Raw genomic sequence first — 50,597 nt, 5'->3', positions numbered from 1 at the left:
GTCATATTTTAGAAAACCTTGCAATATTTTCACAGGGTAGAAATCAGTTTTTCCCAATAGTTATGCGGGCTGGGCGGGATTTTAAGGGACGACTATCTAAATGTTCATATGGAGAATTTTCTCGTTCCATCCATTCGCTGATATTGATTCCTTTTCTAATCGAAAACTCAGACGCCGGAGCAGAAGCTACGTTTGACGAATTTGCAAATGTAGTCGCAATCAATAATATCAGAACAAACGGAAACACCAGTATCCATGTAGATGTTTTTCTCATCATATTTTTTATTTGACTGAAATTGATATCTCGTTCGTATTTCAAAATTAGGAGTTTCTTCTTGAAGGGAGCTTCTTTGCCAAAATATTTTTCACAATAGCCCAGAAGGGGCCATTATCTTCTCTATTCCAATAAGTCAAATAATCACTGTTTCTAATATCCTTCATAAACTGAAGCTTGGAAATTTTTTTTGTCTTAACATTCGCCCTATACTCATTAATTTCAACAAGACAATTAAAAGGCAACTTAGTAATGTTTACACTTTCACGATTGATGCGCCCATTCAAGGTCGCATCTATCCAAGAATGAACTAGATTATAGCCCGCTGCTGTGGAAGCATGACTCCACGTTGAATTGCGGAAGTTAATCTCCAAAAAATACAATTGGTCATTTTCATCTACAAGAAATTCCACCGAAAAAATGCCCGTAAATTTGGCTTTCTGAAGCATCAAGCTAATTTTTTCCGTAAGATCTTTGTTGTCAAATTGTGTAAAATAGTAGTAATAGCCATAGCTTTTATCAAATAATCTGTGGTAGAAGGAATTTATGGGAATAAAGACATCTTTACCTTCATTGCAAGCCACAGCGTCAATACACAATTCATTTTTCTTGATAATATATTCCTGAAGCAAAACATCTTCATCTTCTATATCTTTATAGGCGCCAAGCAGTTCCTCCGCATTGTGGCAAATATGCATGGTATTTTTCCAGCTTGTAGATAAGGAATTAACAGCCTTAGTAATTATGGGATATCGAAGATTTTTGGGCAACTCTCCCCTTTTTACAACTTCACGTCGAGCAACATTCACCCCACAGTCTTCTGCCAATTGGTTCAGAACTTCTTTCTGCATAAAATGATTCAAGCGTCCTTGTTCACCACAATTGTAGAAATAGAAGTCATCCTTCAATTCATCATAATGTTCATTCAGCAATGCCGTAGTATCATCACTGCCCGTCAGAATGAAACATTTTTCTTTTCTACGACCGTATTCGCTTTTTATCAAGGCCAAACCTTCCTCATTACTTTTCACATAATGGATTTTTTGAGGATACTTGCTAGCAGGGATCGCAACAGGGTTTTCACCAACCAAAACAACAACCGGAGACACGCCGATTTCCCCCAAAGAACGTACTATTCCCAGAGGATTATAATGATCCGAGCCAAAAACGATACACAAATTAGAGAACGGCATCTTTGCAGACTTGCTTCGATCTTCCCGAACCAAAACATAGATAAAATACACACTACCAAGCAATATAATAACAAGAACGGCTAGTCCAAGAACAACTGATGCAGACTGAATTAGAGACAATCCGCCACAATAATACAGAAGCATGGCGCATCCACATTGGACACATCCCCAAACAATCTTATTAAGCGCACGAACTTCCTTATCCTTTGACAATAGCGTCGCCACAACATAAGAACTGGAATCAGAAGAAGTGACAAAAATACAGCATATGGTAAGCATCACCGCGACGGACAAAACAACAGATCCGGACTCTCCCGCCAACTGTTTGAGAAGATAAAATAATGAATGGGGAAGATTTTGTTGCATTAGAGCAAAAAGTTCATCTTTGACAACTAAACCTACATTGCCAAAAACACCATACCAAATAGCGGTTAGCACTGTAGGCAAAAGAACAATGGCAATCATTGTTTCACGGATTGTGCGTCCCTTGGAAATTTTTGCAAGGAAAACGGCAACAAATGCAGCCCAAGCCGCAAACCAAAGTTGATAGAAAACCGCCCAACTGGCAGCCCATTCATCAGAAAATTCTTCCCAAAACTTATTGTAACTAACAAAATTTTGAGCAAAATTTTTCACACCCCTCAAAGTGTACCCTGTAAAGGAGGATTTCAAATCAAATGAATGATAACCAAGAACAACAACAACAATTAGCATAACAACAATTAAGACACTTGTAACATTTGAAAGCCACTTCACGCCCCTCTTTAAGCCCGAATTAACAGACCATACAGCAACCAAACCAATTACAGCCATCAACAGATAAGGACTGATATCGTAATCAAAAACATATTCCACGCCACCTTTCAACTGAGCAACACCCAGGCCCAAGGAAGTTGTCAAACCAGCAACAATGCCTAAAGCCATGACTATATCAACGATTTTCTTTAACCAACGGTTTGTTCTGCCTGGGAACGCAGCACTAAGTTTCAGTTCGCGACCTTTATTGTAATGGAAATACGCAATGATAACACCAAGTACTCCATACATACTCCAAGCATTCAAAGTCCAATCAAACAAAGTAAGAGAATACGCGACTTCTTCCGCACTTCCAGCCACATTCCCAAAATACGGATTACTATTCATGTGGAATAGAGGTTCCTCACAATAGAATACGATCCCTATTCCCAAGCCGGCCATTATAAGACAGGATACCCAAGATACATTGCTGTACTCCGGTTTAGCGTATTGGCCACCAATTTTGACACTCCCGTACTTTGAAAAAACAAAGAATAAAATCACTAAAAGGCAGAATACAGTAGAAAAGCCTACAAACTCTCTTGTCGCCACACAAATATCGTGAAACATTTGTCCAAAAAATGACTTGTCTATATTCAACAGCGGCAACGGAAGAATTATCGCCATCAATAGGCAAAATGCGATAATTGAACTGCTTTCTTTTTTCATTTTTTTCACAACACGTTGAATATTCATTTTTTCCCCTTTTTATAAATACTTATCCACATCAACAAGTCACCTTGCTATATTCAAATATGCCAAAAGTTTGTCGACGAACCATACCCGAGGCATTTTCCGGCTCATTTTGCCGAGAATAAAGACAACCCCGCTCATTTTAAAGACTGTACTACCAACGACATAAACCAGCACGCCTATTCCAAGCTGGACAATAAACAGCATCATTTTATCCGCCACCAAAAACGACAAGCCAAATATTGCACTACCCATAATTGCAGACAACACTAAACTGGGCAAGACATCACGAACCTGCTCCGTGTATGTATATCCAACAAACTTTTTTATATAAAACATAAATAGAATTACACTAACTAATTCAGATAAGACACTTCCTACGGCCACCATCGGCACGCTATTAAACACAAACAGAGCAATACAAAGTAAAATCAAGGCGATCACATTAATTACAACCATAATCTTTAAAGTAATGTCACTTCGCCCTAACGCCATAATAGCTTGATGGCATGTCGTCGTGAAAGGTCTTACCAAAAACATCAAGGTCAACATACGCATATAGAATACGCAAGGGATCCATTTTTCCGTAAGAATCACTTCAACGAATGTATCTGCAACAGCAATCAACCCAATAAGAAGTGGCGCTAACAGGAACGTCGACAAGTTAATCCCCTTCCTGCACAACTGTTTTACATACGCCAAATCATCCTGCCGATTAGAAAAGGCAGGAAACAGCACTCTTCCTATGGAAGCATTGATATTCGTTACAATTAAATTCGGAAATTTCTGCCCTTGATCATAGAAAGCTAAATCACCTGGGCCAAACTTTTTTCCAACAACAAGGCTTCTAAAGTCGTTCACCAAGGTAAAGCAAATCGTTGTCAACAGGACCTTCCAGCCAAAGTTAATCAGAAGTTTGGAGCGAGTCCATGAAAACTGAAGCCGCGGAGACCAATCACAAATTCGAGCAAGAGCAATCGTCACCGCAAAAATGGAAACCAAATACTGCCCCACCAAGGCCCATACGCCAAAGCCACAATAAGCCAAAATCACGCCAACAACAGCCGACAACAACGTAGCCACCGCTGTAGCAAAAAAAGATTTTTTGAAGGTCATCGACTTTTGGATTTTGGCTTGCTGAATCGTATTGAAACTAGATACAATCAGTCGCAATCCTAGAACACGCAATACAGGAACAATTACGGGACGTTCATAAAAATCAGCTATAAAAGGGGCACCAAAGAAAATCACGCCATACAGCAACAACGACATTACACAGCTGCATATGAACATTGAATTAAAATCCAAGTCATCTGCATCTTTCTTTTGCACTAGAGCTTGACCAAATCCACCCGTCACAAAAATGTCGCAAAAAAGAATGAACACCATGACTATGGAAATGACACCGTAGTCATCAGGAGACAAAAGACGAGCTAGAATAATGGTCACAAGAATGGATACAAACTGCGTACTGAGTTTTTCTCCATAAGTCCAAAAAAGACTCTTAACAATGCTTTTGTTCGCTACTTCAGCCATACATCATTTATTTTAGCAATTTTTGGTATTCTGCCAAAGTAATACCTTTATACCCAAGCCCCTTCGCATAATCAAAAAGGCGCTCTATACAACCAAACAATTTTTCAATACATCTTTCGTTTGGAAACGAAGGGCTTCCACCAGGCATCATCTCTGAAGAATGAAGCATAAACATAACATATTCATTATCACGGGACGCATCCAAAACTTTTTTCATCTTCAAGAAAGAGCAAGATGCATCCGGGCGGATCCACTCATTTCGGCCTTTCAAAGCCCATTTGATCTCTTTGGCAAAGCCCTTTACGGAATGGATTCTGTCTATGCAGAAATCATGTAAATACTTTATAGTCACAGGAACTTCCCATAGACCATCATATATTAAGTAAGGCTTTGACGGACAACAAGAATAGTCAGACCCAGGAACGCCAGACTCTCCCAAACACGCTTCCCAATTGACAAGCGGTGTTACGGAGCAGTCCACTTTATAACCATATTTCTTTAAAAGTTTAAAATAAACGTCATTAGTCGTCCAGCGGCCACTCCGATGAGAAACCATCTTTATCTGAAAAGTATCCTCCAAAAGATTCGTCAAATAGCCGATCTTTTGATCCATTACTTCTTCAGGATACTCAATCAGATAGGAACGCTGATTCGTCTTCTTCTCCAAATGGTGTTCCGGAGGGTTATGCCAAGCATGCAAATGCATTCCTATTTCGCAGGTTCTTGCCTTTAGGCGATCTTGCATATACTCAACGAAAAACGAATCACACGCCATTTCATAATTTGTCAGCCATACGGGAAAGAATGCGTACTTTTCGCTTAGTTCCTGAAAGCGCGGTAGAAATTTCGCATTCTCCGTTGAAGGACTCTTAGAAAGATTCCATTGGTTATCACCTTCCGTGTCAATGGTAATGACAAAATACTTTTCGCTCATATTTTCTATTCCTAGTGAAGGAAGAGTTGATGTAAGAAAGGCTTTAAATCCTTCAAATCATAAACCGCATGCGCTTTGGTTTTAAACCAATCTCGAATAAAAGTAATCAAAGAAAGATCGCCATGCATCACATTGCGAATATCCTGCAAATCCGGCATAAAAAAAGTTTCTCTCTTTATCGTCTCAGGTTCATTAGGTGGTAATTTACCTTCGCAACAATAATACACCCATAAATAAGGCAAATTTACTCCTGCCTGGGTCACAACATACGCATTACCATCATTACGGAAATTAACTTCCATGAAGTAATCTCCTTTTTCTTCTCGCAGAAATTCTGCGGAAAAAAGGCCCGAATAACCGACTCTCCGCATAAAATCCTTAATTTTTCTCAAATCATAATTAAGTTTTTCGCAGCTGCTGTATTTCAAAAAACCTGTATTGGTATTAGGCGGTTGACGCAAAATATGCGTAAATCCAGGGATAATCACGATTCGCCCTTCATCCAAAGAGCAGCCGATCAACTGAAATTCCATTTTCTTTTTTATATACTGCTGTATCTGGATTTTGATAGAGTGTGTTTTTTCTAACGCGGCATTCAGTTCCTCTGAATTTTCGACAATACGTATATCATCTTTCCCACCGAAAGCCATAAGGCTATCCAAAGGCTTTACAATACTGGGAAATGAATTCCAGTTTTTCAAAAGTTCTTTTGCTTCGGATAATTCAAGCACCTGACTTTGCGGCATTTCTATACCACATTCTTTCGCAACGGCAGCCTGAAAGCCTTTATCAAAGATATTGCCTTTTTGATACACCTTTGCATAAGGCATAATAAAGGCTTTCTTTAGCATTTCGCGGCTATTCATGATAATAGCGGCAAATCCGTCTCCACAGCAGACGATAACGGGTTTAACAAGTTCTGAAGAAAAACGGTTCAACAAAACTTGAGGAGCGTCTTCATCTTTTTCCAGAAAGATTGTTTCTGTAACGTATTTACTATGTGCGACAAAAGAGTTTTTTACAGACGTCAAGAAAAAAACATCTAATTTCTTTCTTCCCAAGGCTCTGATTACGCCCAGAGGATTATGATGATTTCCACCAAAAACAATAACCTTTCTGCTAAAATCATTCATTGAATAATCCCTCCGCTAAAAAATCATGAGATCCATGATCACTGATTTTTTTGGCGGGAACACCTGCAAGAGTTATGTGGTTTTCAGCAAAAGATTTTGTTACAACGGCATTTGCCCCTATAGCAACATCATCGCCCAGTTCTACGGCACCGATAATCTTTGCACCCGTAGCAATAAAGCAGTTGTCACCGATGTGAGCGGCTTGCCCCGAACGTCCCGTAGCGCCAATGGTAACGCCTTCGTGTATTCTACAATTACAGCCCACTTTTGTAGTTTCATTCACCACTATGGTTCCATAATGAGCAATGGACAAACCGGGTCCAAACGCATTCACCGGTATCGAGAACCCACCGCACTTTCTGCCTAAGGCATATAAGCGTTTCTTGTACAGAGAACCTATTTTTTTCAAAGGGCCCGGCATGCAGTTACAATAATACTCCGCCTTTCTGAGCAAAATTTCAAATTTCCAAATATCATCTTTAAAAAAGGATTTTTTCCTTTTTAAGGCAATGCGGTCTCTTTCCAAAAAATATTTCAAATCTTTACGGCTATTGATTTGCATTCGCCCTCTCCATGTATTCATTCCACTTCTTCAAATACACATTCTTCAGTTTTCTGCTAACAGCATGAACATCAAACTCTTCTATATCAGAAACTTTTTCCCCTTTATACGCCGTGTCCAGCAACGCTTCAGCCCAGGTCTCAGCGCTATCTTGCGCATCCATCTTTCTGACGGCATTCGACACAATAACTTCAGAAGGAACTCCGTTGGAAATCACGCAGCGTGTTCCGCAGATTTGAGCTTCCAGAGTAACCAAGGAGAAAGATTCAGAAATAGACGTGACTGCAAGTACATCTGCGGCACAATACAGAGGGACGACATTCGACAACGACCCTAAAAACTGCACCCTGTCAGCAATCCCATAAGATTCAATCTTACGGACCAGTTTTGCCTTTTCACGAGGAACGCAACTACCAGCAAAAACCAGCAAGCCCCGAGGATTCTTTTTCAACAACAAAGCAAATGCATCTATGAGCAAAGAGAAATTCTTGATCGGATTGATTCTTCCCACGGCAAGGACAACAAAATCCTCAGAAGACAAACCATGTTTTCTGCGTGCAGATTCTTTACTTACAATCTCCCTTCTTAGCGCTTCAACATCGACACCATTAGGGATTAATTCATAGTCAAAATTTCCATAATGGCCTTGCGCCAAAGAAACTTGTTCCTTTGTTACACATAAGGGAACGAAGCCTTCTTTACTAAAAGCTCTCTTTATATAGCGCAATTCTCTGCCCCTATAGCGCCTAGGATCACTATGCAATGTATCAAATCGAACCGGCACATTCAAATCTACTACAGCATCCAACGTGATTGAAAGCAGCGCAGAGATATGCACATGCACAATATCGGGACGATTATCCTCAATAGCCTTTCGCCAATTCTTTTTAGAAACAGGAATTTGAAAATATCTTTTCAAATAAGGAATTTTGACGCATGTCTTTGGGAAGTTTAAATACTGTACATTGTAGTGATTTTCCTCAATTTCTTGATCGTATTTAGATTTCGTCTTGCCAGTGTAAACACACAATTTCAAGTCGATATCAGGATCATTTTGGAAATCACGCAGGTAGTTCAAGACAATCTGCTGAGCACCTCCAGCACCCATTGACCATATCAAATGTAGAACCCGAAGTTTTCTCATATTCCCTACCCGATTTTTGCGTTTTTTCTCTCAGTATTTTTTTCTTCTTTCTTTTGCAAAAAAAACACACAGGCAAAACTAAACACCAGGAAGAACGAAAAAGAACCACCTTGTACACCGGTTAGCAAAACCGCAATTAAATAGGACAAGAAAAACATTGCCAGCGAAAATCCCTGAGAAGTACACTGAATCTTTAACGTATCAAACAACCGTTTAAAAAAGACAAAAAACGCTATGCAACCAAAAATCCCCGAGTCGAACACTTTCTGGAAAATCACAGATTCAAAACCTCGCATTTCCAAGGTCAAAGATTCTCTCAAATTTGATTCAGACGCTAGGAATCCTGAACCGTAACCAAACAGAAAATCCTTGCCTTTCAATATGTTCATCATATTTTCAAATTGAGAAAGTCTCATGGTAGAAGAACTGCCTGTTGCCGCTCTGCCCGAGGTATCTACAATCAAGGATCGGGCAATATTCAATAAAGATTCACCCTTATTGGAATAACCAAGAATTGCCACCACGGCAACCAATAAAGCCATCAAACAAATAACTTTTTTAGACAAATCCGCCCGCCGATAATACAAATAAAGCAGGGGGCACAAGCTTAACAAGGCCGCTCTCGATCCCGAAAGAACGATATTTGTCAATCCAAGGAACAAAAGAATATAATAGAGATTTTTCTTAAGATGGTCCTTGATAAGATATACAAAACTGACTATAACACACCAATATTGCGCCCAAGACAGAGGGTGTGGCAAGGTTCCACTTGAGCGCCCCTTCAACCCCATTCTAGCGTCATTGAGAAAATCCGCATAAATATTTTTCTCACCAACAAAAGCCCTAGACAGGGAATCTATATACACATTCTTTTGCATCAGGTAAACTAGTATTCCATAAAAGCCGCAAATGATGCAAACAATCACCATATAATTGACGAATCGGCCCGCAGACTGTTTTTCGATAAAAACCAAATAGGCAAAATAACAAATCAACATCTCTTGGAACAAGTTTTGTTTGATGATGTAATACAACTGCGAACCCAACGGCATTCTAGTAGCAAAGAGCGCCAACACGATTAACACGCCACTATAGAGCAAGAAACATTTAAGAAAAGGATATCTCTTTACAGAAGATAATTTCACCCTATGCACTACCAGAGACATAATCATGACGACAGTCCATAGGTCAAAAACATCAACACTTACTGGGCCAAGCACGAACCGTACATAAACCGGAGTAAACAGCTTTGCCAATACTACAACAAAAAAGCCTCTCTTAAAATCCAAGAGAATCATGCAGCACACAGCAACAATAAATAAATCTGTCAACAAAATCATTTTACAGCCATCATTCCGCTATCGGATCCACATTCCTAAAATCGATTTTTTTGTAAAGAAACCTATTCTTTCTTCCGAAGCCTGCTTGTAATGTTCAAGGCACTCTCTGTCTTCCAAAAGCAGCGAAATACCCTTTTTCATTTCTACTTCGGCTTGAGTCAAAGGTTTACCCGCATCATATTTTTCGCCATCACAGACTGGAGTCAACACGCCATAACTGCAGTGCTCCAAACAATCAGTTTTTTTCGCATAGTGGGTTTCGGGAGCAACAATTTCACGTATCCCTACGCCATCTGTCGTCACAACGGGAAGTCCAACCGCATAAGCCTCCAAAATAGCATTCGGGCAACCTTCAAAGAAGGAACTGAACGCAAAAATTTTCGCTTTATTCAAATATGCATAGGGATTTTTCTTGAATCCCAAAATACGAACGGAATCGGTCAATGAATAGTCATCTATAAGTTTCTGCAAATAATCATTCAATTCGCCTTGTCCAAGAATTGCCAATTTCGCATTCGGATGCTCTTTTACGACAGCGGAGAACGCACGAATCAAATGCCAATGTCCTTTCTGACCTGTCAATCGACCCGTGGTAATAACAACATCTCCTGTTCCAAAAAACTTTTTTTCTTCATCCGTAAGGCAATCTTCTTGTGCGGCATTTAGAATACGCTTTTGATCGCAAATATTATAGACAATTTCAATTTTTGATTCATCAGCACCAAATACTTTAATCAAATCGTCTTTAACCATTTTAGACGTGGCTACAATTCGATTAGCTTTTTTAAACAGCCATTTATCTCGCAGCCTCTTGATTTTGCCTTTTACCACTGCAGATCTCAAATTTCTCACAGATATCGTTGACTTGGATTTTTTCGAGCCGGTTAAAATATTGATTAAATCCGGTTCCGTCAAGAAACTAATGCATTCGTCAATTTCATATTCACGACGAATTTTTCTGACCTTAAAAAATAGCTTTACAAACCACATTAGCAAGGTCAGCCCGCGCCCTTTATTGACAACGGATTGTTTAAGCGTAATTATTTTAGCGTCGCTCTCGTAGGTCTTATTTTCATCATCTATTACGACTAAAATGCAATTACACTCTTTCGCCATATAACCAGCCAATGCGGCCGCAGCACGTTCAGCACCTCCGAAGGTTAAAGCCTTTGATAATATCATCACATTCTTCATACAGCCAATCCAACTATGCCGAAAATAGAGCGTAATAACGATCTTGCATTACTTCTATAGAATAATTTTTCATAACAAAATCGAAGTTCTTATCCAAAATCACCTGTTTTTCTTCATCGGACAATCCAAAAGCCCAAGTAATCCGTTGACTCAGGGATTCATCGTCATCAGGAGAAAAAAGAATCTTGTCATTCATGCAAACATCACGGTTCATCACGATGTCTGATGCCAAGCAGAAAGCCTTCATTGCATAGGACTCCAACAATACGTTTGGAGTTCCTTCTTCATACGATGGCAAAATGACGATTCCAGCTTCGCTATAATACTGCGCTATATTAGAAGCATAGCCTACAAATTCCACACACTCACGCAATCCATGTGAATCAATAAACGAATCCAATTGATTCTGGTAAGTGGAATCATTCTGTACGCCCGCAAATACAACCTTGGGCCTTTGCTCAGGAGCAAAGTGAAGCATGGACTTCAATACAACCATCTGATTCTTTATCGATGTCACTCTTGCAGGCACTAAGATGTAACCTAAAGATTTTGTATTGCCAGGCAAGCGGTCAACGGAGACCCCATTATTAATACATTCCACGTTCCTATGCAAAGTTTCGGAAAGAATCGCAGAAGCATTTCGGGAATTGGCAACAATTTTCGTACACAGGTTCAACAGGACGCGTTTTACCTTGCTGTTACACATTTTGGCACCCGCGTTTCTCTCATTGAACAGGACTTTCGATCCCCTAATTTTCACGAAAGGAACGCAAAACAAGCCGGTCAAATTCGTAAACATCACCCAGGAATAAGTTTTCCTGCTACAGTGACGCAAGAGCCAGCACCAAATTCTAGCCAAAGCAAGGATTTTTTTTAGAACTGTTTTATCTTCTTCGTTATTGATTTTTCCCTTCAAAAAGACAAAATCAATATTTTTATTTTCGTCAATAAAGGACTTGTAATCTTCAGCAACACCGTTCTCTATCAACAATGTGACAGGAAGTCCCTTCTTGGCAAGCCCCTGCGCTATTAATCGGACCTGCTTTTCGGAACCTCCAGCAAAAAGGAGCGGCATCAATATCAATACACTACTCAAGGCGGAGTAACCTTTTTAACAACGAAAACATCCTATTGCATCATAAACAAACCCATATTCACCGACTTCCTTGGCATCGTAAATATTACGGCCATCGATGATAAGGGCGTTCTTCATGGACTTTTTCATCACGCCGAAACTCGGCATACGGAACAGTTTCCATTCAGTGACGAGCAAAAGTGCATCGGCATCGAGCAACGCATCGTACATGTCGTTACAATAAGTGACGATGTCGCCTACACGGCGCTTACATTCATTCATGGCAACCGGATCATAGACGCGAACGGTCGCTCCTGCCTTTGTCAACAAGTCGATGAGTACCAACGCGGTTGCTTCGCGCATGTCATCGGTTTCAGGTTTGAAGGCGAGCCCCCACATGGCAATAGTCTTGCCCCTCAGGTTCTGTTCACCACCCATATGTTTACAGAGCTTTTTGAAGAGAACGGTCTTCTGGAATTCGTTCACTTCTTCTACGGCTTTGAGCACGCCCATCTTGTAGCCGTTCTTTTCGGCGGTCTTGATGAGAGCCTTCACATCCTTGGGGAAGCAGCTTCCACCGTATCCGCAACCGGGGTACAGGAACTTGCTACCGATTCGGGAATCGCTGCCAATACCGTGACGGACCATATTCACATCGGCCCCAACCAGTTCGCAGAGATTCGCGATATCGTTCATGAAGCTGATACGAGTTGCAAGCATGCTATTCGCTGCATACTTGATCATTTCTGCACTAGGAATGTCGGTAAAGATGACACGGAAGTTGTTGAGCATCATCGGGCGGTACAAGCGGGTCATGAGTTCCTTAGCCCGTTCACTTTCCACACCCACCACGACACGGTCGGGTTTCATGAAATCCGTAATGGCTGAGCCTTCCTTCAAGAATTCCGGGTTGCTTGCCACGTCAAACGGAATCTTGACACCGCGCTTATCCAGTTCTTCCTGAATAGCCGCCTTGACCTTCTTCGCCGTTCCCACAGGAACGGTAGATTTAGTGACTAGAACAGTATATTTCTTGATATTCTGGCCAAATGTACGAGCCACAGCCAACACATACTGCAAGTCTGCAGAACCATCTTCATCCGGAGGCGTACCTACAGCGCTAAAGACCATTTCTACACTATCGAGGACGCTGGCAAGATCTGTCGTGAAATGCAGGCGGCCCTCCCGCTGGTTTCTGAGAACCATTTCATCAAGGCCCGGTTCATAAATAGGAATCTCGCCCTTTTGGAGAGAATCAATCTTTGCTTGGTTCACATCAACACATGTGACGTCTACACCCATTTCTGCAAAGCAAGTTCCACTCACAAGACCAACATAACCAGTTCCTACGATCGCAATATTCACGAGGCATCTCCCCAATATTTAAACAACAATCCAGCGAATTTCCAGTCTTCAAGTACATAGCGTTTGAACATACGCTTGGGTTCTTGACACAATCTGTACAGCCATTCCAAGCCAACATTTGCCATCCAGCGTGGAGCACGTTTCACATTGCCCGCCGAAAAATCAAGCGTTGCCCCAAGACACAAGGACACCGGCACATTAAAACGGTTACGGAACTGATGCGCAAAAATTTCCTGTTTAGGACATCCAAGAGCCAAAATCAAAATATGAGGATTTGCATCCTTGATCATTTTTTCAATTCTATCAAGTTCTGCAGAATCATTCTCAAAACCCCAAGGCGGAGCATAGCATCCAACCACATCCAAACCAGGATACTGGATTTTTAGATTTTCTGCAGCTCTTGCTGCAACGCCCTCTTTGGCTCCCAAAAAGAACATGGAATAATGCTTTTCTGCTGCAAGCTTGCAAAGTTCCGGGAAAAGATCTGACCCGGAAATTTTTTCCTTAATAGGATTACGATACAACCTAGAAGCCCAAACTAGGGGTTTGCCGTCAGTCAATATCAAATCTGCTTCAGAATATGCATTTTTCAAATCTTCATTCTTTTCCAGCTTAACAATGTGATCGACATTCGGCGTAACTACATAAGCATTCTTGTTTTTTTGAATCAATTCATCTATAGCCAACAATGTTTCCGTCATTGTCAGGTTATCAATTTCGGTGTTCATAAACTTGATGCGGCACATATTGTCACCTCAAATCCCGCTCGTCCCCAGCCCTTCAACAGCTGAAGATTCTTCGCGTAACACAAAAAACTCGTGATTCAAAATCATTACTATACCACAAAACAATATCTATACATAGTAATTTACATATATATGCATTGAACGAACAAGTATATGTTTAGAAAAGTGTTGAAAATCTGTCAATTTATATTTTTTAACTTGGATGCGAGGTTTAATACCCATAAAAAACACCCCGGCTCGCAAAGAGTCGGGGTTGTTTTCAGCCGAAGTAATTGATTACTTCTTCAGGAATTCGTTGATGCCGGCAGCAGCACGACGACCTTCGCCCATGGCGAGGATCACAGTTGCAGCGCCGAGCACGATGTCGCCACCGGCGTAGACCTTTTCCATAAAGGTCTTGTTGGCAGCAGCATCTTCGAGAAGGATGTGACCCTTCTTGTCGACAGAGAGTTCCGGCGTGGTGTTGCTGATAAGCGGGTTGGAACCGTTACCGATAGCAACGAGCACGGTGTCGCATTCGATTTCGAAGCTTGCACCTTCGACCTTGACCGGACGCGGACGGCCCTTTTCATCGGGTTCGCCGAGTTCGTACTTGTCGACGAGCATGCCGCGCACGTGGCCGGCTTCGTCGCCAAGGATCTTGGCCGGGTTCTGCAGAACGCAGAATTCGACACCCTCTTCCTGAGCATGGAGAACTTCTTCCTTACGGGCCGGGAGTTCGTTCATGCTGCGGCGGTAAATGATACGGACCTTTTCGGCACCGAGACGGAGAGCCATACGGGCAGCGTCCATAGCGACGTTACCACCACCGAGAACGACCACGTTCTTACCGGGCCACATCGGAGTATCGGCATGTTCCTTGTCGTAGGCGCGCATGAGGTTAGCGCGGGTCAGGTATTCGTTAGCGGCGAACACACCGACCAGGTTTTCACCTTCGATGTTCATGAAGAGCGGGAGGCCTGCACCGGTACCGACAAACACGGCATCGAAGCCATCCTTTTCAATGAGGTCCTTGAGCTTACGGGTACGGCCGATGACAAAATTTGTCTCAAACTTCACGCCCATGGCAGCAAGGGATTCAATTTCATTGTCCACGATCTTCTTCGGAAGACGGAATTCAGGAATACCATAGCGGACCACACCACCGAGCTTGTGGAAAGCTTCGAAGATGGTCACGTCGTGGCCTTCGCGGCGAACGTCAGCAGCGACAACCAGGCCGGCAGGACCGGAACCGATCACAGCCACCTTCTTGCCGGTAGCGGGCTTCACGGCCGGCACAGAGGCGCCACCGTTGTTGCGTTCATAGTCGGCAGCAAAGCGTTCCAGACGGCCAATAGCCACAGCCTGGTTCACGTCCTTGTGCATCTTGCCCATGGTGCAGTTCATCTGGCACTGGCGTTCCTGCGGGCAAACGCGGCCGCAGATAGCCGGGAGCAAGCTGGTTTCCTTAATCTTGGCGATAGCGGCCTTGAAGTCACCTTCAGCAATCTTGGCGATGAAGGCCGGGATGTCGATGTGCACCGGGCAGCTTTCCACGCAAGGCTGGTTCTTACAAGCGAGGCAGCGGTTAGCTTCAACAATGGCCTGGGCTTCGGTATAACCCTGGGCCACTTCTTCCATCACGCGAGCGCGGTAGCTCGGTTCGAGCTGCGGCATCGGCTGAGCCGGAATGGCATTCTTGTCCTTCGGCTTGAGCGGCTTCGGGAGGGCGTTAATCTTTTCAAGTTCCACCTTGGCGGCGGCGTCCAACTGTTCACGAGTCAAATGTTCAGACATTACTTGCTCTCCTTGGCCTTTGCGTCAGCCATCTTGTCAATGTTGCACTTGTGGCCATCGTTTGCACCGAAGCGGTGCAGAGATTCCTGTTCCTGGGGCTTGAAAGCGCCCATACGCTGGAGCATGTTGTTCCAGTCGACTTCGTGACCGTCGAATTCCGGGCCATCGACGCAGACGAACTTCGTCTTGCCACCGATAGTCACGCGGCAGCCACCGCACATGCCGGTTCCGTCCACCATGATGCTGTTGAGGCTCACCACGGTCTTCACGCCGTAGGGCTTGGTGGTGAGGGCGCAGAACTTCATCATGATCGGAGGACCGATAGCGATCACCATGTCAGGCTTGCCCTTGGTGTCTTCGCAGAGTTCCTTAAGCGGTTCGGTCACGAGACCCTTGCGGCCATAAGAACCGTCGTCGGTCATGAAGATGATGTTGTCGGCGAGAGCGGTCATTTCGTCCTTCATGAGGAACAGGCTTTCGTTACGGGCACCCATGATGATGGTGACCTTGTTGCCTGCAGCCTTGAGGGCCTGAACGATCGGGTGCATCGGGGCGATACCCACGCCACCGCACACGCAAACCACGTGGCCAAAATTCTCGATGTGGGTCGGAGAGCCGAGCGGGCCCACGAGCACGGGAATATCGTCACCGACTTCGAACTTGGAAAGTTCGGTGGTGGTCTTGCCAACCGTCTGGAAAATCAGGGTGATAGAGCCTTCAGTCGTGTCGGCATCGGCGATGGTGAGAGGCACGCGTTCGCCGTTATCCTTGTTCGTCTGGAGGATGATAAACTGGCCGGCCTTACGCTCTTGAGCGATCAGCGGGGCCTCGACGCGGAACATGTAGACCGCGGAAGACATTTGTTTTTTAAAGAGAATTTTTGCCATAGTGGGCTGAAAAATAGAAAAAAGCCCCGCCATACGGCAGGGCCCCTTCTGTAAAATAATGCTCCAATCAGGCAAGCTGATGCCGAAACAAGTTCGGCATGACTAGGCGAGCGACCGGCATGACTTGATACCGGATCGAGTTCGGCATGACAGCATCGGCTAGAAGTAGATGAAGGCGCCGAAGTTTACGAACACACCTTCACCGTTGAAGATGGACTTGGTGTCGGTGAAGAAGGAATCGCCAAAGGCAAATTCGCAGGCAGCCCAATCCTTATACTGGTAGCGGAAGCCCAGGGAGGCGTCCACCTTGTCAGCGACGCTCTTCTTGACTTCAACTTCGTCATAAGGGGTCTTGCTGTCAATATAGCGGAAGGCTTCCCAGGTGTAGCTCGCTTCGCCAAAGAGCATCACGGATTCGGTCAGGAGGACTTCGCCCAAAATGTTGGGAGAGAGGCTCAAGCCTGCCGTGAAGAGCGAAGCTTCCTTGAGTTCGCCAGAAACGGAGTCGCGCATGTCGGCCTTATCATAAATGGTGACCGGCACAGCAACGTTAACACCCATATAGAGGTTGGCGTAGCTGGTACGAAGCACCGGAGAGCCATAATTGAACACCGGGACAATCGTCACGTTCGACGTCAGGGAATCGCCAATCAGGGTTCCGTCGACTTCCATTTCGTCTTCGTGACGGCTAAAGGCCACGCCAGTAGCCCAGAAATGCTTCTGGGCAGAGGGGCCGTTGGTCAAAATCAAGGATGCATCCAGGTCACGGTAGCGCTGTTCCGTTTCAGGGCCCCTCTTGGGATCAATATTCGTTTCCTTGGCGTATGTAGTCCAGTCGCCGGCCAAGGTCAACGAATAGCCGCCGAGCGTTTTGGACAACGTAAGCCCCCAGTCATCGCCTTCCACTGTTTCCTTGATGTCGGCACCCTTGGTTTCAGTCTTGATTTGTCCTAAGCCTACGCGAGCTTCGATAGCAAAGCCTGGTGTGGCGTAACCGGCCGTAGCACGACCGAGTTCACCGGAAATATCCATTGCACCAAAGAAGCCGCCCAGCGAGAATGCACCCATTTCGCCAGAGGGTTCAATGTAGAAGAACTTGTTGAAGGCCATCTTGGTCAAACTTTTGTTCAGCAGCGTATTCACGTTGTCGCCAGCGGCTTCGTTTTCGACACGGTTATAGGCATTGCCGTGAAGTACGGTAAAAGGCGTCTTGGGCGGCCCCTTGCGGACGACACCTTCCGGTGCAGCTTCAGGAGCGGCAGCCACTTCGACAGGAGCCGCGGTAGCGGCGGGAGTGGCGGGCGCTTCGGCTGCTGCGGCAGGTTCTGCGGGCTTCGGCTGTTCAGCAGGCTGCGCTTCTTCGGCGGCAGGCTGAGCAACGGGTGCCGCAGTTTCAGCGGAGGCGGCCTCCGGAGCAGGTTGCTGAACTTCAGCGGCAGGCTGCGCTTCGGCAGGGGCTGCGGTTTGAGCCGCTACGGCGGCGGGCTGAGCCGCAGGCGCTGCTGTTTCAGCGGGAGCGGCGGCAGGCTGTTCTTGCGCCATAGCAAAAGCTACAGACACGAGAGCCATTGCAAAAGTTTTCTTCATATTCATACAACCTCGTTTGTTTATATTCTTTTGCAATTATACTTTAAAAAAGTCAAAAAAGCAAGAATTTATTTACAAAGGCTGCACTTTTTACATAGAATGCAGGCTTATCGCCCGCTTCGGCACAGCGCCTAGCGCATCATGTCGCAGATTTCAGGGCCAATAACCCCGTCCTGAATGGTCGTCATCAACAAACGTTGCTCAATTTCACTAGGCGGATTCTGCACGCCCTTGAAAGGACTAGCCGCTTCGGCACATTCTTGCAGCAGGCGTTCGCCCAAGGCCGCATGCAAAGCAAGGCTAGTATCGATGTACTTGAGGTGAGTGGGTTCGTCCAGCACGAAATTCAAGGGAGACTTTCCGTTCAGCACTCTTGTATGGGGAACAAGTTCGCCAAATTCGTCTTCGACACCCATGTTGGCCACGACAGCCTTGGTATTGGCTAGAATTGCAGAAACAGCAGACTGGGTCAGCGCATTCTTGCGGCCTGTTGCGGTCACCACAAAATCGGCGTGGGCAATCACATCCGCCACTATTTCGTCGTCCAAGTAATCTTCAATACGGACGTCGTTGTTCAGCAGCACGCTGCTGAAATTCGAGTTGGAATCATCGTTACGGGTATTGGTGATGGTGCAGACGTTCATGCCGCGACGCACGCCATGCAGGGCAATGCCGCAACCCACCTTGCCGCTACCAAATACCACAAGCGATTTTCCTTCGAATTTGGTATAGCCCAACGATTCCAATCCGCGAAAGTAACCGTCGCCCGTACCGAGCACGGTTTCGATGCGCTTGACTATTCCGCTATCGGCAACATATACCGGATGCTCCGAATTCGTATAAAACTGCACACCGCTACGGGTGAGTTCTACAAAACCCTTTTTCGGGTGGCAAAAAGCAAACTGTCCGGCGCAATCCAAAATCAAGTCGAAATCATCGGCAACTTTACCGCTCTTGATATCTTCATCGGTAACGACGGGAACATCTTTTTCTTTCAGGAATTCGACGATTTTCTTGTCGCAAGGCATGGCCGCCCCCGACGTTCCAACGGAATAGCCCACATAAAGGCTCGCACCGCCGGCCATTAGTGCACGGTATTCTACCAATGTGTTCCTGAAAATCGGAGTCGCCACCAAAACCTTACAGCCCCAAAACGGGCGCGTCTGCAGCCACTCATCTGAAAGCAGAGCCAGCGCCGGATACTCTCTCGGTTCGTAAGATTCCTTGATGATTTCGGAAAAAATCATGGCGCCGAATTTAGAAAATTTTTCGGGTAATGTGACCTAGTCACAGATAAGCGGACGCACATTAGGTAAAATATAGGTGTAAACAAGAATAAAAACAAAGAGAGGTAAAAAATGACCGAATTGAATATTACCAAGAGCAACTTTGAAACAGAAGTCATGAACTCCGACAAGCCCGTTCTGATTGACTTTTGGGCACCCTGGTGCGGGCCCTGTCGCATGCTCTCGCCCACCATCTCCGAAATCGCCGAAGAACACGGCGACAAGGTGAAGGTCTGCAAGGTGAATGTCGACGAACAGGGCGAACTGGCGTCTTTCTTTGGAGTCATGAGCATTCCCACGCTCGTGGTCATCAAGGAAGGTAAAATCGTCAACTCCGTAGTCGGGGTACGTCCAAAAGACCAGATTGTCAACATGTTCAGCTAAACGCATTATTGGCTAAACGCTTGATCGATTAAACTGTCCTCCTTAAGGCGATGCACCTTTTTGTATATTGCAAGGAAGGTGCATCTTTTATGAGCTTAGGTCCATTCAGTCACTTCCTTCCGAATCTGCCCTTTTGGCAGAATCTTTCGCCCGAAGAAAAGGCGATGGTTTCGGACCGTTGCGTTACAAAGCGCTTCGGCAAGAACCAGATGATTCACAACAGCAAAACCTCTTGCCTCGGAATCATCTTTATTCTGAGTGGAGGGATTCGCGTAGGACTCATCTCTGACGAAGGACGCGAAATCACCCTGTACCGTGCCCACGCCAACGAGTTTTGCGTATCGACCGCTTCTTGCGTGATTCACCAGCTGACTTTCGAGACCCAGGTCACCGCCGAAGAAGACACGACCGCATTGGTGATTCCGGCTGCCCTGTGCGCCAAGCTGATGGATACGAACATCCATGTGCGGGCATTCATCTTCGAAAAAGAGACGGAGCGTTATTCGCAGACCATTTGGGCGATTCAGCTCATGCTGTTCAAACGGTTCGACCAGCGTCTGGCCTCTTACCTGATTTCGGCTTTTGAAAGCACCGGCAAGGACGAAGTCAAGAAAACGCAGGAAGAAATCGCCCGCGACGTGAATTCTGCCCGCGAAGTGGTGGCCCGCATGCTCCAAGAATTCGCCGCCAAGGGCCTTGTCGAAATCAAGAGGGGCAGAATCCTGCTCCGCGACATCAACGGACTGAAGAAAATCCTGTAAAATAATTCTATATTTGGCCGCGAACGACGCAAGTTGCGCCGCATTAACTAACCGGAGGCTTAAAATGGCACTTCAATTCTACAACACTGCATCGCGTAAGAAAGAGATTTTCACACTTCCTGAAGGCGTTCCCGCCGTGCGCATGTACTGTTGCGGCCCGACGGTGTACCATTTCGCCCACATTGGCAACCTCCGCACCTACATTTTCGAAGACTTTCTGGTGCGTACGCTGAACTACTACGGCTACAAGGTGAACCACATCGTGAACATCACCGACGTGGGCCACTTGACCAGCGACGCTGACTCTGGCGACGACAAAATGGAAAAGGGCGCCGCCCGCGAAGGCAAGTCTGTGTGGGATATCGCAAAATTCTACACCGACGCTTTCATGGCCGACTGGCACCGTCTCAACATCCAAGAACCGACCCGCTGGACTCCTGCCACGCAGCACATCCAGGAACAGATTGACCTGGTGAAGACCTTGGAAGAAAAAGGTTACACCTACCGCACCAGCGACGGCATCTACTTCGATAGCCTTAAGTTCCCGCGCTATGCCGACTTTGCCCGCCTCGACGTGGAAAACCTGCGCAAGGGTAGCCGCATCGACATGGGCGAAAAGAAGAACGCCACCGACTTCGCTCTGTGGAAGTTCAGCCCGAAGGACAAGAAGCGCGCCATGGAATGGGACAGCCCGTGGGGCGTCGGTTTCCCCGGCTGGCACATTGAATGCTCCGCCATGGCCATGAAGTACAATGGTCCGACCCTCGACATTCACTGCGGCGGCACCGACCACATCCGCGTGCACCACACGAACGAAATCGCCCAGAGCGAATGCGCCAACGGCGTGCAGTTTGCCCGCTTCTGGATGCACGGCGAATTCCTCCGTACTGTTAGCGAAGAAAAGCTAGAAGACGGAACCACCGAACAGAAGTTCGGCAAGATGAGTAAGTCCAGCGGCGAATTCCTGACGGTCTCGCTCCTCATGGACCGCGGTTTCAATCCGCTCGACTACCGCTTCTTCGCCATCGGCAGTCACTACCGCAACTATCTGAACTTCACGTGGGAAGCTTTGGAAGGCGCTAAGGAAGGCCTGAAGAGTTTGCACAAGAAGACAGACCCGCTGATCGGTAAGGCTACAGCTATCACTAGCGAAGCAGCCAAGGCATTCCAGAATGAATTCAAGGACGCCATCGGCGATGACCTGAACATGCCGCGCGCCCTCGGTATCATGAACACGATGCTCAAGAGCGATATCGATGACGGTGAAAAGGCCTCCCTCGTTGCCGACTTCGACAAGATTTTCGGTTTGAAGCTCGACCAGCCTCGTGAAGAATATGCCAAGAAGGGCGCCAACGACGGAGTGGATGTCGCAAAGATTGAAGCACTGATTGCCGCCCGTAAGGAAGCCCGTGCCAACAAGAACTGGGCCGAAAGTGACCGCATCCGCGACGAACTTGCCGCCATGAACGTGGTCATCAAGGACAGCAAGGAAGGCACGACCTGGGAAATCAAGGGATAGTAGACAGTAGGCAGTAGACAGTGGTCAGGGCAGCACCCTAAAGCCGCTGCGGCCTCCACAAACATTATCATGCCCGCCATCGTGCGGGCATTTCCTTTTTTATATTAAAGAGAAATGAATCTAAAGGCTTTTACATTCAACTCGTTCGGCGTGAACGGTTTCGTTTTAAGCAACGACGCCGGCGATGCCATTCTGATTGACCCGAGCGCAGGAAGCGAGCAAGAGGAACAAGCCCTCGCCCGCTACATTGAGCAGAACAAGCTTACGGTAAAGCACCTGCTAAACACACACCTGCACTTGGACCATGTGCTTGGCAATGCATTCATCGCCAAGACTTATGGTGTGCAGCCCGAGGCGCACGAAGAAGACGCATTCCTCTTGGATTTGCAAGAAGAACAGAGCCAAATGTACGGACTCCCGATGCGTGAGCCTTCGCCCGGACTCGGCAACTACCTTGCCGAGGGCGATGCCGTCGAGGTGCCTGGCATCCGCTTGCAAGTGATTCACGTGGCCGGGCACTCTCCCGGCGGCATCGCGTTTTACTGCGAAAACCCGGGCGAAGTCAACGGCCAAGCGAATGTGCCGCCGTTGCTGTTTCCCGGTGACATTCTATTCGCAGGCAGCCGCGGACGCAGCGATTTATTCGGCGATGACGATCATGCGCTCGTCAGTGGAATCAAGAGCAAACTGCTCACACTCCCGCAAAAAACCGTCGTATTTCCCGGACACGGGCCGATGACGACGATTGCGGATGAGAGGCGCTGGTATTGATGGGTCGAATTGGGTGGATTGACGAGTTCAAGGGATTCGTGTTGTTGCTCGTATGCCTGTACCATGTGGAGCAATCGTTTTCGTATGCGCAGATGGGAACGCTGCATTTGAGCGCGCTACGTATGTCAGCATTCTTCTTTATTTCGGGGATGCTTTTCAGTACGCGCCGTTTTCCTGATTTCAAGAGTTATTTCATCCATAAGAGCAAAGTCCTGTTGTTCCCCTACATCATGCTTTCGATGTTGTTCTTGGCGCTAGACCCGGTCGTGTACAATTTCGACTTGTTTCCGAAAGCGCCGCGCATGACGGTAATGAACATTCGGCCCGAAATTGCGAGCGTATGGGATTACCTCTATTGGAATTTGGCGAAGATTTTTGTGGCAGGGAAATCTTCCATTGGGTCGGGGCCGCTGTGGTTCGTTTTCACGCTGTATTCAGTGAGCCTGATGTTCTATGGGATTCATCGTGCGGCGAAGAAACCTCTAATCGCACTTGCCGCAATCGTAAGCCTTGCAGGAGGTTGGCTCCTATACAAGAATCATATTCGGTTGCCGCTGGGAATTGAGCGGGATTTGACGGTGCTATTCTTCTTCGCTTGTGGCTGGCTGTGCCGCGAGCCGATAAAGAAAATATCAAGCATTCTGCATAACAATAATCAAGATGCAGTCCTTCGGAGCAACTCTGGCATCTTATTGACAGCAGCCATTGCAATCATCGCCTTTGTCCTCTACGCCATCGTCGAGAATCCGGATCCGTACTTTAGCATCATGAACAACAATCTCGGCAAAAGCCTCGTCGGATTCATCGCGAGTTCCTTCTTCGGAATCGCAGGACTTGTTGCCGCGTTCATTCTCGCCGACAAATTGCCGAACAAGGCTCCCATTCGAATTATCAAGGGAATCCTCCGCAACATTTCACGCAATGCGCTCGTGATTCTTGCGGTTCATTGGTACATCCTGCTTGTAATGCGGCTTTTATACCGCGCCGAAATCAACCAGCCCGGAATCGCTTACCTTTCCACGCTGATTGTGACCGCAGGCGTTATCATCGCCATTCCCCTTTTCCGGTGCAAACTCTACAAGCTACTCGGAAAAGAGAAAGTGAGCCTCCGCGAGAGCTTAAGCATCAGAAATTAAGTGTTAGATCCTTCGACGGAGTTTACCCTGAGCTTGTTGAAGGACTCAGGATGACAGAAGCTTACTAATCTACAATACAGCGGATTTTATAGGCGTCTTCTTTCAACGCGCTAAATTCATAATCAATAGCCATCGTGCTATCTACATGAACTGCATTTGCGGTGCCATCTGTTTTTCCCAGATCAGACGTCAAATAGTAAGCCGTCATGTAGTCATTTTCACCTGCTCTTACCTCATTGCCCGGCGGATAATAATCCATATCCATAAAACCATTTTTATACAGAGCAAGGCCATAGAGGTCCCAGCCGATCAGACTTGTTCGATTGTCCCATTTATTGAACAAAGTACGAATTCCTCCTTTAGGCGAAAGTTCCTTGGCATATTCAAACAGCGTTTTCCATTCCGCCTTAGACGGGATGTGCGTTCCTGCAGGGCAAATATCCTTCGAGCCACCTAAAGCATCTTTCCATACATAGAACAAGTTATAATTCCAGCCCTCAAATTCCCTATATTGCTCCGGAGACAACGTGGCCAGCCTTCCATCATCTTCATAAGCCGTTGTAATCCAATAGGCCAAATCCCTATTCAGCCATTTTTGCGACCCCAGCTTTACAACGCCATAGACTTCACCATCGCGGGCATCAACAATACGTTCCCTCATAATGGGCTGCCACCAATATCCGGAATGGTTCAATCTAACACACAACGTGGTTTTCTTTCCGTCGTAGGCATATTCTTCAATCATGTCGGAGCCACAGACATTCTGTATACACACGCTCGTATCCACGCCATTAAACTCGCGATCGCCCACGCGGTCCTTGTCACAGTATCTCAGATAATCACCCAACGAATAATCTTGCCAAGTTTTCCTGTATTTCGCCGACGCATCGACTCTACAGACATAGACATCATTCCCCAATCTCACCTTTTTTTCCAGAATCGCAGTTCTACAATATTCTCCTATAGCAGAGTCAAGCGCCGTCAAGGCATACCAGGCGCCGCTGCTATTTAAGGCGGTCGTGTCGCAAACGAATTCCTTGCCATTGAACACCTTTTTTTCGCCAGCAGTCGAATAGCACGACTTCAGAACATCGCTTTGCGCTGCATCTTTCCAAGATCCGGAATAACACTTATAGAAGATTCCTTCTTTTTCTACGATGTACGTAGTATCCTTGCGGCAAAAGCCAAGCAGCAATTCCAGTTCCGAGGCTTTCGCCCAATCCTTGCCGCGGTCCGAATAGCAGTAATAGACCGTATCGCGGTACACGCCTTTTGCGCCCTTATTCTTCGTGGTGCAAAAGCCGAGCTCCTTAGAAATAAGGCTATGCGTTTTCCAAGTTTTTTCGGAGCATTCATAAAGGTACGATTCATAAGTAATGGTATCGCCCTCATTGGCATCGGAACATGTACCCAGCACCTGGTTTTTAGACGCGCGATACCATTCCCAGTTATCGCACAAATAGTAAGCACCGCTCTTGTTTTTCAGAATGGAATCCTGCAATTTTTCGGTACATGGACCAAGTTCATCTTCGGTATCACTCGTCAGGCGCCAAGAGCCCTTGGCAGAGCAAATGTAGCGCTTGCCATCAACAGTCACCACCAAGCCGTATTTCGAAACGTTACATTCCCCGTAAAAGTCCGAAACCGTAGCGTACCGCCACACAAAATCGCGGCAGACATAATTTGTGCTATCGAGTTCAATCATATCGCCGTTGCGATCCGGGTTGCAATAGCCGATTTTAGACGCAGGGTAACTCAACTTAGCCATTCCCGTATCGGTACAGGCGTAGCGAGTTCCGTTGACGACATATTCTTCATACAAATTCTCGTCGACACATTCAATATCGGTATCTTCGATAGTCGTCAGCTGCCAATAGCCACCCTTGCAAATATAGACCAAGTCCTTAATCAGGTATTTTTCACCCGTTTCGCTACTGAGGCAAGTTCCGCGGTTCGATTCGTTTTTCCATTCCCCGTAACGGCAATAGTAGCTGGAATCTTTTGTAGCAACGAATATCGTAGAGCTGTTGTAGGTATCGCTACCGCAATCAGGCAAGTCCGACATTTTTTCAACAATGCTCCGGTACTTGATGCAACGCAGAGAATAGAATCCATTGTCGGCCGCCTTTGTCGCCGTAACATGTCCGAAGCGGTCAACCATCACGGCGCTGTCACCAGCAGCAAAGTACTGCGCCGAATCACTAATCCCCGTACATTCCAGAGAATCCCTCTTGAAGCAAATTCCCGAATAGAGAACCGATTTGGAATCCACTTCCATGATGTATTTCCAGTCCGAAACCGACGGGAAAGAGAAACCTGAAGGGCACAAGTCTTCTGCATTCTTTTTCATGTAGAGTCTGCCGTAAAGATCGCATCTGGAATCATCGTAAGCGTAGCAGGTGCTCTTGACCGAGGCGTCTTTTTCGTTCATGTTTCCAAGCCACGTGTAAACGCCTATCGAACGGGTGCTATAGACAGTCCACGTCGAGCGATCGACAACCTCGCCCTCGAAAGGTTCATCCTTCTTAAGGTCATGCGCATCGGAATCAACGACCGTCGTCGCGCTCGTAATCGAAGCCGAACTTGAAGAACGCTGATGAGAGATCGAAGAACTTAAATTTTCTTCCTCTTCAGGGGCAGGCTTCGAAGAATTTCCCGAATCGCCACCGCACGCCGTCAAGCAAAGGCTCGACAGTGTCAAAATGAATAGTCCCTTGATTGCAGAGTTCACGATATTCTCCCTAAGCAAAACTGTTACTTACCCTAGTCCTTGACGCACCTTATGGCAGCGCCCACAGCATAGCCACCCATTCGCGGATAAGACGTAAATTGGCCAAAAGTCATAAACGAGCCATCGGAAGCCCAGAAATAAGCTCCATTATCGCCATTTTGTTGCGCTATCACCGAATAGCCTCCCGACAAATAATCTTCCATATATCCTGTCGGATAAATTGCTACACCAAAGAAGTCATCGGCCGTGTAGCCATTAAGGTTACTCCAATTGCCCGCAAGCATGCCGGACTCACCACCATAATCATACAAAGACGTAAAGTTCGAACGGAAAGTACTCCATTCGGTTTTAGTCGGCAAGCGCCACCCTGACGGGCACGATTTCTTTGCCGCAGTCCAGGAATACAGGCGAGCATCACTTCTAGAATTCATCGCCCAGCTGGTATCACTAGACGTTGTCACATAGTTCAAATCCTGAACCATCCAATTCTGTCCCTTGACCGTAACCATCTTATATTTTTTCCCGTCGCGGCTATCCGTCATATAGTCATTGATAATGGCGACCCACTTACCAGAGGTGCATTTGCTTGTATTGAACCCGTTAAACATTTCATGCCCTTCCCTGGCAGACGTACACTGTCCCATATACTGTCTGTAACTGGCATAGTCCCAAATAAAGCCATCGCGATTTGTATTGCAAAAGTAATGATTGTTTTTATAGGTTGCCGTATCGCCATACCTTGTCCTATCGCAAACTCCATACAGGGAATCCATGGTCGTCATGCGGTGCCAATCGACATCTACTACGCCGTAATCGCATATATACTCTTGCTTGTTGAACACGACGGTCTTTTTCGGAGAACCCTGTTCACAGTAACCATATTCTTCATTGATTGTAACACGATTCCACTTGGCGTTGCTACACTTATACAAAGTATCCTTATAGGTCTTGCGGAAGGTCGTATCCTTGGGGCATTCTCCCATGACATACTTGAACTCATTCGTTTTCTTCCAGTAAATGTTCGTAGAAGTAACGGTGCATTCGTAATATTCGGAACCCACCTTAATGTTCTCGCCCGCATTCTTTTCGCTACAGAATCCATTTGCAATTTCGAAGTCGCTCATCTTCGTCCAGGCTTTTTTGCGGCAGCCATACGCCGTGCCCATAAACGTCCCCGTCTTGCCTGCGGCAAGAGAATCACAGACGCCGTACATATCCGTAAGCGACCCTAGCTTCCAGGCATTCTTGCTACACACGTAAACGGAATCGTGTACTACCTTTTTGGTGCTGTCGTTTTTCGTATTGCAGATCCCGAAACGGAAATCCAAGTCACTCAATTTCGTCCAGCCGTTCCATTCGCAGGAGTAGCGGGACGCTGTAGCACCGGCGCCAATCGAATCAATTTTCCCTCGAATGTTTTCAGTGCAGAAGCCGAGTGCACTGTCGATCGAATTCATTTTACTCCAGCTGTAACCCGTGCAGTAATAACTGACGCCGCTGACTTTTACCGTCTTGTATCGCTTGGTACTGTCACATACGCCACCGATATCAGCAGCTGCGGCGCGCGTCCAGCCCGAAGAAGCGCATACATAATCGACACCAGCATCGGTCTTGGCAAGTGTTCCCACCACCGTTTCGTAGCAGGCGCCGATTTCATTTTCCAAATCGCTCAGACGATTCCAGCCGCGAGCCTTGCACAAGTAACCGGCCCCTGCATGCCTCTTGATCGTTCCGATGATGGTAGAATCGCATATCCCAATAAAGTCTTCCAGCACCGTATAGCGCCATGAAGTGCTGTCGCAGATATAAGTCGATCCCGATTCGGTCGAATCAATCACCTTGTTCTTCTTCGGAGAGCATACGCCGATTTCATTTTCCAGCGTGCTAAACGTTTCCCACCGATCGCTGCGACACACATAAGACCGTCCCGAGTACTTCACCTCGTCAAAGACCCTCAAGCTGTCGCAGAAACCTACATGGTCCGTCATCTCGGAAAGACGCCAACCGTTCGTGTCGCAGATATATTCCTGCTTCTTCACGAGCGTATCGGTGCGGGTCTTTAGGGTGTCGAATGCGCCAATCATTTTGCCGCGGCAGTACCCCAGCTTTTCTTCAATTTCCGAGAAAGCTCTCCAGTAGCCGTTTTCGCAAGCATAACGTTTCCCGTTAAACAACAGCGTCGTAGAATCGTTTTTCGATGTACATTCTTCGCGGGCATCCGATACATCGGCCACCTGCCATTCCTTATATTTGCAGATGTACATCGTATCATTAATTGTCGCCGCCGTCCTGTTGACTACGTGGCTGCAGTCATCGGTAAAGTCGTCTTCCCAACGGTTGCCGAGGCACTTGTAGTTGGACTTTTCGTTTACCACGTAGAACGGCTTTAAAGTTTCCTTGCTTACACTGTCGCAAGTGGGCAGGTCCTTGACGCTTTCGACAATGTAGGTGTAGTTCACGCAGCGCAACAAGTAAAAGTCATGGAAGTCCGCCGTCTCAGAAGTCGGCTTCATATTCATCGGATAAAGCGTCGCGATGCCGTCTTGAGCCATATACTTGCCGTAATCGTCCAAGCCCTTACAGACTAGCGAATCCTGTACGCGGGAACAATAGCCGCCGTACTGCATTTGCAAGGCACTCATGACCTCCGGGTACTTGCTGCTATAGTTGCTGAGCCAGCGCCAGTCATTCATCGTCGGAACAAAGAATCCACTCGGGCACGCAAAACCAGCCGACGCCGTATCAATAAGTGCACCGTATTTTTCACAATTCGATTCGTCCTTGTCGTAGCAAACGTTCGTGACGCTCCAGCCGACATGCGACACGTTTTGCGCCATCCAGATATACCTGCCGACTTGCACCGTCTTGATTGAATCGCCGGAGTAGGAATCCTTCACACTACTAATGATAACCGGCTCGTCGGTCGCCTTGCTGTCAACTTCGGTATCCTTCGTTGAAGTTCCGGAATTTGCAGAACCGCCCTTATCTTTGGAGTCGCCATTCTCTTTGGAACCGCTATTGTCCTTGGAACCTTTTTCGGAAACGTCGCCTTCGGAACCGTCATCGTCATCGGAAGAAACTTCAGAGGGAGTAACGGAATCAGACCCGGAATCCGAACCGCATGCGGTCACAAAAAAAGCGCATACGGCAAAAAGGAGAAATGCCTTCAAAAAGACTCTCATGTTTTCCTCTCATATTAACGGCTGAAGCTACAGCCCGACATTCTAAATGTAGCAATAAAAAACTGGCCGCCCCGAGTGGGACGGCCAATTTAATTGTAGCTACTACAGAGTTTTCAGCAACGACATCACTGTCTACTGCCTACTTCCTACTGTCTACTAATTAGTTACCGCGTTCGAAGCGGATGAAGTTCACGACCTTCAGGCTGGAAAGACCGAGCTGCTTGGCGACGACTTCCTGGAGGTAGTCCTTGACGCTGAGCTTCTTCGGGTTCTTTTCGGACATGAAGAATTCCTGGTCTTCGAGAACGATTTCCTTGAGCACCTTGGCGACACGGCCGTCAATCTGGCGCTGCAGGAATTCGGGCTTCGGAGCCTTGCCGGAAGCTTCGATCTGAGCCTTGGCAATTTCCTTTTCCTTTTCGATCGTTTCAGCCGGAACTGCAGCATCGTTCAATGCAACCGGAGCGAAAGCAGCGGCCTGCATAGCGATGTCCTTAGCGGCAGCCTTGAGGGCAGCTTCGTCGGCAGAGCCTTCGTAAGCGAGTTCGGTGATCACACCGATCTTGCCCTTCATGTGGCTGTAAACGCCAAACACGGAGTTAGCAGTCTTCTTCATTTCGGCGAACTTGCGGAAGTCGATGTTTTCCTGGATCTTGACGAGCACGTCCTGGAGCACATCGTTGATCTTCTTGCCATCAACAACGGCGTTCTTGAGGTCTTCGACAGAGGCGATAGCCTGAGTTTCGACAGCCTTCACAGCCATGTTGGCGAGAGCGACGAAGTCGTCGTTGTTGGAAACCGGTTCAGTTTCGCAAGAGAGTTCGAAAGCAGCAGCCTTGTCGGCGGTTTCGATGAGGTAGATGCGGCCTTCCTTAGCGGCCTTGTCAGCACGCTTGGCGGCAACAGCAGCACCCTGCTTGCGGAGGAGTTCAACGGCCTTGTCCATGTCGCCGTCAGTTTCGGTGAGGGCCTTCTTGCACTGCATCATGCCCACGCCAGTCTTCTGACGGAGTTCGTTAACGAGGGAAGCGGTAATCTGCATATTACTTTTCTTCCTCGCCGTTGTCGAACTTCTTAGCTTCTTCCTTTTCGGCCTTCTTGTCAGCAGAACGCTTTGCAACGTTAGCGGCAATGTAGTCAACGATGAGCGTGAGAGACTTCACGGCGTCGTCGTTAGCCGGAATCGGATAGTCCACGAGAGTCGGGTCGACGTTCGTGTCGCAGATGCCGATGATAGGAATGTGGAGGCGGCGAGCTTCAGCCACGGCAATCTTTTCGTGAGCGAGGTCGGTCACGACGAGGAGGCCCGGGAGGTTCACCATTTCACGGATGCCACCGAACACGGAAAGGAGCTTTTCGCGTTCGCGGTTCTTGTCGAGGACTTCCTTCTTGGAGAGAGCCTGGAAGGTACCATCCTGTTCCATAGCGTCGATCTTGTCGATCTTCTTGATGGACTTACGGACAGTCTGGAAGTTCGTGAGCATACCACCGAGCCAGCGGTTGGTCACGGAGAACTGGTTGCAAGAAGCTGCAGCGTCGAGCACGCACTGACGAGCGGTCGGCTTGGTGCCAACGAAGAGCACGGTCTTGCCAGATTCAGAGATCTTGGCAGCGGCCTTGGCAGCTTCTTCAAGGAGTTCACGAGTCTTGGACAGGTTGAGAACGTAGATGCCGTTCTTTTCAGCCAAGATGTAGGGTTTCATTTTCGGGTTCCAGCGCTGAGTCTGGTGACCAAAGTGGGAGCCTGCAGCAAGCAGATCTTCGACAGAAGGCAGATTTGCCATAATGTATTTTCCTTTTCGGTTGTTACTACCCGGACTGCAATTAAGCCGCGAAGCGAAGACCTGACCTAGGGGTGTGGACCTCGCCACCGAAGCGACTCTCGCAAGCCGGTGATTGGTTTTACCCGAGCGTAATTACCCGAGCGGGCGTAAATGTAGAAAAATGAAGGAGCGGTGTCTAATGTATATTTAGGCGAAAACGATGTAAAAAGGTCCAAAAATGTCTACCATCCGCAAAAGAATTTCCTCAAATCCCAAATCCCGTTCCGAAAAAGCCCTTTTTGATACCGCCCTCTGCCTGAACGACAAATGGGACGTCTGGATGAACCCGCAGCTGAAATTCTACGACAAAAAGAACTCCCAGAGCATCGACCACGAAGTAGACTGCATCCTGTACCACAGGGATTACGGCATGCTCCTGATCGAATGCAAGGACAACCAAATTTCGACCGAAGAAGCCCAAGGTACCGAAAACGGATTCATCTGGAAACAGGGTCACCGCATTATGGACCGCTCTCCCATCCAGCAAATTGAGCAAAGCATCCACCCGCTCCACGACCACTTCAGCGAAATGTTCCCCAAAGAAGGCGGAAACTCGTACTACAAGGTGCGCGTACAATGGGCAGTGTGCTTTGCCGACATGGAAAACATGGGCAAAATCGGCGCCAACGCCATCCAGCCCAAGCGCATCATTTTAAAGCAGGATCTTAAAAGCTACAACACGCTCGAACGCAAAATCAAGAAGATTCTGGAAACCAAGGAAGAATCGCACGGAGGCAACCCCTTCCCGAACGACAAGTTGACCGACGAAGACTACAACCGCCTCACCAGTTTCTTGGGTTGCTATGACGAGCCGACCTGGCCGGAACTCTGGGAAATGGAATCGGGCGCCCGCCTGCAGCCCACCGCATTCCAGGAAATGCTCATGGAATCGATCACCCGTAACCCGCGCATGCAAATCGAAGGCGTCGCCGGATCCGGCAAATCGCTCCTGGTACAGTGGGAAACGAGCCGACTCGTCGCCGAAGGCAAACGCGTCGTAGTACTCTGCTTTAACGACCTGCTCGCCGAACAAATGCAAAACACCTTTAAAAAGAAGGGCTTCGACGACAGCCAGGTGGTCGCGGCAAGTTTCCATAAGCTCGCCTGCAAGTACGTCCGTGCCGCAAGAGTGGAAGGTTTCGCCCACCATGAACCTAAAGACGGCACCGACTTGACTGAATATTATAAAGCGGCAGCAGACAACCTGGCTCCCGCCATTCAGGAGCTCCGCAAAAAGAATAAGCAACTTTTTGATGCGCTCATTATCGACGAAGGGCAAGATTTTCAAAGCGGCTGGATCGACGCCTCCTTGCAGCTGTTGAAAGACCCTAAAAAAGGAATCGTGCGATTCTTCTACGACAGCCACCAGGCCATTTACAAGGGCCGCAACTTTAGCGCAAACAAGACCATTAGCACCATGCCCGTGATGGTGTTAAAACGCGGCTACCGCAGCACCAAGAAAATCCTGGAATGGGTCTACGATAACACTAACATCAGAATCCCCTGCTACGACGAAACTCCGATAGGCCGCGCCGTTGACGTACGCACCTACACAGACCCCGCCGAACAAGAAGAACTGTTACGCAAGGAAATCACGCGACTCCGCAAAAAAGGAGTCGGTCCCGAAGATGTTCTCGTGGTTTCGCTCCGTAGCCGCAGGAATTCGGGCCTCGCCGCCCTGAACGACAGCAACTTTCAGTGGAGCGATATCGACGATTCCCTGAGCAATTACGCCATCAACATTGTGTCGGCCTACCGCTACAAGGGGCTGGACAAGCGCGTAGTCATCCTTACGGATTTGGAACTGTCGCCCCGCGGCCCCGGTTACCTCCCCGAAAAGACCAACCTGATCATGGTCGGCGCCACCCGCGCCAAAGAACACCTGATCGTCTTCAGGCAACGGCACAAGGTGTAAGAAATTTACAAAACTTTCAGAACACGGCCCTAAAAATGTCATCTTTTGACATCTGGTTGTTGCTATATTTGTAAACATGAGAGTTTTGGATGTTTTCTCTGTTTGGTTCTCCCGCTCCCCGATGAGCGTTCCCTCGCACTATGTATATAGTGGTCTTGCCCACGGCTTGACCAAATAATTCCACATTTTTTGCATTTACGGCACGGCACCGTCTTTTGATAAAAATCTTATCAAGGGCCTTTTGCTGTCCACTCAAGCCTTTCGTCCGTCACGGCGGGCAAACCACAACCTCAGAAGGAGTACGCCCATGCGTCACAACAACACCCCGGCAGCCGCCACCCAGATCAACAACCTCATTGCGCTCGCCCAGAGCGCCCCGAATGAGGAGACCCGCGCAAACGCCATCGGTCAGATGTGGGAGCAGTACGGTGACAAAATCGTAGGGATTGCCGCCAAGCAGTCCTATACCATGGATTCCGATTTCGGTTACCATGGCTACAGCATCGCCGAACGCCGTGCATCTGTCATGGGCGAATCCTACGAGGTGTTCCGCAATGCCGCCCTGGAATTCGACAACACCCTCGGGGTGCCCTTCATGGCCCATGCCGCCAACAAGGTCAAGTGGCAGCTCCAGACCGACAAGCGCGAAAACGCCAAGAAGGCCGAACGCGAAGTCCGCACAGATTACACCCAGGAACGCCGTTCCTACAAGAAGAAGACGAGCGAAAACGACGAACGCCATGCAGCGTCTTCCGAGAATAACGCCTACATCGATCGCAACCACCCGATGGTGAGCCGTATGCTCGAAGACTTCGAAAGCGACATCCACCGCAAGGACGCCGTCTTCGTCATGCGGCGCAGCCTCTTGGGCAAGCCGACGCTCCTGCGCTACTTTGACACCCTCGTGGATCTCTGCCATGACGGGTTCACCCCCACCGACGCCGAGGCTGCCCGCCATATGGATTGCACCCGCGCCACCACGAGCAATTACCACCAGCAGCTTCTCAAGCACCTGCACGACCGCGGCCTTTATGAAGAATGCCGCATGGCGTTGGCTGCGTAACTATAAAAGGGCAGCGTCCCTTTAACCCAAATAGCCGAATCCAAAGAACAGTAGGAATACCGGCAAAATAAAGATCCACACGCCCTGAAAGTAATGTTTCAAATCGGAATCGCTCATGGTCGAATGGTCGATGAGCGAAATCACCAAGTACCAGAGCCCAACATATTCCAGCAAAGTGTGACTTCCACTAAAAATATACCGGAGCAGAAAGTAGCCGAGAGTAAAACCAACCACCGTGGGCGCTACGCTCGTCAAAGAGTGTTGCACCGCCTTCATGAACCAAGGCCCTCTGGTGCAGTAACCGATATGCCCCAACCGACCACCCTCATTCTCGAACACGCAAATTTCGTTGACCTTGGCCCCTGTAATCACGCCGAAGCACAGGTGCGACATTTCGTGGACAAACGTACCCAAGAAAGTCACATAATTCACGAAAAAGTAAGCAAACTTCCGATTTACCATCCCGATGAGTTTAATCTGCACACGCTCTAAGCCATATAGGATTAGTCCAAACACCACCGGCGCAAGCAGCACCAGCACTGTGAGAATCGCACTGATGGCAGCTAGGGCTCCCACCCCGTCACCCCAACCAAACCATCCTATAATCTGATTCATTGAAGGGAGCGTGAACACGAATGCCTCCTAGAAAAGCTGACCATATATATTGTTTTACTACAACTATTTTGACTTGATTTCGTTAAGAAGCTTTTCCGTGCGTTTTGTCTTTTCGTCAAATTCACCAAGGTACCGCATGCGCACATCATAGGACTTTTGCGCATAACCCAAAGCCTCATCAAGCCGGTTCATCTTGTTCAAGACATAGGCAAGAGCATAATGGCGATTGGCAATAAACTTCTGATCCGAAGCATATTCTTTTAACGCATCATTCAACAATTGTTGAGCCATTTCATAGGCTTCTTTTAGACGCCCCATCGACGCATATAAGAGAATCAGGGTATCTGCGTCATCTATGCGAGTCCGATTACTTACATTTGGATTTTTGCTTATCAAATCCAAGGCTTTTTCAGCATAAGGAACACCCTTTTCCGGTTCATTCTTCAGGAAATAGAACCATGCCAAGGAATTCAGAGCAGATATAGTCTTTAAGCTCTCCTTTCCAGTTAAGCGCTCTTGGCGCTCCAAATTATCTTTATACAGCACTTCCGCTTCATCATACATTGCACAACGAGCATATAAACCAGCAAGACTCTTTTTAGCTACAATCGTTTTAGGATGATCATCACCAAAAAGCTTTTTTCTTCGTTCCAGGGCTTCCCTTCGTAAATTCACAGCTTTATCGTACTGACCCAATTTTTCATAATCAATAGCAATGTTTCCCAAGGATGTCATAGTGTCCGGGAAATTTTCTCCTTGCGTTTCCTTGTAGAGGTCATATATTTCCTGGCGACGGACAAGCGCCTCCTGATAGCGGCCAAGCTGTTCCAGAGCGTAGGCAACGCCCCATATGGCATCCAATGTGTCAGGATGATTATCTCCAAGGAGTTTCCGACGTTTTTCAAGAACCAACTCCCTTAGCGGCAGCGCATCGGCATAACGGCCCATATCATCATACACACTAGACAACGATGTAACAGCACTAATCGTTTTAGGATGGTCCTCGCCTAAAAGCGCCTTTCTTCGCTCAAGAACCTCCTTTCGCAATTCCACAGCCTTGTCGTATTCCCCCAAATTCTCGTAGTTTTTAGCAATGTTTCCCAAAGCTGTTATCGTGTCCGGAAAATCTTTACCCTGCGTTTCCTTGTAGAGGTCATATATTTCCTGGCGACGGACAAGCGCCTCCTGATAGCGGCCAAGCTGTTCCAGCGCATAGGCAACGCCCCATATGGCTTTCAATGAGTCAGGATGATTATCTCCAAGAAGCTTACGACGCTTTTCAAGAATAAGCTCCTTTAATGGAAGCATGTCGGAATAGCGGCCCATTTTATCATATGTGCTAGACAACGATTTGATAGCACTAATCGTTTTAGGATGGTCCTCGCCTAAAAGTTTCTTTCTTCGCTCAAGAACCTCTTTTCGCAATGCCACAGCCTTGTCATATTCCCCCAGCTTCTCGTAGTTTTTAGCAATATTCCCCAAGGCAGTTATCGTGTCCGGGAAATCCTCACCCTGCGTTTCCTTGTAGAGGTCATATATTTTCTGACGGAGGGCCAAGGCCTCTTGATATCGGCCAAGCTGTTCCAGCGCATAGGCAACGCCCCATATGGCTTTCAATGTATCAGGATGACTATCTCCAAAGAGTTTCCGACGCTTTTCAAGAACCAACTCCCTTAGCGGCAGCGCATCGGCATAACGGCCCATATCATCATACACACTAGACAACGATCTTATAGCTCTAATCGTTTTAGGGTGATCCTCGCCTAACAGCATCTTTCTTCGATCAAGAACCTCCTTTCGCAATGCCACCGCTTTGTCATACAAACCGAGCTTTACCAATGTATCTATATGGTTCGACATTATATCTAATGTACATTCATCATCCTTCCCTAGCTTTTTTTCTACATCCGCTAACAACACTTCGCCAATTTCATACGCTTTTTTATTTTCACCCAAATTCCTATATCCTGTCACCAAATTATTTCTTGATCTAAAAATAAATGGATCATTAGGATCTAGTAAAATGGATCTTAATTGGTAAGCTTTTTCAGCCATTTCCAACTGTTTTCCATACATCCCCAATTTTTCATAGGAATTAGCCATATCCACAAACGATTCAACTGTTTCAAGATTTTTCTCACCAAGTTTTTTGATTCGCCTTTCAAGAACTTCTTTACGTATTTCCAAAGCTTCTTGATACATTCCTTGCGAATGAAGCCCCATGGCATATTCACGTTGTGCCCGCAAAGTTATAACATCATCAGCGCCAATCAACTTAACATACAGTTCATAGGCGGATTTCGCCATGTCTGTAGATTCTTTATACCGCCCCATCCCTCGTAGCCAAATGGAATAGTCTTTCTGCACAAGGGCATACAAACGGCTTTCTTTATCTTGCGAAGCCCTTTCCCAAAAAGGATTGAACAGATCTTCTATAGAACGAAAACGTTTTAGATCATTCAGCTTATTTAAATGTGGCCGAATATGTTCTATATAAAACCCTCGAATATCATCGTCCTCGCAATAATATCGGAGGGCATGTTTCATCAACCAGCCAACATAATACTCGAATTCCGTAGAGAATGCATCTAAGCCACTGAGTTTTTCTTCGCAATAAGCAATCGCCGCAGAAACCGTTTTTTCCTTTATGCTTTCGGGGCAATCCTTATACAAGACATCCCCTACTGTCTGGTGCAGGTTATAGCGCCCCTTTTCTGATTCAATAATAAAAGAAAGGCCCTTCACTTTCTCATAAGTAGTCACACTGTAATTCGGGAGCACCTTCGGGCCAATTTCAAGAGCCATTTCGTCACTCCACACCCCCAAACAAGACAATATGTAAACAATATCCTTCCTAGCATCATCCATATACCTTGCGAATCGTTCTATCAAGGCATAGATATCGTTACCAAAATTCTCTACCCTAGGAGCTTCCCCGTTTCCGATCAAGGACTGGAACCTATCCACGCAAAGGTCCAGATACACAGGCGTCCCTTTCGTCAGCTTATATATGCCATCCTGAAGTTCAACATCCTCAATTCCCGCATGCAGCAAGAAGTTCTTCGCATCCGTTTCAGAAAGATTGCCCAGGATATGTTGTTCCAACGAATCTCCCCAATCCTGCGGCCACTTGAGTTTTTCACGACCAGCAATGACCCAAAATACACTCGGCGCATTCAACACCAAGCCCTTGTTATCGTCCCTCAGCCAAAGGTCGTTGTTCAGCGGAGCTCCAATGGCAGCCATTTCGTTCACCAACTGTTCATAGGTATCCAGGAAAATCACCAGAGGCTCATTTTTCCCTTCCATGTTCGCAGCAATGTCGCGAGCGAAAAGAACAGGGAAATAGTCCTGCAACTCTTCATGGGACATAACTTCAATTTTTTGAAGTTCATCGCGATTTTTCGCTTTCATGTTCCGAAAAACGGCAATGCCTTTATCCGCTAGCCGAGCAATCAAGGATGCGATCCCGACAACAGGAATATCCTCAACAGCCGCGAAAGCACACCTGAGAATCACACTGCGCTCTATGAAAGATTTCACCTCTGGCCTATCTCGATTCTCGCCAATCTTCTTTGCGTAAACATAGCTGCCAATATCGAACAGAGGAAACTCAAATTTATAGTCGTCCACCAGTTTGTTGCGTAGAGCCTCCAGAACGGCACGTGGTTCCTGTTTCAAGTTGAAATCAAAATACACTTGAAGTGAGCTGCTTATCGTTTTTGCCGCCGCGGCCTCATCCATCTCCTTTATGAGTTGCTTTAGCAGGGACGACTTCCCGATGCCGCCTACACCATAGTAGACAAGGACTTTTGCATCGCCATCCTTCATATTCTCCTTGAAATGATTATAACACTTCCAAAAAGATTTACGCGGTTCTTCGCGATCCGTAAAAATACGGGACGCTTGTGGAATGGAAGCTTCTTGCGTGCGAATCTTTTTTCCCATAGTGACCTCTTTAGAAGAATTATAGATTATTTATCGAACTTGACATCAACCGCCAAGCTTAGATTTGATTTCATTCATGAGATCTTTCGTACGTTTTGTACGTGCGTCAAACTCACCAAGACTCAGCATACAAACATCATAGGACTTTTGCGCATACTCCAAAGCCTCGCCAAACCGTTTCATCTTGTTCAAAATATAGGCAAGAGTGTAATGACGATCGGCAACAAATTCCTGATTCGAAGCATATTCTTTTAACGCATCATTTAACAATTGTAGAGCCATTTTATAGGCTTCTTCTAAACGATCCACAGATGCATATAAAAGAACCAAAGTATCAGTATATTTTATACGATTCTGATCGCTGACATTTGGATTTTGGCTTATTAAATTTAAGACTTTTTCTGCATAAGGAACACCTTTTCCCGATTCATCCTTGAAAAAATAGAACTTTGCCAAATCTTCTAGCGCAGATATTGTCTTTAAGCTTTCTTCTCCTGCCAAGCGTTCCTGCCTTTTGAGACAATCCTTAAACAGTTCTTCTGCATCATCATACATAGCGCAAAGAGTACACAACCATGCCAAAATACACCTTGAACTAATCGTATTAGGATGATCCACTCCCTGAACATTGCATCTTCGTTCCAGCGCATCCTTCCGCAATTCAACAGCTTTGGTGAATTGTCCCAAGCTTCCATAATCGTCAGCGATTCTCTCTGAGGCTTCTATCGTGTCAGGGAAGTTTTCGCCTTGCGTTGCCTTGTAACGGTCATATATTTCCTGATGATGGACTAGGGCATCCCGATAGCGACCTAGCCGTTCTAATTCCAGCGCCACTCCCATCGCTGCTTTCAACGTTTCGGGATGGTTCTCGCCAAAAAGGATTTTGCGCTTTTCAAGGATCCGTTCACTCAACAGCAACGCTTCGGCGTGACGGCCAATCTTATTATACAAGCAATACAAAGACAACATTGCATTAATTGTTTCAGGATTGTCTTCGCCCAGAACATTGCGTCTGCTTTCCAAAACTTCCTTCCGGATATCCATCGCCTTGTCGTATTGGCCCAAGGATTCATAATCACCCGCAATAGCCGATAGTGCGCCAATCGTATCCGGAAAGTCTTCACCCTGCGTCGCCTTGTAACGGTCATATATTTCCTGACGATAGACTAGGGCATCCTGGTAGCGACCGAGCTGTTCTAATTCCAGCGCCACTCCCATTGCTGCCAACAATGTTTCTGGATGGTTCTCGCCAAAAAGGATTTTGCGCTTTTCAAGGACCCGTTCACTCAACGGCAACGCTTCGACGTGACGGCCAATCTTATTATACAAGCAATACAAAGACAACATTGCATTAATTGTTTCAGGATTGTCTTCGCCCAGAACATTGCGTCTGCTTTCCAAAACTTCCTTCCGGATATCCATCGCCTTGTCGTATTGGCCCAAGGATTCATAATCACCCGCAATAGCCGATAGTGCGCCAATCGTATCCGGAAAGTCTTCACCCTGCGTCGCCTTGTAACGGTCATATATTTCCTGACGATAGACTAGGGCATCCTGGTAGCGGCCAAGCTGTTCTAATTCCAGCGCCACCCCCATTGCAGCTTTCAACGTTTCGGGATGGTTCTCGCCAAAAAGAATTTTACGCTTTTCAAGGACCCGTTCACTCAACAGCAACGCATCAACATGACAATTCATTTTGCCATACGTGCTAGACAAAGCTCGCATAGCATCAATTGTCCGAGGGTGATTCTCCCCAAGAACATTCTGTCTTTGTTCCAAAACATCCTTCCGTATATCCACAGCCTTGTCATATTGGCCCAAGGATTCATAATCACCCGCAATAGCCGACAGCGCGCCTATCGTTCTCGGAAAATCTTCGCCTTGCGTTGCCTTATAGCAATCATATATTTCCTGACGATAGACTAGCGCATCCTGGTAGCGGCCAAGCCGTTCCAACATATAGGCTACGCCCCCCATAGAGTTCAGGGTACTAGGGTGTTTTTCGCCAAAGAGTTTCCGACGTTTTTCAAGGACTAGTTCCTTTAACGAAAGCGCATCTGAGTAACAACCCATATTGCCATAAGTACTAGCCAAATCTCGTATAGCATCAATTGTCTTAGGATGATTTTCACCTTGAACTTTCCGATATCGTTCCAAGACATCCTTCCGCAATTCAACGGCCTTGGCATATTGGCCCAAGCATTCATAATCGCCAGCAATAGCCGACAGTGCGCCAATCGTATCCGGAAAGTCTTCGCCTTGCGTTGCCTTGTAGCGGTCATATATTTCCCGACGATAGACCAATGCCTCCTGGTAATGACCGAGCTGCTCTAATTCTACCGTCACACCTATTACAGCCTTCAATGTCCCAGGATGAGACTCACCAAGAAGTCTACTTCTTTTCTCAAGGACATCTTTTCTCAACGGCAACGCATCTGCATAACGACCCATTCTGCCATATACATTTGCCAAAAGCACAACATCCTCTATTGTTTGGGGATGGTCTTCGCCCAGAGCCTTTCTTCTTTGCTCCAAAACCGTCTTCCGTATATCCAAGGCCTTGCCATATTGGCCTATTCTTTCATAATTTCCAGCTATGTTACCCAGCGATGTTATCGTGTTCGGAGAGCTATCGCCCTGCGTCGCCTTATAACGATTGTATATTTCTTGACGAAGCGCAAGTGCTTCTCGATATCGACCTAGCAGCTCAAACGACGCGGCAACGCTCCACAGACTACACAATGTACCAGGATGATTTTCGCCTAAACGAGTTCTGCTCCATTTTAGTAACCGTTCTTTCAATTGCAGCGCTTTAGCATAGAGTCCCATTTTATCGTAAGTATTAGATATATCAAGTATAGCTAAAGCAACATTAGAGTCGTTTTTTCCGATATTCTTTTCGTAAAAGTCCTTCTGCGTTTTCAAACTTTTCCGATACTTTCCTTGCAAGCGAAGTCCCACAGCATATTCACGCTGCGATTCCAAAGCAATTTCTGAATCTACACCAAAGAGTTTCGCATACAATTCATACGCAGACTTAGCCATATCCTCCGATTCTTTATATCGGCCCATTCCACGAAGCCAAATAGAATAATCTTTTTGCGCCAAAGCATATAGCTGAACATCCTTATTTTGGGAAGCCCTTTCCCAAAAAAGATTAAAGAGAGACTCAAGAGAACAGAACCGGTTCAAGTCACATAAGCGTACAAAATATGGCCGAACATGTTCCGTATAAAATTCAGAAAGGTCGTCATCGTCGGTATAGAACCTTATCGCCTGTTTGAGCAGAATGCCGACATAATATTCGTAATCCGTAGAGAATGCATCAAGTTTTTTTAACTTCTTTTCGCTATAGTCAATTGCAGCGGCAGTCGTTTTTCGTTTTATTCTTTGGGGACATTTTTTATAAAGCACATCCCTCACAGTTTGGTGCATAATGTAATGCTTTTCAACCGACTCGACAATAAACGAAAGCCCCATTACTGATTCATACGCCGAGTCACTGAAGCTAGGCAATGCCTGTTCTACAACTTCGTCAAGCATTTCCTCGCTCCATTCGCCTAAGCACGATAGCATGTAGACAATGTCCTTTCTCGCATCATCCATATACCTCGCGAACCTCTCTATCAATTCCGTAACATTCCTACCGAAATCTTCTATTTGAGAAAGACGCTCCTCCTGATACTGTCTCACGCAAAGGTCTAGATAAACAGGCGTACCTCTAGTAAGCCTATAAAGTCCCTTTTGCAGTTCGGAATCATCAATTCCCGAACACCGCAAGAAATCCCTAGCATCAACCTCGGAAAAATCGCCTAAAAGATGCTGTTCAAGCGATCCATTCCAATTAGCAATCTCCTTCCATTTTAATTTTTCACGGCCTCCAATCACCCAGAGCACATAAGGAGTTTCTGCTATCAAGCCATTACGAGAATTCCTCAACCACTTGTCGTTATTCATCGGGTCACCGATGGATGCCATCTCGTTTACAAGGCATTCATACGTATCCAAGAAAATGACCAAAGGTTCTTTGCGACCTTTTCCCTTTTTATAAATTCTTTCCATATTTTCGGAAATATCATGCGCCAAGAGAAGCGGCAAATACTCCAGAAGTTCAGCATGAGATAAAGCATCAATGTTTCTAAGCTCTTTGCTGTCTGCCGCCTTTTTATTTTTAAAATACTTAACGCCCATATCGGCAAGCTTGGCAACCAATGCCACGACGTTCCCTACTGGAATAGGCATTCCGGCTAATGTATCAACAACTCCAAAAGAGTCTAAAGCCAATTTAAGAACCTCACTACGTTCTATAAACGACTTTATCTCCGGTCGATCCATGTTCTCGTGTATTTTTTTCGCATAAAAAAAACAGCCCAAATCAAACAGGAAGAACGTAAAGCCATATTTTTCCGCCAACACATTACGGATAGATTCCATAACCGCACGTGGTTCCTGCTTTATGGACAAATCAAAATCCACATATAAAGGGCGACCTATTTTTTGGGCAACCGCAGCATCCTCCATTTCAACCATCAATTGATTCAAGAGGGACGTTTTACCGATACCGCCAACACCATAATAGGCAAGAACCCTACTTTTTTGCTTTGAAGGATCTTCGCTCCCTATATCTTCACTGAACTTATTATAGCATTCCCAGAATGCACGGCGAGGTTCTTCTCGGTCTGTAAAAATACGGAGTGCCTGCGGAACAGGCGATTCTTGTGTGCGGATGTCTTTTCCCATAATTGCCTCTAGAGGCAATTATACATAATTTCAGCATCCAATGATCTAGAATTATTAATTTTTGAAATCGTCAAAAAGGGGTATCATTCCATTCACACCCCCTCCCACTCTTCGCCTTGTTCCGCTTCTTTTTCTGCATCGTACAGGGCGAGCTGATCGAGAGTGGTGCAGATCTGCTCGGCGTTCAGGCAGTCGAGAGTAAAATACAGTTGCACCGGCACGGCATCGCTGTCCAAATTGCAAATGACATCGCAGACGCGGCGCTTTTCTTCGGGCGAGAGCTCCGAGAATTCAAACGTAATCGAGGGCGAATTGTCGTATTTATTGCGAAGCACATTCAAGTTCATGCTATTGCAGATGGCGGAGCGCAGTTCTTCGCGCATTGCACCCAGCTGCTTCAGGTTCGTATTCCAATTGGTCTTTGGAAACCGCGCCACATACTTGTCAAGACGTTCACGAACAAAGGGAACGCGCCAACTATCAAGTCCATCCTTGCCTACATAGAACGTTTCTACCGAAAAACCTTCGCGCATGTAGTCCACATCCAGACCGATGACACCCCGTTCGTAGGGATCTACAATCATGTTGCCGTCATTGTCTCGGAACGGGAACGAGACCGACGTTCCACTGACATTCATTCTCACGCTAATGTCGTACACCGGGTGGAGTGCGAGCAGCATGTTCTCTATCTCTTTGCAAAGCCAGCGTTTCTTCTGAAAAAACATGGCGTCTCCCCCAACTTACAATTCCTGCATCTCGATCGTATCCACTTCGGTCGGGAGCGGGTTACTCTTGTCTTGCTTTGCGCCAAGGCTTTCCAACTGGCGGCAAGTCGTAAGCACGCTCTGACCCTTGTCGGCGAATTTTGCCATGCCATTTTTATAGGCTTCCTGCGCCTTATCAAGGGAAGCCCCGACAACATTCATCTGCTTCACAAACATTCCCACGCGCTTGAGCATTTCATTCGCAAGTTCAAAAACGCGCTGCTGATTCTGCGCCTGTTCCACCTGACGCCAAGTCAGCTTCACAATGCGAAGCGCCGCATAGAGCGTCTGTTCGTCGGCAATGTAGACGTTCTTTTCCATGGCTTCGCGCCAAAGCGAAGGCTTTTCGGCAAGAGCAGTCCAAAGGGCATCTGCACGCGGCACGAACATGATCACAAAATCAATCGTTTCTCTAGGCGCTTTCACGTAATCTTCGTACTTCTTTACCGACAGTTCCTTTACATGCTGCTCAAGGCTCTGAATATGCCTTTTCAGCAGATCCTTGCGCTGGTCCGGATTTTCGGCACAGTTGTAGTCGTAAAAAGCCGTCATCGACACCTTGGAATCAACAATCACGTCCTTTTTCGGGTCAAGATGCACAATCACATCGGGGCGCATCCTGCACCCGGTTTCTTCTGAAAGCAAGACATTTCCATTCGCATCGCGCAAGGTCGCCTGCGTTTCGAAATGAATTCCCTCCTGGAGTCCGAGCGAGGCCAACAGTTCTTCAAGAACACATTCGCCCCAGTCGCCCTGAATCTTGGTATCGTGCTTAAAGGCACGAATCAAATCGTTCGCCGTCTGGTTGGTAGCAGTATTCGATTCAATCGACTGCTTGAGAGCAGCCTTCAACGAAGTCACAGATTCAGTCTGCTTGAGGGTCGTGTCGCTCATGGTCTTTTCCATCTTGGCAATGGTTTCCTTGAGCGGATTCACCAGCTGTTCCATGGTCACATGGCCCGATTCCGAAATTTGCTTTTCACGCTGTTTGAGCATTTCTTCGGTCGCATTCTTCGCTTCGGCCACCAGACTCTTGGAAAGAGCGTCAAAGCGTTCCCTTTGATCATCCAGAGCCTTCTGGTGATTGCGTTCCCAATCCTGCTTCATACCTTCGAGGCGCTTTGCGTTTGCCTCACGCTCAGCGGCAAGAGCCTTTGCCGCATCTTCTTTTTCGGCAATGAGCGCTTTAGTGGAATCGGCCTTAATGGCGGCAATCTGCCGGGCAGCATCGTCTTTTGCCGTTTCAAGCTGCTTTGCCGAGGATTCCTTCAGCTCGGCATTCTTCTGGTTTTCAGCTTCCAGCTGGCTACGCAACACGGCCACCTCCTTTTCCATATCGATGGTTGCCTGTTGTGCGGCGGTGTCACGCTTGGCGCCCGCGACACGGGAAGCGAGGAATCCGATGGCGATTCCAAGGATGGCGCAGATGATTGCTACGGCGATTGTCATAAAGCATTCTCCTTTTAAACGTTCATTCAATATATCGCATTCAACAGAGCGATTGTAAAATCCTTTAATAAAAAAAGCCCGCAAGGCATTAGCTTGCGAGGCCTTTGAACTTACCCCAAAGTTTGGAACCGGCGTTTTTCGCTGATTTAAGCTTTTTTCGGGCCTTTCCAAATAAGCTGTAGTTGTCCAATTCGTCCTGGGCCGATTCGTTCTGCACGTCTTCGGCAATGTCTACCGGCTTGTCGCCCGCATTATTTTCGACAGAAGGGTCAGCGCCAGCATCCACTAGCATCTTTACAATGTGGCCGCCTGCATAACGGGCTGCCACGTGCAGCGAATTATTCCCCTCGGAATCGATCCGGCGGGCATCAGCGCCTTTCTTGAGCAAAAATGAGACGCGCTCCTTGTCGTTTCTCTGAATGGAATAGGCAAGCGGAGTTTTCCCGTTACGGTCAAAAGCATCTACTTTTGCCCCTTTCGAAAGCAGCATATTGATCCACGTAGCACTCCCCGACATGTCGCAGGCCATGTGCATCAGCGTTTTGCCGCTTGCGCCGATTCTAGAAACCGCCGCCATATCGTTTACAAGCAGGTTCTGGAACGCATTCTTCTTGCGCTTCAGAAGCGCCATTTCGACAGGCGTCGTATTCGCGTAAGGCAGCGTCATGCTCGCCCCGTTTTCTTTCAAAAAATCAAGGGCGCGGGCGTCGTCGTTTTCTACCGCAAAATGAATCGCCGCAAAATGGCGGTCGTTCGACACGTGATTCACATCGGCGCCCAGCTGCAAATAATAATCAGCCTGGTTCAAGTTCTTATGCTTTACCGCCGCAACAAAGAGGCTGTCTCTGTAGGTGTAATCGTACAGGAATTTAGAAGTCTTATTATTCGCAATCGTCATAGGCGTCTGGGCATGAATATTCTTTTCATGCACCGAAAATCCGTAAACCAGCAACTTTTTCGCCAGCGCAAGGTCGTTCTGTTGCACCGCCGCAAAAAGCAGCGATTCTTTGTAACGGTTACGCACCGAAATATCGGCTCCTAATTTTTGAAGGTGTTCAAGCATCGCTGTGCCGCGTTTGGCCGCATAATGCACCAGGGGAATGCCGTCGCTATCGATGGCGTTGACACTCGCCCCATAGCCAATCACTTCGTCAAGGAGCGCCATGTCCCCTTTTTTGACGGCTTCAAAAATCAACTGATTCTTGAGTCGATAATGGTTCAAATAATTTTTGTTGGCGGCATTCTTCGCCAAATTTTCAGGCAATTCACCGGCATTGTCTGCGGCATCTACGTTCAAGCCTTTCGAAACCAAATACTTGAGCACCGCCACATTCGCATTTTGAGCAGCGTAGTGCAAAAGCGTCTTGCCGTCATCTTCCTTATAATAAAGATCTAGACCGTTTCTAAAGGCAAGATTCTTTTCAAGGGCCTTTACATCGCAGTCCTTAATGGCCTTGCGAATCTGGTCGATTTTGTCACGCGCTTCTTGAAGCAGCGAAAGTCCCTGTTGACCGACAGCCAACTTTTTCAGGCGTTCGTAATTCGCCTGCATCCATGCGTGCGAATGCGAACGCACAAAAATATTCACATAATACACGTTGCCAAGTTCAAGGGCAAGTTCCATCGGAGTGCGACCTAACTTGTCCACCACCGTTTCGTCCGCCTTATGCTGCAGCAAGGTGTCAATCAGCTCTGCCGAGCCGATTTTTACCGCGTAATGCAAAGGCGTATTCCCTTCGGCATCGCGGCTATTCACGTACGCATCGTTTCGGAGCAGTTCCGCCACGTACTTCGCATCGCCCGCTTCGCTTGCCTCAAGCAGCTTTTCCATCTTATGCTTAGGATCCCTGGGGATTCGGCCGTTGTCAAACAAGATAAAGTAGGTCACCAACGCCAAAAGGGCTGCCCCCACCAACGTGAGCGACACGCCGAATCGCCTTACGCGGCGGGCGTTGCCTAATGCGACCTGCGAATAGTGAACCGTTTCACGGCTTTTCTGAAGATTCGATTCATTTTCGCGTTCCAAGGCCGCAATCTGCTGTGTAAGCCCCGCAAGAGTGCCTTCCAGGCTCGGCTTCTTGACCGTTGCAACATAACGCAGCGCAAACGCAAACGAATCCACCACATAATCGCTCAGCACGCGGTCAAGCTTAGACGCCAAAGCAAAGGCCTGCTTTTGCTTTTTTATTTGGAGAGTCCATTCACTCGGGCGGTTTGCCATATCGTGCATCGCCTTGCCGATGCCCAGCAACTCTGCCAACTGAATCAAGGAACGATATTCCTTAAAAGACGTGCCGAGTTCGTCAGCAAGAAGCCCCCTCAATTTATAGTCGCAAACAATGTCTTTGCCGTAGGCATCGACAAGTTCACGCATTACAAGATGCAAAGGGCGTCCGTTCATTACCGTTCCTCTTGAGGGTTAATGATTCCTGCAAGGCTCATATCGTCCTTGCTTCCATTTTCACTCATTGCCGTAAGGCCAATCTCCATTCGGGCACTCGCATTCGCAACGCCTTCTTCAAGAACCATTGCCAGGATCTTCGAAAAGAATCCGTGCAGGCGATCGGAATTCACATCGTAATCGCCTAGGGAATCTTCGACGCCGTCGCTGCAAGCCAATACAGCCGCCGGGAATTTTTTAGTTCCGTCAAATGCATACCTAAACGCTTCGACAGGTTTTGCGTTGCAAAGCGACGTGGTATAGTTTAAAAAGCAGGCACAATCCCACGGAACAAGCGATTTCCACTTTTCAGCATCACCGTCTTTATTCAGGCAAAGCAAGCGACCGTCACCGATATGAATTGCAAGCCATCCCCACTCCACCTGAATGTACGCCATCAAGGTCGTGCCATACGCCTTTACCAAATCCGCTTTGCCAAGGCGTTCCCTTTCGGCATCCGTGAACGGGTTATCTTCGGCATCCTTCTGGATCGCGGCCTTCCACTTTTCGCAAATGCTTGCGCACAATTTGCGGATGATTCTTTCCTGCGGTTGGATATTTGCAATCTGGCTCTGGTACAGGTTCGCCTGCTCTTCACGAAGGATTGCCGATTCGCTCATATCCGCTTGTTTTGCAGACCAGCAGGAATCTCCCACATCGGTGCGCGCGGTCACCGCCCCCGCCTGATTTTTTAAAAATGCGCTGGCATCAGCAGAGCGCATAAACCGCAACAGTTCCTCTTTTGCAATTTCTGCCGCAAGGCGGGCCCCAACATCACTACGCACATACGTCGAAGAACCATGACCGTCGCAAACAACAATCAACTGGGCTTCGGAATCCGCATATTGCAGCGAATAGTCTTGGCAAGGGACACCTTTAGGCGCATGGCTTGCGCCACGACAACTGGCCGCAAATGTTGTGGCATTTTGCACCATCGGCTACCCCTTAGTTCCAGCCGTCGGACCAAGAATCCGAGCCCTTGTTGGTCTCGCTTGAGCCCATATCGACCCCCGAAAGCGACTCATCGTTTTTCACCGTTTCCGAGATCTTCTTTATCGCCAATTCGTTCGGGCTCAGCATTTCGTTACCGACAGAGGCTCCCTGGCTTGCCACATCCGAAGTCGACACGCTCACAGTATGGATCATCTTCTTAAGCTGATCCACATTATGTACCGTAATTACCGATTCCGAATTACCCGCGAATTCCTGGAGCACATTCTTGTCGGCATCGTCTCCAATGGCAATAGCCACCTTCACGCCCACCGAGAACCAGCGATTCGCCTTGAGCTTTTCAAGGTTACGCTTGTATTCATCCGTTGGCACGCCGTCCGAAAGTAGGAGGATCGCAGGAGCACGACAACCAGCCTGTTCACCCATGAAGCCCTTGGACTTCGAAAGTTTGGCATTCAGTTCCGCAAAAGCAGAGCCGAGCACTGTCGTACCGCCCGCATTCAGGTCTTGCCACTGGAACTTTTCAGCCTCGATGGGCTGCTCATACATCCAGCTCACCTTGCTGTTGAATTCAAGGGCCGCCACCTTGATCTGTGAATCGCTGCAATTGTGCGAAATTTCGCCCACATCGGCAAGTGCTTCGCGCACCGCCGTATTAAGCGACGAAATCTTCGCGCCCGACATGCTGCCCGACGTATCCACCAAGAAAATCAGGTGCGTCACGCGGCGAGGAACCGGGTCTAACGCAAACGGATCATTTGTAGCCATAGCTTTCTCCTTTTTGACTAATTAGTTGACCCTTAAAAAGTCACTTCGCGAGCGCAGGATAAGGAGGTTCGCCGTTTTTATTCACCCCTTCCCGGCAAAGGAAGCAACAGTATAGCC

35 protein-coding genes are annotated in these 50,597 nt (G+C 47.2%); 8 read left to right on the top strand and 27 right to left on the bottom strand.

Features of this window, described 5'->3' with window-relative positions; translation table 11 throughout:
• The coding region (locus tag BUA40_RS14690) for a hypothetical protein (protein WP_218588197.1) at nucleotides 1-290 on the top strand (290 nt) is incomplete at its 5' end.
• 31 nt (nucleotides 291-321) lie between these two features.
• On the opposite strand, the gene BUA40_RS14265 is transcribed toward BUA40_RS14690, so the two are convergent.
• The 15 genes from BUA40_RS14265 to BUA40_RS12165 all read right to left on the bottom strand — a co-directional run bounded on the left by BUA40_RS14265 (nucleotide 322) and on the right by BUA40_RS12165 (nucleotide 19,481).
• The gene (locus BUA40_RS14265; protein WP_083585395.1) at nucleotides 322-2,958 is read right to left on the bottom strand and encodes a BCCT family transporter; all 2,637 of its coding nucleotides are present in this window, start codon (nucleotides 2,956-2,958) and stop codon (nucleotides 322-324) included.
• A 39-nt stretch (nucleotides 2,959-2,997) separates the two neighbouring features.
• Nucleotides 2,998-4,491, bottom strand: coding sequence for a lipopolysaccharide biosynthesis protein (locus BUA40_RS12230; protein ID WP_072801140.1), 1,494 nt, complete (start codon nucleotides 4,489-4,491; stop codon nucleotides 2,998-3,000).
• A 7-nt stretch (nucleotides 4,492-4,498) separates the two neighbouring features.
• Nucleotides 4,499-5,425, bottom strand: a complete 927-nt coding sequence (locus BUA40_RS12225) for a polysaccharide deacetylase family protein (protein WP_072801139.1) — start codon at nucleotides 5,423-5,425, stop codon at nucleotides 4,499-4,501.
• Between the two features lie 11 nt (nucleotides 5,426-5,436).
• The gene (locus BUA40_RS12220) at nucleotides 5,437-6,558 is read right to left on the bottom strand and encodes an ATP-grasp domain-containing protein (protein WP_072801138.1); all 1,122 of its coding nucleotides are present in this window, start codon (nucleotides 6,556-6,558) and stop codon (nucleotides 5,437-5,439) included.
• Nucleotides 6,551-7,120, bottom strand: a complete 570-nt coding sequence (locus BUA40_RS12215) for a serine O-acetyltransferase (RefSeq protein WP_072801137.1) — start codon at nucleotides 7,118-7,120, stop codon at nucleotides 6,551-6,553. Before BUA40_RS12215 ends, BUA40_RS12220 begins: the two co-directional genes overlap by 8 nt.
• On the bottom strand, nucleotides 7,107-8,228 hold the full coding sequence (locus BUA40_RS12210) for a glycosyltransferase (protein ID WP_178299635.1): 1,122 nt from the start codon (nucleotides 8,226-8,228) through the stop codon (nucleotides 7,107-7,109). The genes BUA40_RS12215 and BUA40_RS12210 overlap by 14 nt, the downstream gene beginning before the upstream one ends.
• Before the next feature lie 41 nt (nucleotides 8,229-8,269).
• Nucleotides 8,270-9,604, bottom strand: coding sequence for an O-antigen ligase family protein (locus BUA40_RS12205; protein ID WP_072801135.1), 1,335 nt, complete (start codon nucleotides 9,602-9,604; stop codon nucleotides 8,270-8,272).
• Between the two features lie 18 nt (nucleotides 9,605-9,622).
• Nucleotides 9,623-10,798 (bottom strand): glycosyltransferase, encoded by a 1,176-nt coding sequence (locus BUA40_RS12200; RefSeq protein ID WP_083585394.1) that lies wholly within the window; start codon nucleotides 10,796-10,798, stop codon nucleotides 9,623-9,625.
• Nucleotides 10,799-10,811: 13 nt separating this feature from the next.
• Nucleotides 10,812-11,873: a glycosyltransferase family 4 protein gene (locus tag BUA40_RS12195; protein WP_072801133.1), complete on the bottom strand. Its 1,062-nt coding sequence runs from the start codon at nucleotides 11,871-11,873 to the stop codon at nucleotides 10,812-10,814.
• A 36-nt stretch (nucleotides 11,874-11,909) separates the two neighbouring features.
• Nucleotides 11,910-13,238 (bottom strand): UDP-glucose dehydrogenase family protein, encoded by a 1,329-nt coding sequence (locus BUA40_RS12190; RefSeq protein ID WP_072801132.1) that lies wholly within the window; start codon nucleotides 13,236-13,238, stop codon nucleotides 11,910-11,912.
• On the bottom strand, nucleotides 13,235-13,984 hold the full coding sequence (locus BUA40_RS12185) for a WecB/TagA/CpsF family glycosyltransferase (protein ID WP_072801131.1): 750 nt from the start codon (nucleotides 13,982-13,984) through the stop codon (nucleotides 13,235-13,237). Before BUA40_RS12185 ends, BUA40_RS12190 begins: the two co-directional genes overlap by 4 nt.
• A 276-nt stretch (nucleotides 13,985-14,260) precedes the next feature.
• On the bottom strand, nucleotides 14,261-15,760 hold the full coding sequence (gene gltA / locus BUA40_RS12180; RefSeq protein ID WP_072801130.1) for an NADPH-dependent glutamate synthase: 1,500 nt from the start codon (nucleotides 15,758-15,760) through the stop codon (nucleotides 14,261-14,263).
• Nucleotides 15,760-16,647: a sulfide/dihydroorotate dehydrogenase-like FAD/NAD-binding protein gene (locus tag BUA40_RS12175; RefSeq protein WP_072801142.1), complete on the bottom strand. Its 888-nt coding sequence runs from the start codon at nucleotides 16,645-16,647 to the stop codon at nucleotides 15,760-15,762. The genes gltA and BUA40_RS12175 overlap by 1 nt, the downstream gene beginning before the upstream one ends.
• A gap of 159 nt (nucleotides 16,648-16,806) precedes the next feature.
• Nucleotides 16,807-18,240, bottom strand: a complete 1,434-nt coding sequence (locus BUA40_RS12170; RefSeq protein ID WP_072801129.1) for a hypothetical protein — start codon at nucleotides 18,238-18,240, stop codon at nucleotides 16,807-16,809.
• Nucleotides 18,241-18,365: 125 nt separating this feature from the next.
• Nucleotides 18,366-19,481, bottom strand: a complete 1,116-nt coding sequence (locus tag BUA40_RS12165; RefSeq protein ID WP_072801128.1) for a Rossmann-fold NAD(P)-binding domain-containing protein — start codon at nucleotides 19,479-19,481, stop codon at nucleotides 18,366-18,368.
• Between the two features lie 111 nt (nucleotides 19,482-19,592).
• On the opposite strand from BUA40_RS12165, the gene trxA reads away from it, so the two are divergent.
• From trxA to BUA40_RS12140, 5 genes are all read left to right on the top strand, one after another.
• Nucleotides 19,593-19,904 carry a thioredoxin gene (trxA, locus tag BUA40_RS12160; protein WP_072801127.1) on the top strand — a complete coding sequence of 104 codons (312 nt, stop codon included), beginning with the start codon at nucleotides 19,593-19,595 and terminating at the stop codon, nucleotides 19,902-19,904.
• 89 nt (nucleotides 19,905-19,993) lie between these two features.
• A complete protein-coding gene (locus BUA40_RS12155) occupies nucleotides 19,994-20,665 on the top strand; it encodes a Crp/Fnr family transcriptional regulator (RefSeq protein ID WP_072801141.1) in 672 nt (223 codons plus the stop codon).
• A gap of 64 nt (nucleotides 20,666-20,729) precedes the next feature.
• Entirely contained in the window at nucleotides 20,730-22,184 is a 1,455-nt protein-coding gene (gene cysS / locus BUA40_RS12150; RefSeq protein ID WP_072801126.1) for a cysteine--tRNA ligase, read from the top strand.
• Between the two features lie 114 nt (nucleotides 22,185-22,298).
• Entirely contained in the window at nucleotides 22,299-22,955 is a 657-nt protein-coding gene (locus BUA40_RS12145; protein ID WP_072801125.1) for an MBL fold metallo-hydrolase, read from the top strand.
• A complete protein-coding gene (locus tag BUA40_RS12140; RefSeq protein WP_072801124.1) occupies nucleotides 22,955-24,091 on the top strand; it encodes an acyltransferase family protein in 1,137 nt (378 codons plus the stop codon). The genes BUA40_RS12145 and BUA40_RS12140 overlap by 1 nt, the downstream gene beginning before the upstream one ends.
• Nucleotides 24,092-24,155: 64 nt before the next feature.
• Here the strand turns inward: BUA40_RS12140 and BUA40_RS12135 are convergent, their stop codons facing one another.
• From BUA40_RS12135 to rpsB, 4 genes are all read right to left on the bottom strand, one after another.
• Nucleotides 24,156-26,822, bottom strand: coding sequence for an FISUMP domain-containing protein (locus BUA40_RS12135; RefSeq protein ID WP_072801123.1), 2,667 nt, complete (start codon nucleotides 26,820-26,822; stop codon nucleotides 24,156-24,158).
• Nucleotides 26,823-26,854: 32 nt separating this feature from the next.
• Nucleotides 26,855-29,992 carry an FISUMP domain-containing protein gene (locus tag BUA40_RS12130; protein ID WP_178299633.1) on the bottom strand — a complete coding sequence of 1,046 codons (3,138 nt, stop codon included), beginning with the start codon at nucleotides 29,990-29,992 and terminating at the stop codon, nucleotides 26,855-26,857.
• Between the two features lie 172 nt (nucleotides 29,993-30,164).
• Nucleotides 30,165-31,046 (bottom strand): translation elongation factor Ts, encoded by an 882-nt coding sequence (gene tsf / locus BUA40_RS12125; RefSeq protein WP_072801121.1) that lies wholly within the window; start codon nucleotides 31,044-31,046, stop codon nucleotides 30,165-30,167.
• A gap of 1 nt (nucleotide 31,047) precedes the next feature.
• On the bottom strand, nucleotides 31,048-31,788 hold the full coding sequence (gene rpsB / locus BUA40_RS12120) for a 30S ribosomal protein S2 (protein ID WP_072801120.1): 741 nt from the start codon (nucleotides 31,786-31,788) through the stop codon (nucleotides 31,048-31,050).
• Nucleotides 31,789-32,005: 217 nt separating this feature from the next.
• On the opposite strand from rpsB, the gene BUA40_RS12115 reads away from it, so the two are divergent.
• Together BUA40_RS12115 and BUA40_RS12105 are read left to right on the top strand one after the other, a co-directional pair.
• Entirely contained in the window at nucleotides 32,006-33,742 is a 1,737-nt protein-coding gene (locus BUA40_RS12115; protein ID WP_072801119.1) for an AAA family ATPase, read from the top strand.
• 307 nt (nucleotides 33,743-34,049) lie between these two features.
• On the top strand, nucleotides 34,050-34,805 hold the full coding sequence (locus tag BUA40_RS12105) for a hypothetical protein (protein ID WP_072801117.1): 756 nt from the start codon (nucleotides 34,050-34,052) through the stop codon (nucleotides 34,803-34,805).
• A gap of 21 nt (nucleotides 34,806-34,826) precedes the next feature.
• Here the strand turns inward: BUA40_RS12105 and BUA40_RS12100 are convergent, their stop codons facing one another.
• The 8 genes from BUA40_RS12100 to BUA40_RS12065 all read right to left on the bottom strand — a co-directional run bounded on the left by BUA40_RS12100 (nucleotide 34,827) and on the right by BUA40_RS12065 (nucleotide 50,480).
• Nucleotides 34,827-35,420, bottom strand: coding sequence for a M50 family metallopeptidase (locus BUA40_RS12100; RefSeq protein ID WP_072801116.1), 594 nt, complete (start codon nucleotides 35,418-35,420; stop codon nucleotides 34,827-34,829).
• A 63-nt stretch (nucleotides 35,421-35,483) separates the two neighbouring features.
• Nucleotides 35,484-39,368, bottom strand: coding sequence for a tetratricopeptide repeat protein (locus BUA40_RS12095; RefSeq protein WP_072801115.1), 3,885 nt, complete (start codon nucleotides 39,366-39,368; stop codon nucleotides 35,484-35,486).
• Nucleotides 39,369-39,413: 45 nt separating this feature from the next.
• The gene (locus BUA40_RS12090; RefSeq protein ID WP_072801114.1) at nucleotides 39,414-44,108 is read right to left on the bottom strand and encodes a tetratricopeptide repeat protein; all 4,695 of its coding nucleotides are present in this window, start codon (nucleotides 44,106-44,108) and stop codon (nucleotides 39,414-39,416) included.
• Nucleotides 44,109-44,200: 92 nt separating this feature from the next.
• Nucleotides 44,201-44,833 carry a hypothetical protein gene (locus BUA40_RS12085; RefSeq protein WP_072801113.1) on the bottom strand — a complete coding sequence of 211 codons (633 nt, stop codon included), beginning with the start codon at nucleotides 44,831-44,833 and terminating at the stop codon, nucleotides 44,201-44,203.
• A gap of 15 nt (nucleotides 44,834-44,848) precedes the next feature.
• Nucleotides 44,849-46,321, bottom strand: a complete 1,473-nt coding sequence (rmuC, locus tag BUA40_RS12080) for a DNA recombination protein RmuC (RefSeq protein ID WP_072801112.1) — start codon at nucleotides 46,319-46,321, stop codon at nucleotides 44,849-44,851.
• Nucleotides 46,322-46,409: 88 nt separating this feature from the next.
• Nucleotides 46,410-48,722, bottom strand: coding sequence for an ankyrin repeat domain-containing protein (locus BUA40_RS12075; protein ID WP_072801111.1), 2,313 nt, complete (start codon nucleotides 48,720-48,722; stop codon nucleotides 46,410-46,412).
• Complete coding sequence (locus BUA40_RS12070) at nucleotides 48,722-49,696, bottom strand: protein phosphatase 2C domain-containing protein (protein WP_072801110.1); 975 nt, start codon at nucleotides 49,694-49,696, stop codon at nucleotides 48,722-48,724. Before BUA40_RS12070 ends, BUA40_RS12075 begins: the two co-directional genes overlap by 1 nt.
• A gap of 10 nt (nucleotides 49,697-49,706) precedes the next feature.
• Complete coding sequence (locus BUA40_RS12065; RefSeq protein WP_072801109.1) at nucleotides 49,707-50,480, bottom strand: vWA domain-containing protein; 774 nt, start codon at nucleotides 50,478-50,480, stop codon at nucleotides 49,707-49,709.
• Between the last annotated feature and the right edge of the window lie 117 nt (nucleotides 50,481-50,597).

Origin of the sequence: Fibrobacter sp. UWT2, from assembly GCF_900142545.1 — a bacterium.
In the GTDB taxonomy this organism is placed as follows: domain Bacteria; phylum Fibrobacterota; class Fibrobacteria; order Fibrobacterales; family Fibrobacteraceae; genus Fibrobacter.
The sequence above is the reverse complement of the archived record's forward strand: the minus strand, read 5'-3'. Positions and strand labels throughout refer to the sequence as shown.

Coding starts and splice junctions, on each gene's coding strand:
- gltA (WP_072801130.1), bottom strand. CDS start 15,760: ATGTCTGAACATTTGACTCGTGAACAGTTGGACGCCGCCGCCAAGGTG.
- BUA40_RS12100 (WP_072801116.1), bottom strand. CDS start 35,420: ATGAATCAGATTATAGGATGGTTTGGTTGGGGTGACGGGGTGGGAGCC.
- BUA40_RS12095 (WP_072801115.1), bottom strand. CDS start 39,368: ATGGGAAAAAAGATTCGCACGCAAGAAGCTTCCATTCCACAAGCGTCC.
- rpsB (WP_072801120.1), bottom strand. CDS start 31,788: ATGGCAAATCTGCCTTCTGTCGAAGATCTGCTTGCTGCAGGCTCCCAC.
- BUA40_RS12170 (WP_072801129.1), bottom strand. CDS start 18,240: ATGAATATGAAGAAAACTTTTGCAATGGCTCTCGTGTCTGTAGCTTTT.
- rmuC (WP_072801112.1), bottom strand. CDS start 46,321: ATGACAATCGCCGTAGCAATCATCTGCGCCATCCTTGGAATCGCCATC.
- trxA (WP_072801127.1), top strand. CDS start 19,593: ATGACCGAATTGAATATTACCAAGAGCAACTTTGAAACAGAAGTCATG.
- BUA40_RS12175 (WP_072801142.1), bottom strand. CDS start 16,647: ATGGCAAAAATTCTCTTTAAAAAACAAATGTCTTCCGCGGTCTACATG.
- BUA40_RS12145 (WP_072801125.1), top strand. CDS start 22,299: ATGAATCTAAAGGCTTTTACATTCAACTCGTTCGGCGTGAACGGTTTC.
- BUA40_RS12115 (WP_072801119.1), top strand. CDS start 32,006: ATGTCTACCATCCGCAAAAGAATTTCCTCAAATCCCAAATCCCGTTCC.
- BUA40_RS12205 (WP_072801135.1), bottom strand. CDS start 9,604: ATGATTTTGTTGACAGATTTATTTATTGTTGCTGTGTGCTGCATGATT.
- BUA40_RS12065 (WP_072801109.1), bottom strand. CDS start 50,480: ATGGCTACAAATGATCCGTTTGCGTTAGACCCGGTTCCTCGCCGCGTG.
- tsf (WP_072801121.1), bottom strand. CDS start 31,046: ATGCAGATTACCGCTTCCCTCGTTAACGAACTCCGTCAGAAGACTGGC.
- BUA40_RS12155 (WP_072801141.1), top strand. CDS start 19,994: ATGAGCTTAGGTCCATTCAGTCACTTCCTTCCGAATCTGCCCTTTTGG.
- cysS (WP_072801126.1), top strand. CDS start 20,730: ATGGCACTTCAATTCTACAACACTGCATCGCGTAAGAAAGAGATTTTC.
- BUA40_RS12210 (WP_178299635.1), bottom strand. CDS start 8,228: ATGGGTGCTGGAGGTGCTCAGCAGATTGTCTTGAACTACCTGCGTGAT.
- BUA40_RS12085 (WP_072801113.1), bottom strand. CDS start 44,833: ATGTTTTTTCAGAAGAAACGCTGGCTTTGCAAAGAGATAGAGAACATG.
- BUA40_RS12140 (WP_072801124.1), top strand. CDS start 22,955: ATGGGTCGAATTGGGTGGATTGACGAGTTCAAGGGATTCGTGTTGTTG.
- BUA40_RS14265 (WP_083585395.1), bottom strand. CDS start 2,958: ATGAATATTCAACGTGTTGTGAAAAAAATGAAAAAAGAAAGCAGTTCA.
- BUA40_RS12215 (WP_072801137.1), bottom strand. CDS start 7,120: ATGCAAATCAATAGCCGTAAAGATTTGAAATATTTTTTGGAAAGAGAC.
- BUA40_RS12200 (WP_083585394.1), bottom strand. CDS start 10,798: ATGAAGAATGTGATGATATTATCAAAGGCTTTAACCTTCGGAGGTGCT.
- BUA40_RS12075 (WP_072801111.1), bottom strand. CDS start 48,722: ATGAACGGACGCCCTTTGCATCTTGTAATGCGTGAACTTGTCGATGCC.
- BUA40_RS12220 (WP_072801138.1), bottom strand. CDS start 6,558: ATGAATGATTTTAGCAGAAAGGTTATTGTTTTTGGTGGAAATCATCAT.
- BUA40_RS12105 (WP_072801117.1), top strand. CDS start 34,050: ATGCGTCACAACAACACCCCGGCAGCCGCCACCCAGATCAACAACCTC.
- BUA40_RS12165 (WP_072801128.1), bottom strand. CDS start 19,481: ATGATTTTTTCCGAAATCATCAAGGAATCTTACGAACCGAGAGAGTAT.
- BUA40_RS12070 (WP_072801110.1), bottom strand. CDS start 49,696: ATGGTGCAAAATGCCACAACATTTGCGGCCAGTTGTCGTGGCGCAAGC.
- BUA40_RS12185 (WP_072801131.1), bottom strand. CDS start 13,984: ATGTGCCGCATCAAGTTTATGAACACCGAAATTGATAACCTGACAATG.
- BUA40_RS12195 (WP_072801133.1), bottom strand. CDS start 11,873: ATGCCGCTCCTTTTTGCTGGAGGTTCCGAAAAGCAGGTCCGATTAATA.
- BUA40_RS12090 (WP_072801114.1), bottom strand. CDS start 44,108: ATGGGAAAAGACATCCGCACACAAGAATCGCCTGTTCCGCAGGCACTC.
- BUA40_RS12225 (WP_072801139.1), bottom strand. CDS start 5,425: ATGAGCGAAAAGTATTTTGTCATTACCATTGACACGGAAGGTGATAAC.
- BUA40_RS12230 (WP_072801140.1), bottom strand. CDS start 4,491: ATGGCTGAAGTAGCGAACAAAAGCATTGTTAAGAGTCTTTTTTGGACT.